Origin of the sequence: Nitrosospira sp. NpAV, assembly GCF_000832065.1 — a bacterium.
Classification (GTDB): Bacteria; Pseudomonadota; Gammaproteobacteria; order Burkholderiales; family Nitrosomonadaceae; genus Nitrosospira.
The window spans coordinates 115,343-173,013 of sequence record NZ_JXQM01000013.1 but is presented as its reverse complement, the minus strand read 5'-3'; the positions used below and the strand labels follow the sequence as shown (position 1 = coordinate 173,013).

Annotated in this window: 51 protein-coding genes (2 of these 51 running past the window's edge); 34 read left to right on the top strand and 17 right to left on the bottom strand. The window is 53.3% G+C overall.

Annotated elements, in window-relative coordinates; genetic code table 11:
• Both SQ11_RS09305 and SQ11_RS09300 read right to left on the bottom strand, forming a co-directional pair.
• On the bottom strand, nucleotides 1-409 hold the 5' end (the start) of the coding sequence (locus SQ11_RS09305; protein WP_041513873.1) for a serine/threonine protein kinase. 593 nt of this gene lie to the left of the window's left edge; only the first 409 of its 1,002 coding nucleotides appear in the window; its start codon is at nucleotides 407-409; its stop codon lies off the left edge, out of view.
• Between the two features lie 40 nt (nucleotides 410-449).
• Nucleotides 450-1,565: a sorbosone dehydrogenase family protein gene (locus SQ11_RS09300; RefSeq protein WP_041513872.1), complete on the bottom strand. Its 1,116-nt coding sequence runs from the start codon at nucleotides 1,563-1,565 to the stop codon at nucleotides 450-452.
• 325 nt (nucleotides 1,566-1,890) lie between these two features.
• Between SQ11_RS09300 and htpG the strand changes: the two genes are divergently transcribed.
• A complete protein-coding gene (gene htpG, locus SQ11_RS09295) occupies nucleotides 1,891-3,813 on the top strand; it encodes a molecular chaperone HtpG (protein WP_041513871.1) in 1,923 nt (640 codons plus the stop codon).
• Nucleotides 3,814-4,205: 392 nt separating this feature from the next.
• Here the strand turns inward: htpG and nhaR are convergent, their stop codons facing one another.
• Nucleotides 4,206-5,165, bottom strand: a complete 960-nt coding sequence (gene nhaR, locus SQ11_RS09290; protein WP_084226794.1) for a transcriptional activator NhaR — start codon at nucleotides 5,163-5,165, stop codon at nucleotides 4,206-4,208.
• A 239-nt stretch (nucleotides 5,166-5,404) separates the two neighbouring features.
• Between nhaR and SQ11_RS09285 the strand changes: the two genes are divergently transcribed.
• The 5 genes from SQ11_RS09285 to slmA all read left to right on the top strand — a co-directional run bounded on the left by SQ11_RS09285 (nucleotide 5,405) and on the right by slmA (nucleotide 13,108).
• The gene (locus SQ11_RS09285; protein WP_041513870.1) at nucleotides 5,405-6,892 is read left to right on the top strand and encodes a TolC family protein; all 1,488 of its coding nucleotides are present in this window, start codon (nucleotides 5,405-5,407) and stop codon (nucleotides 6,890-6,892) included.
• Nucleotides 6,889-8,049, top strand: a complete 1,161-nt coding sequence (locus SQ11_RS09280) for an efflux RND transporter periplasmic adaptor subunit (protein ID WP_041513869.1) — start codon at nucleotides 6,889-6,891, stop codon at nucleotides 8,047-8,049. The genes SQ11_RS09285 and SQ11_RS09280 overlap by 4 nt, the downstream gene beginning before the upstream one ends.
• Before the next feature lie 2 nt (nucleotides 8,050-8,051).
• The gene (locus SQ11_RS09275) at nucleotides 8,052-11,303 is read left to right on the top strand and encodes an efflux RND transporter permease subunit (protein WP_232297950.1); all 3,252 of its coding nucleotides are present in this window, start codon (nucleotides 8,052-8,054) and stop codon (nucleotides 11,301-11,303) included.
• Nucleotides 11,304-11,413: 110 nt separating this feature from the next.
• Entirely contained in the window at nucleotides 11,414-12,301 is an 888-nt protein-coding gene (argB, locus tag SQ11_RS09270; protein WP_041513868.1) for an acetylglutamate kinase, read from the top strand.
• 213 nt (nucleotides 12,302-12,514) lie between these two features.
• Nucleotides 12,515-13,108 (top strand): nucleoid occlusion factor SlmA, encoded by a 594-nt coding sequence (gene slmA, locus SQ11_RS09265; protein WP_041513867.1) that lies wholly within the window; start codon nucleotides 12,515-12,517, stop codon nucleotides 13,106-13,108.
• Between the two features lie 187 nt (nucleotides 13,109-13,295).
• Here the strand turns inward: slmA and SQ11_RS09260 are convergent, their stop codons facing one another.
• The 4 genes from SQ11_RS09260 to gpmA form a co-directional block, all read right to left on the bottom strand.
• Nucleotides 13,296-14,069, bottom strand: coding sequence for a HesA/MoeB/ThiF family protein (locus SQ11_RS09260; RefSeq protein WP_041513866.1), 774 nt, complete (start codon nucleotides 14,067-14,069; stop codon nucleotides 13,296-13,298).
• Between the two features lie 347 nt (nucleotides 14,070-14,416).
• Nucleotides 14,417-15,859 (bottom strand): S41 family peptidase, encoded by a 1,443-nt coding sequence (locus SQ11_RS09255; RefSeq protein WP_041513865.1) that lies wholly within the window; start codon nucleotides 15,857-15,859, stop codon nucleotides 14,417-14,419.
• 37 nt (nucleotides 15,860-15,896) lie between these two features.
• Nucleotides 15,897-17,159, bottom strand: coding sequence for a murein hydrolase activator EnvC (locus SQ11_RS09250; RefSeq protein ID WP_084226793.1), 1,263 nt, complete (start codon nucleotides 17,157-17,159; stop codon nucleotides 15,897-15,899).
• Nucleotides 17,160-17,249: 90 nt separating this feature from the next.
• Nucleotides 17,250-18,005, bottom strand: a complete 756-nt coding sequence (gene gpmA, locus SQ11_RS09245; RefSeq protein WP_041513864.1) for a 2,3-diphosphoglycerate-dependent phosphoglycerate mutase — start codon at nucleotides 18,003-18,005, stop codon at nucleotides 17,250-17,252.
• 344 nt (nucleotides 18,006-18,349) lie between these two features.
• Here gpmA and SQ11_RS09240 point away from each other — a divergent pair, with 344 nt between their 5' ends.
• From SQ11_RS09240 to SQ11_RS09220, 5 genes are all read left to right on the top strand, one after another.
• A complete protein-coding gene (locus SQ11_RS09240) occupies nucleotides 18,350-18,757 on the top strand; it encodes a rhodanese-like domain-containing protein (RefSeq protein ID WP_041513863.1) in 408 nt (135 codons plus the stop codon).
• An 11-nt stretch (nucleotides 18,758-18,768) separates the two neighbouring features.
• Entirely contained in the window at nucleotides 18,769-19,026 is a 258-nt protein-coding gene (gene grxC / locus SQ11_RS09235; RefSeq protein ID WP_041513915.1) for a glutaredoxin 3, read from the top strand.
• A gap of 107 nt (nucleotides 19,027-19,133) precedes the next feature.
• The gene (gene secB, locus SQ11_RS09230) at nucleotides 19,134-19,613 is read left to right on the top strand and encodes a protein-export chaperone SecB (RefSeq protein WP_041513862.1); all 480 of its coding nucleotides are present in this window, start codon (nucleotides 19,134-19,136) and stop codon (nucleotides 19,611-19,613) included.
• Between the two features lie 2 nt (nucleotides 19,614-19,615).
• Entirely contained in the window at nucleotides 19,616-20,101 is a 486-nt protein-coding gene (locus SQ11_RS09225; protein ID WP_041513861.1) for an SH3 domain-containing protein, read from the top strand.
• Nucleotides 20,098-21,099, top strand: coding sequence for an NAD(P)H-dependent glycerol-3-phosphate dehydrogenase (locus SQ11_RS09220; RefSeq protein ID WP_041513860.1), 1,002 nt, complete (start codon nucleotides 20,098-20,100; stop codon nucleotides 21,097-21,099). The genes SQ11_RS09225 and SQ11_RS09220 overlap by 4 nt, the downstream gene beginning before the upstream one ends.
• 28 nt (nucleotides 21,100-21,127) lie before the next feature.
• Here SQ11_RS09220 and SQ11_RS09215 read toward each other — a convergent pair whose 3' ends face one another.
• Nucleotides 21,128-21,592 carry a tRNA (cytidine(34)-2'-O)-methyltransferase gene (locus SQ11_RS09215; protein ID WP_041513859.1) on the bottom strand — a complete coding sequence of 155 codons (465 nt, stop codon included), beginning with the start codon at nucleotides 21,590-21,592 and terminating at the stop codon, nucleotides 21,128-21,130.
• A 72-nt stretch (nucleotides 21,593-21,664) separates the two neighbouring features.
• On the bottom strand, nucleotides 21,665-22,369 hold the full coding sequence (locus tag SQ11_RS09210) for a ComF family protein (RefSeq protein WP_306463974.1): 705 nt from the start codon (nucleotides 22,367-22,369) through the stop codon (nucleotides 21,665-21,667).
• A 146-nt stretch (nucleotides 22,370-22,515) separates the two neighbouring features.
• Between SQ11_RS09210 and bioB the strand changes: the two genes are divergently transcribed.
• The 5 genes from bioB (at nucleotide 22,516) to bioD (ending at nucleotide 27,188) form a co-directional block, all read left to right on the top strand.
• Nucleotides 22,516-23,553: a biotin synthase BioB gene (bioB, locus tag SQ11_RS09205; RefSeq protein WP_041513857.1), complete on the top strand. Its 1,038-nt coding sequence runs from the start codon at nucleotides 22,516-22,518 to the stop codon at nucleotides 23,551-23,553.
• Nucleotides 23,554-23,618: 65 nt separating this feature from the next.
• Nucleotides 23,619-24,812: an 8-amino-7-oxononanoate synthase gene (gene bioF, locus SQ11_RS09200; protein ID WP_041513856.1), complete on the top strand. Its 1,194-nt coding sequence runs from the start codon at nucleotides 23,619-23,621 to the stop codon at nucleotides 24,810-24,812.
• Nucleotides 24,796-25,557 carry a pimeloyl-ACP methyl ester esterase BioH gene (bioH, locus tag SQ11_RS17270; RefSeq protein ID WP_041513855.1) on the top strand — a complete coding sequence of 254 codons (762 nt, stop codon included), beginning with the start codon at nucleotides 24,796-24,798 and terminating at the stop codon, nucleotides 25,555-25,557. The genes bioF and bioH overlap by 17 nt, the downstream gene beginning before the upstream one ends.
• Nucleotides 25,558-26,433, top strand: coding sequence for a malonyl-ACP O-methyltransferase BioC (gene bioC / locus SQ11_RS17265; protein ID WP_041513854.1), 876 nt, complete (start codon nucleotides 25,558-25,560; stop codon nucleotides 26,431-26,433).
• A gap of 68 nt (nucleotides 26,434-26,501) precedes the next feature.
• Nucleotides 26,502-27,188 carry a dethiobiotin synthase gene (bioD, locus tag SQ11_RS09185; protein WP_041513853.1) on the top strand — a complete coding sequence of 229 codons (687 nt, stop codon included), beginning with the start codon at nucleotides 26,502-26,504 and terminating at the stop codon, nucleotides 27,186-27,188.
• Nucleotides 27,189-27,259: 71 nt separating this feature from the next.
• On the opposite strand, the gene SQ11_RS09180 is transcribed toward bioD, so the two are convergent.
• Nucleotides 27,260-27,646 carry a phage holin family protein gene (locus SQ11_RS09180; protein WP_306463972.1) on the bottom strand — a complete coding sequence of 129 codons (387 nt, stop codon included), beginning with the start codon at nucleotides 27,644-27,646 and terminating at the stop codon, nucleotides 27,260-27,262.
• Between the two features lie 615 nt (nucleotides 27,647-28,261).
• Here SQ11_RS09180 and SQ11_RS09170 point away from each other — a divergent pair.
• Together SQ11_RS09170 and SQ11_RS09165 are read left to right on the top strand one after the other, a co-directional pair.
• A complete protein-coding gene (locus SQ11_RS09170; protein WP_052494123.1) occupies nucleotides 28,262-29,680 on the top strand; it encodes a bifunctional diguanylate cyclase/phosphodiesterase in 1,419 nt (472 codons plus the stop codon).
• Nucleotides 29,681-29,860: 180 nt separating this feature from the next.
• Nucleotides 29,861-30,634 carry an MBL fold metallo-hydrolase gene (locus SQ11_RS09165; protein WP_041513850.1) on the top strand — a complete coding sequence of 258 codons (774 nt, stop codon included), beginning with the start codon at nucleotides 29,861-29,863 and terminating at the stop codon, nucleotides 30,632-30,634.
• 129 nt (nucleotides 30,635-30,763) lie between these two features.
• On the opposite strand, the gene SQ11_RS09160 is transcribed toward SQ11_RS09165, so the two are convergent.
• The 7 genes from SQ11_RS09160 to cysB form a co-directional block, all read right to left on the bottom strand.
• On the bottom strand, nucleotides 30,764-31,177 hold the full coding sequence (locus SQ11_RS09160; protein WP_052494122.1) for a hypothetical protein: 414 nt from the start codon (nucleotides 31,175-31,177) through the stop codon (nucleotides 30,764-30,766).
• 197 nt (nucleotides 31,178-31,374) lie between these two features.
• Nucleotides 31,375-31,659, bottom strand: coding sequence for a hypothetical protein (locus tag SQ11_RS09155; RefSeq protein WP_041513849.1), 285 nt, complete (start codon nucleotides 31,657-31,659; stop codon nucleotides 31,375-31,377).
• Nucleotides 31,660-31,829: 170 nt separating this feature from the next.
• Nucleotides 31,830-32,033 carry a hypothetical protein gene (locus SQ11_RS09150; protein ID WP_041513848.1) on the bottom strand — a complete coding sequence of 68 codons (204 nt, stop codon included), beginning with the start codon at nucleotides 32,031-32,033 and terminating at the stop codon, nucleotides 31,830-31,832.
• 180 nt (nucleotides 32,034-32,213) lie between these two features.
• Nucleotides 32,214-32,432 carry a hypothetical protein gene (locus SQ11_RS09145; RefSeq protein WP_041513847.1) on the bottom strand — a complete coding sequence of 73 codons (219 nt, stop codon included), beginning with the start codon at nucleotides 32,430-32,432 and terminating at the stop codon, nucleotides 32,214-32,216.
• 290 nt (nucleotides 32,433-32,722) lie between these two features.
• Nucleotides 32,723-33,865, bottom strand: a complete 1,143-nt coding sequence (locus SQ11_RS09140) for a cupin domain-containing protein (protein ID WP_041513846.1) — start codon at nucleotides 33,863-33,865, stop codon at nucleotides 32,723-32,725.
• A complete protein-coding gene (gene mutL / locus SQ11_RS09135) occupies nucleotides 33,862-35,661 on the bottom strand; it encodes a DNA mismatch repair endonuclease MutL (RefSeq protein ID WP_041513845.1) in 1,800 nt (599 codons plus the stop codon). Before mutL ends, SQ11_RS09140 begins: the two co-directional genes overlap by 4 nt.
• Before the next feature lie 91 nt (nucleotides 35,662-35,752).
• Nucleotides 35,753-36,679 carry an HTH-type transcriptional regulator CysB gene (cysB, locus tag SQ11_RS09130; protein ID WP_041513844.1) on the bottom strand — a complete coding sequence of 309 codons (927 nt, stop codon included), beginning with the start codon at nucleotides 36,677-36,679 and terminating at the stop codon, nucleotides 35,753-35,755.
• Between the two features lie 233 nt (nucleotides 36,680-36,912).
• Between cysB and SQ11_RS09125 the strand changes: the two genes are divergently transcribed.
• From SQ11_RS09125 to SQ11_RS09050, 16 genes are all read left to right on the top strand, one after another.
• Nucleotides 36,913-39,003: a nitrite/sulfite reductase gene (locus SQ11_RS09125; RefSeq protein WP_041513843.1), complete on the top strand. Its 2,091-nt coding sequence runs from the start codon at nucleotides 36,913-36,915 to the stop codon at nucleotides 39,001-39,003.
• 30 nt (nucleotides 39,004-39,033) lie between these two features.
• Entirely contained in the window at nucleotides 39,034-39,825 is a 792-nt protein-coding gene (locus tag SQ11_RS09120; protein WP_041513842.1) for a phosphoadenylyl-sulfate reductase, read from the top strand.
• A 75-nt stretch (nucleotides 39,826-39,900) separates the two neighbouring features.
• Nucleotides 39,901-40,836, top strand: a complete 936-nt coding sequence (gene cysD, locus SQ11_RS09115) for a sulfate adenylyltransferase subunit CysD (protein ID WP_052494133.1) — start codon at nucleotides 39,901-39,903, stop codon at nucleotides 40,834-40,836.
• 167 nt (nucleotides 40,837-41,003) lie between these two features.
• Nucleotides 41,004-42,290 carry a sulfate adenylyltransferase subunit CysN gene (gene cysN, locus SQ11_RS09110; RefSeq protein WP_041513841.1) on the top strand — a complete coding sequence of 429 codons (1,287 nt, stop codon included), beginning with the start codon at nucleotides 41,004-41,006 and terminating at the stop codon, nucleotides 42,288-42,290.
• A gap of 230 nt (nucleotides 42,291-42,520) precedes the next feature.
• Nucleotides 42,521-46,069: an FAD-dependent oxidoreductase gene (locus tag SQ11_RS09105; RefSeq protein ID WP_041513840.1), complete on the top strand. Its 3,549-nt coding sequence runs from the start codon at nucleotides 42,521-42,523 to the stop codon at nucleotides 46,067-46,069.
• A 172-nt stretch (nucleotides 46,070-46,241) separates the two neighbouring features.
• The gene (locus tag SQ11_RS09100; RefSeq protein ID WP_041513839.1) at nucleotides 46,242-47,369 is read left to right on the top strand and encodes a Re/Si-specific NAD(P)(+) transhydrogenase subunit alpha; all 1,128 of its coding nucleotides are present in this window, start codon (nucleotides 46,242-46,244) and stop codon (nucleotides 47,367-47,369) included.
• 102 nt (nucleotides 47,370-47,471) lie between these two features.
• Complete coding sequence (locus tag SQ11_RS09095; RefSeq protein WP_025041967.1) at nucleotides 47,472-47,777, top strand: NAD(P) transhydrogenase subunit alpha; 306 nt, start codon at nucleotides 47,472-47,474, stop codon at nucleotides 47,775-47,777.
• Between the two features lie 3 nt (nucleotides 47,778-47,780).
• The gene (locus SQ11_RS09090) at nucleotides 47,781-49,163 is read left to right on the top strand and encodes an NAD(P)(+) transhydrogenase (Re/Si-specific) subunit beta (RefSeq protein WP_041513838.1); all 1,383 of its coding nucleotides are present in this window, start codon (nucleotides 47,781-47,783) and stop codon (nucleotides 49,161-49,163) included.
• A gap of 465 nt (nucleotides 49,164-49,628) precedes the next feature.
• Nucleotides 49,629-50,777 (top strand): alanine dehydrogenase, encoded by a 1,149-nt coding sequence (gene ald / locus SQ11_RS09085; protein WP_052494121.1) that lies wholly within the window; start codon nucleotides 49,629-49,631, stop codon nucleotides 50,775-50,777.
• Complete coding sequence (locus SQ11_RS09080; RefSeq protein ID WP_052494120.1) at nucleotides 50,774-51,676, top strand: PEP-CTERM sorting domain-containing protein; 903 nt, start codon at nucleotides 50,774-50,776, stop codon at nucleotides 51,674-51,676. The genes ald and SQ11_RS09080 overlap by 4 nt, the downstream gene beginning before the upstream one ends.
• Nucleotides 51,677-51,927: 251 nt before the next feature.
• Nucleotides 51,928-53,664: a YbaL family putative K(+) efflux transporter gene (gene ybaL / locus SQ11_RS09075; protein WP_041513837.1), complete on the top strand. Its 1,737-nt coding sequence runs from the start codon at nucleotides 51,928-51,930 to the stop codon at nucleotides 53,662-53,664.
• A gap of 313 nt (nucleotides 53,665-53,977) precedes the next feature.
• Entirely contained in the window at nucleotides 53,978-54,331 is a 354-nt protein-coding gene (gene arsC / locus SQ11_RS09070; RefSeq protein WP_041513836.1) for an arsenate reductase (glutaredoxin), read from the top strand.
• Nucleotides 54,332-54,426: 95 nt separating this feature from the next.
• On the top strand, nucleotides 54,427-54,795 hold the full coding sequence (locus tag SQ11_RS09065; protein WP_232297949.1) for a hypothetical protein: 369 nt from the start codon (nucleotides 54,427-54,429) through the stop codon (nucleotides 54,793-54,795).
• A gap of 311 nt (nucleotides 54,796-55,106) precedes the next feature.
• Nucleotides 55,107-56,621 carry a HAMP domain-containing sensor histidine kinase gene (locus SQ11_RS09060; RefSeq protein WP_052494119.1) on the top strand — a complete coding sequence of 505 codons (1,515 nt, stop codon included), beginning with the start codon at nucleotides 55,107-55,109 and terminating at the stop codon, nucleotides 56,619-56,621.
• Nucleotides 56,618-57,172, top strand: a complete 555-nt coding sequence (locus tag SQ11_RS09055) for a hypothetical protein (protein WP_041513834.1) — start codon at nucleotides 56,618-56,620, stop codon at nucleotides 57,170-57,172. The genes SQ11_RS09060 and SQ11_RS09055 overlap by 4 nt, the downstream gene beginning before the upstream one ends.
• A 386-nt stretch (nucleotides 57,173-57,558) precedes the next feature.
• Nucleotides 57,559-57,671 carry the 5' portion of a sigma 54-interacting transcriptional regulator gene (locus SQ11_RS09050; protein WP_041513833.1) on the top strand. The gene runs 1,261 nt beyond the window's last position, so 113 of the gene's 1,374 nt are visible here — the first part of the coding sequence; its start codon is at nucleotides 57,559-57,561; its stop codon lies off the right edge, out of view.

The following is a 57,671-nucleotide window of genomic DNA, read 5'->3' as shown; positions in this document are numbered from 1 at the left end:
TACGTCCCATGAAGCGTCCCATCCATTCCAGCGTGTTGCGGTCTTCCAGCTCGGGCGCGCGGCCGCCGTGTTTTGGAAATACGGCGAAGCGAAATCCCCCGAAACTCTGCAGCGTTATTCCATTCAGCATCAACGGTGGCACGACAGGTATTTCGCGCTCAGCCAGTTCCCATACAAAGGCGTGTTCTTCGAGTATGGCGGCATCCGTCCAGCGTTCGGGACGATAGAATTTCGCCACCAGTGGCGCATCTTCTTCCATGCCGATCTGGTAGACGCGATTCTCATAGCTGTTGAGTGCCAGCATGCAGCCATTGCTGCGGAAGCCCATGCTTTCCAGCGCGTTCAACACGCAATCGGGCGAGAGCGTGGAGAAATCCTGTGGAGGCGGGCTATTTGCTGGTGTTAACACTAAATGCTCAAAACGATGCCACTTTGGTTTTTCGTCTGCGCTAGGATTTCTTGTAGCTGATGCGATAGATGACTCCCGCATAATCGTCGGATACCAGCAATGCTCCGTCGGGCATCACCAGCACATCTACCGGTCTTCCCCATACATTTTCCTTTTCCAGCCAACCTTCGGCGAACACTTCCTGCTTGACTACTTTGTTGTTCTTTATCTGCACGAACTGAAGCCGGTAGCCGACCTTATTGCGGCGATTCCAAGAGCCGTGCTCGGCAATAATAATATTGTTGCGATACTCTGGCGGGAACATGTTGCCAGTATAGAAACGCATCCCCAGGGGAGCAACATGCGCGTCGAATTTGGCCACGGGGGCGGTGAGCTTGCCGCAATCGCGCTTTGCGCCGTATTTGGGGTCAAGGATATCGCCCGCGTGGCAATAGGGATAGCCGAAGTGCAACCCTTTTCTGGGTGCGCGGTTAAGCTCATCGGGCGGCAGATTGTCACCCATCCAGTCGCGCCCATTATCCGTGAACCAGAGTTCCTTCGTTTCGGGGTGCCAATCAAACCCCACCGTGTTTCTCACGCCATATGCATAGACCTCATGATCGGTACCGTCCGGCTTGAGGCGCGCGATCAATGCGAAACGCTCCGGATCGGGTTCGCAGATATTGCAGGGCGCTCCTACCGGGGCATATAGCAGACCATCCGGGCCAAAAGCAATGAATTTTCCTCCGTGGTGTTTTTCAGTGGGAAAACTATCGGTGATGACTATTGGTTTTCCCGGCTGGTCGAGTTTTTCTTCGATTCCGTCAAAGCGCAGAATGCGCTCGACTGCGGAGACATAGAGCGCGCCATCCCGGAACGCCACTCCCAGCGGCGAATTAAGTCCGCTGGCAAGGGTTCTGACTTGACGTGTCCCGCCATTGTCCGTGATAGCGTAAACATTTCCCGCATCCTTGGAACCGGCAAATACCGTGCCGTTCTTTCCCAGCGTCAGTCCGCGCGCATTGGGGACTTCCGCCCACACATCAATGGAAAATCCGGCCGGCAGTTTGATCTTATCCAGTGGCAACGCACGATTCTGGTATTCTGCGGCGGCAGGGAAGATACAGCAAAACAGGCAAAGCATGATAGAACGGGTGAATATTTTTATAGCGAACATATCTGGAACTCCGGGTTATTTTTGTTTTCCATAAATTCAACGTGGATCCATCAGGCGGCTCTCCGAGCCTACGCGGGCGCTGGCGATCAGTTTGCGGCCATTTCCGCTGCTTGCCCGGTGTCCATGGACCAGGCCATGGACGTCTCCCAATCGTCAAAACTGTCTCGCAACCTGCCTCGCCATCATTTCGCGTCCTAATGGATCATCTGGATAAAAGTAAGAAAATTGCGTTCTGGAGCGCTTTTTGGGCGATTTTTAAGCAGGACAACTTGAAAACCGCCAATCCGCCCTCATTGTCTTATTGCATTTTTTTAGGAGGAAACCCATGCAAGCCACAGCTACCAAAGAACATCTAAGTTTTCAGACTGAAGTTAAACAGTTGCTCAATCTGATGATTCATTCCTTGTATAGTAACAAGGAAATTTTTTTACGCGAACTGATTTCCAATGCTTCGGATGCCGCCGACAAGCTGCGCTTCGAGGGATTAACCGATGGAGCGCTGTATGAATCGGATTCGGATCTGAAGATTCGCGTGGGCTACGATGCCGCGGCCCGCACCATCACTATCGCCGATAATGGTATTGGCATGTCCCGGCAAGAAGTCATCGATCATATCGGTACCATCGCCAAGTCGGGTACCCGAGAATTCTTCAGTTCTTTAACCGGCGATCAGGCCAAGGATGCGCATTTGATCGGCCAGTTCGGCGTCGGCTTTTATTCTGCGTTCATCGTCGCGGACAAAGTCACGCTCACCACCCGCCGCGCCGGTTTGACCGCTGAACACGGTGTCCGCTGGGAGTCTGGCGGTGAGGGGGATTATACGCTCGAGACGGTGGAGAAAACAGATCGCGGCACGCAAGTCATTCTGCATTTGCGCGAAGGTGAAGATGACTTGCTCAGCGGCTGGCGGCTGCGCACCATCATTCGCAAGTATTCCGACCATATCACGCTGCCCATCTTGATGAAAAAAGAGGAGTGGTCCCAAGAAAAGAACGAAAACACGATTACTGATGAAGACGAGACGGTCAATCAGGCGAGCGCACTCTGGGCACGCGCCAAAAGCGACATCACGCCGGAGCAGTACGAAGAGTTCTATAAGCATGTGGCGCATGATTTCGAGCCGCCGCTGGCTTATCTTCACGCCAGGGTGGAAGGTAAACAGGAATATACCCAGCTGCTCTACATTCCGTCGCGTGCTCCCTTTGATTTGTTCGATCGTGAGCCGCGTCACGGCATCAAGCTTTATGTGCGGCGGGTATTCATCATGGATGATGCGAAACAGCTGCTGCCGAATTATTTGCGGTTCGTGCGCGGCGTGATTGATTCCAATGACTTGCCGCTGAATGTTTCGCGCGAAATATTGCAGGAATCAAAAGATATCGAGGCCATACGGGCCGGTGCGGTGAAAAAGGTATTGGGGCTGCTCGAAGATCTGACGCAAAGCGAGCAGGAAGATGAAAAAGCCAAGTTCAAAACTTTCTGGAAGGAATTCGGCCAAGTCCTCAAAGAGGGCGTGGCGGAAGACTACACCAATCGAGAACGCATTGCCAAGCTGTTGCGCTTTGTTTCCACCCATGCCGATACAGATGAACAAACGGTGTCGTTCAGCGACTATATCGCGCGGATGAAGGAAGGGCAGGAGAAAATTTATTATGTCACCGCCGATAGCCTCAAGGCGGCCAGAACCAGTCCGCACCTGGAAGTTTTCCGCAAGAAAGGCATAGAAGTTTTACTGCTGTCCGAACGCGTGGATGAATGGCTGGTTGCCAATCTGACGGAGTTCGAGGGTAAGCCGCTGCAATCCGTGGCCAAGGGCAGTCTCGATCTTGGAAAACTGGAAGACGAAGAAGAGAAGAAAGAGCAGGAGAAAGAAGCGGGTGACTACAAGGAACTTACCGAGAAAATAAAGAGTACGCTCGGCGAGCAGGTAAAGGATGTGCGTGTTACGTTGCGCCTGACCGAATCCCCCGCTTGCCTCGTGGCAGATAGCCACGATATGAGTGGAAATCTGGAACGGTTGCTAAAATCCGCGGGGCAGAAAGTAAATCCCACCAAACCAATCCTGGAGATTAATCCTTATCATCCCATGGTACAGCGCCTAAAGTCAGAACAGGCACATTTCGACGACTGGAGTCATATCCTGTTCGACCAGGCATTGCTGGCTGAAGGCGGTCAGCTTGAAGATCCAGCTGGTTTTGTTAAAAGGATCAATGAGTTGCTTTTTCTCACGACTTCAGACGGAAGATAGGCGTGAGGGTGGAGAAAAACCCGCCGCCAACGGCTCTCAGCGATGGGTGGAGCAAGCGCAGCTCATCACCGGGTTATTCACCCCCCTTGCCAAACCGCCACCAGATCATGTCTTGATGTATCTATGTTTTGATATGTTATGCGGTTTTGATGGGTTGCGCTTGGCTCCACCCATCCCCACAGGCGTCTAATTGCGAATGGTTCATGGGCATATTTCTATTAAAACGCAGATAATCGATTAAGCGGTTTTCCAAGCTTCTACAAGTGCTGGCGATCAGTGTGGCCGCTTGTTCCCCATAGACCCCAGCCATAGCCTCCCCGAACCGGTAAAACCGTCTCGCAACCTGCCTACCATCATCTCGTGTCCTTCCTGATGGATGATCTGGATTGAAATCATCCTCTTATTGAACGAGTAGCACGGGCGACGGCTTCCCCCGAAGGGCGCAATTGGGTGTCCAGGTTGGCGAACAGTTCCCGGTGGGCGGTGTCGTTGATGGCCACCACTGCGGGATGCGTGAGTCGGCGTTCCATCGAAATGGCATAGAATTGCTCGGTGACTTCGTTTGTATGACCGAGAATGGTCACGCCATGTTCCCGCCGCACTTCTTCGGCGATCACCGAGGGTGCCATGAAAACACCGGTGCCGGCTTGCCCGAAAGCCTGCATCAGTGCGCTGTCGTCAAACTCGCCCACGATATGCGGCCGAATCTGGTGGGCCTCGAACCAGCGCATCAGTGGTATTCGCACCGCGGCTTCCTTGCCGGGAATGAGTAACGGGGCAACATTCAGGATTTGCGGCCATTGATCCGTGAATTGCGCTGCCAGCCGCGGCTCGGCAAAAAAAGTGATCCCGCAATCCCCAAGTTTGTGGCTGTAACCCTTCACATTTGTACCGGCGGGCATGGGCCGGTCGGCAAGCACCAGATCGATACGCTGAATTGCCAGTTCCACCAGCAAACGCACCAGCTTGTCTTCCCGGCAGACGATCCGCACCGGTTCGTCGAGGCATATTGCCGGCGTCAGTAGCCTATAGGCGATAGATTTGGGTACCGCATCATCGACGCCTACGCGAAGTTGAATGGAGCGGCTTTCAGGACGGCTACGCAGCGCTTCTTCCAGCTCGTTTCCGATCTGGAAGACCTCGTCGGCATAGGAAAGCGCGAGCCGGCCGGTTTCGGTGAGTTCAAGACGCCGTCCCACACGCAAAAACAGCGCCACCCCCAGTGTTTCCTCCAGGAGCCCAATCTGACCGCTCAAGGTCTGAGGCGTGAGATGCAGCCGCTCGCTCGCCCGGACCATGCTGCCTGCCTTGGCAACAGCCCAGAAATAATGTAACTGTTTGTAATTAAGCATGGCATGTACAATACAATGTGTGATAATAGTTCGTAAATATCGATTATATTATCAGCTAGATACTACTTTTATTGATGCAAATTTTATTCTAGACTGGGTTAAAATTAATGGCCATGTTTGTCTTTAGTTGACGTTTTTTATGTTGAATAGTGCCTGGTCATCTGTTTGAATATCAGTGCTCTTACTTGCAGCGATTGAAGCGAGTTTCATCTCTTTCAGAAATATAAAAAAGGTAGTAGATGCAAATATCACCCCGCTTTCGCATCTTGCTGAGCCTGGTTCTCATCTCGCCGTTCACCGCTGTTTCAGCTCAAGACTCGCCCACTTTTGGACCTGCGCCCGCGACTTCCCTATCGGATAGCCTGCCGCCTCCCGCACTACCTTTGATTACTGAGCCATCTGTCGTAACACCGGCTGTTCCGGCGCCCCCGGCACCTTCTTCAGTCCGGACACCTTCCACCCCGCCGCCCGTTGGCGGGAGTAGTTTCGATAAGATACCTCCTTTCACTTTACCCTCCGCTGCCGCTTCCGCCCCCATGCCACCCGGGGCGCTTTCGATCGAAGCCTTGCAGCGAGTGGGGTTGGAGGCCAACGGGCTGGTGCGCGCGGCACGATCCCAGGTGGACGCTGCCGAGGCGGGCGTCATCGGCGCCGCAGCCTACCCCAACCCGGAAGTAGCGCTCTCGGGCGGGCCGCAACATCCACGCATCGCGGCGGCTAATCCGGCCACGAATCATCGCGTTGCCACAGTTTCCCAGAGGATCGAGAATCCCTATGTGCGCAGCGCGCGCATTGGCGCGGCGGAGTCGGGTGTGGACGCGAGCCGCGCCAGCTATCATCAGGTACGCGCGGACTTGGCAGCGCAATTGCGGGTGCGTGCCTATGAACTGCTGCTGCGCCAGGAAATCGCCCGCATGGAGGGAGGCATCTTCGATCTGATGCAGGAAGTGCGGCGCCGCATCAACGTGGCCGTGGGTGTGGGCGAAACCGCGCGCTTCGAGCTGGTCCGGGCCGACGCCGAGGTGCTGAACGCGGCCAGCCGCAAAGAGGCGGCGGAGCTAGGCGCGCTGCGCGCGCGCGTTGCGCTCATGCAATTCACCGCGGGCGCCCTGAAGCCGGATTTCGTGATAAACGCATCCCTGTTCGATCCAATAAACCTGCCTCCATTGGAAGAGTTGCGCGAGGAAGTGCCCGCTGTCAATCCGGATGTACGGCGTCTGGAAGCGGAGCAGAACCGCGCGCTCCAGCGAATCGATCTGGAGCGCGCCTCGGTTTTACCATCGGTACAGATTTTGCTCAGCAATTTTCAGGAAGCCCAGTACACGTCGAATACAGCCGGGTTTAACGTAACCGTTCCGATATTCTACCGCCGCCGCGGAGAGATCGACGCGGCCGTGGCGGATTCGGCGCGGGCGCGGGAAACCCTGGAATTCCGCCGTTACGAAATCGGCCAGTTATTCGAATCCGCCTGGCAGGCCTTGCAGATTGCGCGTCGCAGGGTGGAGATGTTCGAAGGCGGCATCATCAAGGAAGCCGAGAACGCGTTGCAGATCGCCCAGGCGGCGTATCGCTTTGGCGAGCGCCCCTTGATCGATGTGCTCGACACCCAACGTATTCTACGGGGGATTCTTATGGACTCGCTGCAGGCACGCTTTGATCTACAGGCCGCCGCCGCCGAAATTGACCGGTTACGGGCTTATTATCCCAGGGAGCAAGGTGCCGAATGAAAAAAATAATGCGCATTACCGGTGCTGTCGTCATTGTTGTGCTGCTTAACGCTGGATGCAGTAGCAACGAGGAAACTGCGTCTCCCCAAAAAGCGGTCAAGCAAGAACAGGAGGATGTAAACAGTATCACGATCAGGCCAGAAATGGTGCCACGCATAAAGATCGGTCAACCCACCATGGTCGATCTCGCCGATAAATTGCAGGTTCCAAGCCAGGTCGAAGTGGACGAAGAGAGGCTGGTGCGCATCGGGTCCTATGTGACGGGGCGTATTACCGATTTATACGTCATGCTGGGTGATAGCGTTAACGCCGGACAGCCATTGGCGCGTATTACCAGCCCAGAACTGACCCAGGCGCAACTGGCGTTTTTGCGTGCATTTTCACGGACTGTACTGACCGAAAAAGCGGCCCAGCGTGCCCAACACTTACTGGCCGCTGACGTGATCGCTATCGCAGAGGTGGAACGGCGCGAATCGGAGCTGGAAGTTGCCCGCGCCGAACTGGAGGCGGCGAAGGATCAACTGCGCCTGCTGGGAGTGGATAGCACTGTAGTGGCAGAACTGGCAAAGCGGGGCCATATCCTGCCTTCCGTTACCATCAATGCGTCGAGAAGCGGCATCATTATCGCGCGGAGCGTCATCATCGGTCAGGTGGTGCAGCCGGCCGACCAGTTGTTCGGGGTAGCCGATCTTTCCTCGGTCTGGGTGGTGGGCGATGTGCCGGAGCAGATCGCACGTAATGTGCAAGTCGGTCAGCATGTGGAAATTCATGTTCCGGCTTTGGGTGACGTAAGCCTTGATGGTCTTATCATATTCGTTGCCGATACGGTGAATCCGCTGACCCGTACCGTGATGGTGCGCACCATGGTGGAGAATCCCCAGCGCAAGCTCAAGCCCGACATGCTGGCCACCATGCACATTACCGACAATGCACATAAAAGCCTGGTAGTGCCGGAAACCGCGGTAGTACGCGAGGCCAACCGCGACTATGTATTCCTGGCTCAGGGCAATAATCGGTTCCTTCGAATACCTGTCGAATTGGGTCACGAGGTTGCTGACATGTATCCCGTGTTGAACGGAGTTACGATCGATCAGAAGATCGTGGTGGATGGCGCCTTTCATCTGGACAACGAGCGCAAGCTCGCCGAACTGGAGTAGCCATGCTTGCCTCCATCGTGCGCGTCATGCTCAGGCAACGCCTTGTCGTGGTAGTGGTGGCGCTTGCGCTGTGTGCCGGAGGCATTTTTGCCGCGAAGAATCTCTCGGTCGATGCTTTTCCAGATGTGACCAATATCCAGGTGCAGGTTGCCACGGTAGCGATCGGGCGCAGTCCGGAGGAGATCGAACGGCTGGTTACGGTGCCGGTGGAAATCGCCATGACCGGCCTGCCGGGGCTGGTGGAGATGCGCTCCCTGAACAAGAGCGGATTGTCGCTTATCACCCTGGTGTTTACCGACAAGACCGACGTTTTCTTTGCGCGCCAACTGGTGATGGAACGGCTGATTGAGGTATCGCCCCGGCTGATACCGGGTATCACGCCAGTGCTTGGACCGGTATCCACCGGTTTGGGCGAGGTGTATCAATACACGATCGATCATCCCGACGACGGCCAGCGCGCATTAACCGTCGAGGAGCTGACTGAACGGCGCACAATCCAGGACTGGGTGGTGCGACCGCTGCTGCGTTCGGTCCAGGGTGTGGCGGAGATCAATTCCATCGGGGGCCATGTCAAGGAATACCAGGTGCTGGTCGACCCGAACCGGCTGCGTCACTATGACCTGACCTTGGCGGCGGTCGACCGGGCCATTGCCAGCAACAATGCGAATTCCAGCGGCAACATACTGCCCTTGCATGCGGAGCAATACCTGATCCGTGGCGTCGGCCTGATCCGCACGCTGGATGATATCCGCAATATCGTGCTCAAAGAACTGGATGGTGTACCGATATACGTGCGCGACGTCGCCCAGGTACAGTTCGGCGGGGAGGTCCGCCTGGGAGCCAGCATCAAGGACGGTTATACCGAGTCGGTCACCGGCATCGTGATGATGTTGCGCGGCGGCAATGCCAAGGAAATAGTCGGACGGGTAAAGGAAAAGGTTGCCGAGATCAACGAGCGCAATCTGTTGCCGGGCGGACTCCAGATCGTCCCTTTCTATGATCGGACCGTCATGGTGGATGCCGCGCTGGCATCGGTATACCGCGTATTGATCGAAGCGCTGGTCTTCGTCATTTTGGTAATGGTTATCTGCCTGGGTAACCTGCGCGTAAGCCTGGTTGTGTGCGCGACACTTATCATCACGCCGCTGGTCACGTTCATGATAATGAACTACCTGGGCATTCCAGCCAACCTGATGTCGCTGGGAGGGCTGACGATCGCCATCGGACTGATGGTCGACCCCACCGTAGTGGTGGTGGAAAATATCTTTTTGCGCCTAAGCCACGCCACCGGTGACGAGCCGAAAAGCGAAACAATTGCCAAGGCGGCAGCCGAGGTGGGCGCACCCGTCATTTACGGCATCATCATCATTGTTCTCGTGTTCTTACCGCTGATGTCGCTGCAGGGCATGGAAGGCAAGATGTTCAGCCCGCTTGCCGTCACTATTTCCATTGCACTGCTGGTAGCGCTGGTTGTTTCGGTGCTGTTGTCGCCTGTGCTATGCGACTATGCCCTGAAGGGAGGGGGCGAGGAAGACACTAAAATTGTGGCCATCCTCAAGTCTCTTTACTTACGCCTGCTTTATTTGGCGCTGAGGAATCCGAAGGCCACGGCGATGGTGTCGGTGGGTTCTTTGTTACTGGCGGTCGGCCTGTATCCGTTTCTGGGAAAATCCTTCATTCCCATCATGCGGGAAGGTGCGGTGACGCCCGTGATCATCCGCGTACCCTCGATCTCCCTGGAAGAAGCGATCAAACTGGAAACGGAAGCGATGAAGCTGATCGCCAAGATACCCGGAGTCGTGTCCGTGGTATCCAAGCTGGGCCGGGGCGAATCACCCGCCGACCCGGCGTCGCAGAATGAATCCGATCCCATTGCTTCTCTGGATCTCGACGGATCGGACAGGACCCAGCAGGAGATCGAAGAAGATATCCGCAAGGCGCTGACGGTGCTGCCCGGCGTGAATATCGCACTATCGCAGCCGATCGCGCAGCGGGTGGATGAGATGGTAACAGGGGTGCGCTCACAGGTCGCGGTCAAGATTTTCGGTGACGATCTGGAAGAGTTGCGCAAATTGTCCGAGCAGGTGGCGCGCATCGTCAAGTCGACGCGTGGTGCGCGCGATCTTCGCATTGAACGCTTGTCGGGCCAGCAGGAATTGACCATCGACATCGACCGCCGCGCCATTGCCCGTCACGGTCTCAATGTTGCCGATGTGAATGAGTTGATTGCGACGGCGATTGGCGGCAAGGCGGTTACCCAAGTGTTCGAGGGCGAGCGGCGCTTTACGCTTCTGCTGCGTTTTCCCGAGCAATTCCGTGACGATGTCGAGGCGATCCGCGACCTCTTGCTGCGCCCTCCCGGCAACGCCGGGCCCGAGGGTCTAATGGCTCGCGGCGGCGTACTGGTGCCGCTGAGCGCGGTGGCAGACATCCGGGTCATCGACGGCCCGGCGATCGTTTCGCGCGAGTACGCCAAACGCCGCGTGGTGGTCGGTGCCAACGTACATGATCGCGATCTTGGCGGTTTCGTTGCCGAATTACAGGAGCGTACCGCGAAGGAAGTCAAACTGCCCTCCGGTTATTATTTTGTCTGGGGCGGGCAATTCGAGAATATGGAGCGCGCCATGGCAACGCTCGCGGTGATCGTGCCGATTACTTTCGCCGCAATTTTCTTCCTGTTGTTCATGCTGTTTAATTCCGTCAAGCTAGCTTTGCTTATCTTTACGGCTTTGCCGTTTGCTTCCGTCGGCGGTGTTATCGGGCTGTTCATCACTGGCGAATATCTGTCGGTACCGGCATCGGTGGGTTTCATCGCGGTGTGGGGCGTAGCCATATTGAACGGCGTGGTGTTGATTTCCTTTATCAAGGAGCTGCGCGAGCAGGGGCTAAGTGTGGCTGACGCGGTGAAAACCAGTTGCGAGGCGCGCTTCCGACCCGTGCTGATAACCGCGGCAGCTACGATCCTTGGCCTGGCGCCATTTCTGATTGCCACAGGCCTCGGCTCCGAGGTGCAGAAGCCGCTAGCCATCGTGGTGATCTGCGGGCTGATTACCGCGACTGTCATGACGAAGGTGGTGGTGCCGATGCTGTATCGATATTTTGATCCAATGCCTGATGTCGCTGACAAGGGTACTGCTCAGCCACTCGCCGGTGCACCTGACCAGGACATCGCCAAAGAGACCAGCCATCGCCCCGGTTTACTCGCCAGAATACGTGCGAGATTCACTAGGAGTTCACAAACTCCCGGCGCGTGATTTGTTTGTGATCGAGAATTTTTTGCGCCCGTGATCTCTGGCATAATCCTGAATCCGTGCTGAATTGGCGGATTCAGAATAATATGCTCAAAAATTCATAGGGAAGAATCGTGTCCTTGTCTCCATCCTCCGCAAAAGACAAAGCCAAAATCCTGGCTGAAGCGTTGCCGTATATTCAGCGCTTTCACGGTAAAACGATAATCATCAAATATGGCGGCAACGCCATGGTCGAGGAAAATCTCAAGCGGGGTTTTGCCCGCGATGTCGTGCTGCTGAAACTGGTGGGGATGAATCCCGTGATCGTTCATGGCGGCGGACCCCAGATCAACGATATGTTGAAGCGAGTCGGCAAGCAGGGCGAATTTATCCAGGGAATGCGCGTCACCGACCCTGAAACAATGGACTTGGTTGAAATGGTGCTGGGAGGACTGGTCAATAAGGACATTGTCAATCTCATTAACCGCCATGGCGGTCATGCAGTGGGCTTGACCGGCAAGGATGGTGGCTTCATTCGTGCAAAAAAGATGCTCATGCAGGATAAAGAGAAGGCTGGTGAGTGGATCGATATCGGACAGGTCGGAGAGATTGAAAGCATCGATCCGGCCCTGATTGCGCTACTCGAGACACGCGATTTCATTCCGGTGATTGCGCCTATCGGTGTGGGGCAAAATGGCGAGTCTTATAATATCAATGCTGATCTGGTCGCAGGCAGACTGGCCAGCGTTCTGGATGCCGAGAAATTGATACTCCTTACCAACACGCCCGGCGTGCTGGATAAGCATGGGAACTTATTGACCGGATTGACCGCACAGAGAGTGGATGAGCTCTTTGCGGATGGAACCATCTCGGGTGGCATGATGCCAAAAATCGGCTCAGCGCTGGATGCGGTGAAAAGCGGAGTCAAATCCTGTCACATCATCGATGGACGGGTCGAACACGGACTGTTGCTGGAAGTGCTGACCGATGAGGGTGTGGGAACGCTGATAAAAGCGAGCTAAGGGTAGCTGTGGTCCGTACCGGTTCTTGGGCCCGCTTTTCCTGGAGCGCTTACATACGGCGCGCTTCATTTATTGCGCCGTATGAGAATCCCATCAATACCAGTCAACGCCTGATTATCACACATGGAATCCAAAAGCCGATGCCGCGTCCCGCAGTCAGCGTCTGGGTTATGCAGAATTCATAAATTGAATGTGTTATAGAATCGAGGTTTCATGCCTGCTAAATCCGGTGAAAGAAAAGATCAGATCCTGCGAGTCCTCGCGCAAATGCTGGAGGAGCCCCGTCCGGTGAAAATCACCACAGCGGCGTTGGCGATCAAGCTGGATGTTTCCGAGGCGGCGTTATACCGGCATTTTGCCAGCAAGGCACAAATGTTCGAGGGGTTGATCGAGTTCATTGAAGCTACCCTGTTCAGCCTCATCAACAGGCTGACGGCGGAAGAGAAAAGCCCTATCCGGCAAATCGATGGAATATTATCCCTATTGCTTGGTTTTGCGCAGAAAAATCCAGGTATGACGCGAGTGTTAACGGGCGACGCGCTGATAAACGAGAATGACCGCTTGCAGCTACGCATCAATCAATTGCATGACCGGCTTGAAGCCACATTGAAACAGGCACTGCGTTTCGCCGTTAGTGAAGGAGAGATTGCGGGCAATGCGGATATCTCCGCCCAAGCGAATCTGCTGATATGTTATGTAGCGGGGCGCTGGCACCAGTTCTCAAAAAGCGGGTTCAAGCGCGACCCGATGGAATATTGGGAGGTGCAGCGTAGGGAACTATTGTCAAATATAGTAGCTCGGATGTGATGTCGAAGATCCATTCTCCCCACTCTGTCGGATCACGTCGAACTATCACTGGCTTCCTAGCAGCCTGTCGAACTTAAATAAAATCGGCTGCAAAAGCATTTGGCTGGCCTATATCTATTTTTTCGGATGGTGGGTCTTCAGAATCGTCGCAATCTGCCTCACTCAGTCACTTCGTAGCTTAGATTCTTTAAGTCCGGCAGGTTGACAGCCGTTCATCGGTGCCGCAGACCTTGCAAGACGGGTCCTTATTCAGTTTGATGGAGCGCCATTCCATCGATAGGCCATCGAGCAATAGCAAGCGGCTCTTCAGGGTTTGTCCAATATTGAGCAGGATTTTCAGCGTTTCGGCTGCCTGTACACAACCGATAATACCCACCAGGGGGGCAAATACTCCCATCACTGCGCAACGCATATCTTCATTTTCCCCACTTTCGGGAAATAGGCAGTGGTAGCACGGACTATCTGCCTGACGCAAATCGAATACCGTTACTTGTCCATCAAAACGCGTAATCGCGCCTGATACGAGGGGTTTTTGGCGAAGGGCACAGGCCCGATTGATGGCATGGCGGGTATGAAAATTGTCGCTCGCATCCACTACCACATCGGCGTCCATGATCAGTTGCAGCAGCCCCCGCTCATCCATGCGCTCGTTCAGTGCAATGACATTGACTTCCGGGTTGATGCCCGCAAGTGTTTTTTTGACAGAGTCTGTCTTGGGTGTGCCGACGCGATCCATGCTGTGCGCGATTTGCCGCTGCAGATTGGTCAGATCAACCTTGTCGCTATCGCAAATAGTGAGTTTACCGATTCCGCTCGCGGCAAGATATAACGCGACAGGTGAACCCAACCCCCCCGCGCCGACCATAAGTACGTGCGACCGGATTAAAGCTTCCTGCCCCGATATGCCAATTTGCGGCAAAAGAATGTGGCGGCTGTAGCGCAGCAGCTGGTCGTCGTTCATTGTTCACATGCGACTAAGGGATCTCTGAGCAGGCGCGACAGCGGCTTCTTGGAGGGAGTGCGCGATAATCAACTGGCGAGAGGATTGATGGGGTTCTCACACGGCACAATACGCTTCGTTTATTGTGCCCTATATCTTATTTTGGTGGCCCGTCATAACAATAAAGGTGGGGCAAGTATGAATCCCCCATCATATTTGCGCCAGCCGGACCGCGTGCAAGCCGTATTGGCAATAAGAAGAGCGCATCAATAAGCGAAGCGTTGCGCCGCATGTGAATCTTCATAATCGAGCCGATCCCGAGGACTTCCGCATGCCCCCAATCTCAAAGATCGGCTTCGATCAATGATTTAGTTCACAGTTTTGGCGGAATCAGGGTTCTTATTCGATACCGCCGCGCCGCCTTTGAAATAGTTCATTGCCTGGGTCAACAATAAGTCGCCGCTGGAACCAAATTCCGCGGGCGGCTCGCTCTTCTTGTTTTTGTCTTCACCGTTCGTTGGTTTGGTTGCCTTGACAGCGGGTTTCGGTTCTACTTTCGCCGCCTCGGTTTCGGGTTTGACTTCTTTCGACTTGCCGTTGGATAAATGTCTATCCAGATCGGCTTCGCGTAAGCGTTCGGTTTCATCTTTCGCCGATTCATCAAGAATATCCGGCGTGATGCCTTTAGCTTGGATGGATTGTCCATTAGGCGTGTAGTAGCGCGCCGTGGTGAGCTTGATAGCGGTATTGTTGCCTAGCGGCAGTATGGTTTGCACCGATCCTTTACCAAAAGTCTGCGTACCCATGACTACGGAACGTTTATGATCCTGTAAAGCGCCCGCTACAATTTCAGAAGCGGAGGCGGAGCCCCCATTTACGAGAGTAATCATTGGCACTGTCTTGATCGCAGGCGGCAATCGCTTCAGATAGTCGCTCTTTGTATCACGCAGATAGAACTCGGGACTGGCTTTCAACTTCATCTTGGCGTCATCGGTACGGCCATCCGTATAAACTACCAATGAATTGGACGGCAGAAAGGCGGCGGAAACCGCAACCGCGCCGTTCAACAAACCTCCGGGATCGTTGCGCAGATCCAGCACCAACCCCTTCATCGGCACCGTGCTTTCCTTGAATAATTTATCTATGGCCTTAACGAGGTTTTCGCCAGTCTGCTCCTGGAACTGAGTAATACGTATGTATCCATATCCCGGCTCGATTATCTTCGACTTGACGCTTTGGATCTTGATGACGGCGCGTATCAAAGGGAATACCAGCGGTTTGGTCTCGCCCTTGCGTAACACCGTGAGGGTAATAGGGGTATTGGGTTTGCCACGCATGCGTTTGATCGCGTCGGTGAGAGACAGGCCCTTGACCGCGGTTTCATCAAGCTTGATGATGAGATCGCCAGGCTTGATGCCGGCACGAAATGCGGGCGTATCTTCGATCGGGGAGATAACTTTGACAAATCCGTCTTCCATGCTGACTTCAATGCCTAATCCGCCAAATTCACCCTGAGTGCCAATTTGCAATTCCTTGAAGGCATCCGTATCCAGATAGGCGGAATGAGGATCAAGGCCGGTCAGCATGCCATTGATGGCTTCAGTGATGAGCTTTTTGTCTTCAACCGGCTCAACATAGTCGCTTTTAATGCGGCCAAACACTTCGGTGAATGCGCGCAGCTCCTCAACGGGAAGCGGACGCAGGACTTCCGTGGTTTCCTTGTCGGCGACAGCTGAAAAATTGAGGCTTAGCATTATACCGGCGACCGCGCCGAAAATAATCAAGCCGAATTGCCGCATCTTGTTACCCATTAAACATTCTCCACATGTGTCAGTTTTGTTGCGTCGTTCATTTTATTCTTACCCAGTTCAAAGGGTCAAACGGTTTGCCCTGATGACGTAGTTCAAAGTATAAACCCGAATCGGGGTTGCCGCCGCTGTTTCCCACTGTCGCGATAGTATCACCACCGCGGATGGTATCGCCTACCTGTTTATGGATGATTTCATTGTTGCCGTAGAGACTCATATAGCTTCCCCCATGATCTACAATCATAAGATTGCCGAATCCTCTCAGCCAGTCGGCAAATACCACGCGCCCGCCCGCAATGGCTTTTACCTCCGTGCCATGGGCCGAACGTATGAATAATCCCTTCCAGGTCACCCCGCCATCAGCACGTGGACTACCGAAACGATTGGCAAGTTCCCCGCGTACCGGTAAACTCAGGCGGCCTTTCAATGCCGCAAACGGATTTCCATCCGTCGATGCGTCCGGTAGCCTGTCATTACTCAGGGATCCGGCACGGGGCTCGGTACGTTTTTTGCGCGCGAGCATTTTGGCAATTTTTTCCACCAGACGGGTGAGGCGCTCTTCATCGCGCTTGAGTTTACTGATTTCGCGCCGTTGCTGATCAGCCTGCATGGAAATTCGGGATAGCAGGTTTTTGTGTTCGATTTTTTTCTCTTCAAGTTGTTTCTTGTATTCGGTTTGCCTGGCTTGAATGGTGGCGATTTCCTGACTCTTCTCGCGGCTTTCCCGTGTGAACGCATCAAGTTGTTGAAAATTTGAGCGCAGGATATTGATATCATCCAGTCGGGCGCGGGAGAGATAGCCGTAATAATGCAGATTGCGTGCAACCTGGTTGGGATCCTGCTGATTGAATAAAAGACTCAGATACTCTTTCTCCCCGCCGCCTCCAATATATTGCCTATAGAGCAATTGGCTCAGCCGTGACTGCTGCGCTTGGATATTGCTGGTGACTTGCCTGGATTGCGCTTGCAGCTGGCTGAGCCTGTCATTGGCTTTGTCCCGCGCACGGGTAAGTGCAAACAATTTTTGGTTGGCAGCGCTGATTGCCTGTTCCGATTCGCGCAGTGCGTCCGCTGCTTCTGATTTCGACTCCTCCGTGTCGGCGAGCTCCTTCTGTAACGTTTCGATTCGACCGCGCAACTGCTTCAGGTCGTCGTTATAAACCTTGGGAGCGGCATGAAGCGGATACGACAGGATCAGTACGCAAGCCGGGAGCAGCCTGCCGGTCCTACACAGCCATGAACCGATGCCATCAAAAGCGGAATTTTCAAACTTGTCCAGATATTCGTTGCCGAAAGTAGTCATCCCTCCGCTAAGATGATACGGAAGAGGACGATTGAACTACGAAGAACCATCGGTATGTAGGTATGAGCACGAAATGGATAAGAGGCAAGCTCACGAGCGTGATGATATTTTTCCCTGATTCGCCACGACCTGTAGAGCTTGTTCGATTTCCGCCCGGTCACCGAGATAATAATTCCGGAGAGGTTTCAGATTATCATCAAGTTCATACACCAGCGGAACCCCGGTGGGGATATTAAGTTCCAGAACGTCCTGATCGGAAAGATTGTCAAGGTACTTGACGAGTGCGCGTAGTGAGTTGCCATGGGCTGTAATAAGCACGCGTTGTCCAGATTGGACCTGTGGAGCGATGGTTTCGTTCCAGTAGGGCAGGAATCTTGTTACGGTGTCTCGCAGGCATTCGGTTAATGGGATATCCTGGCTGGCCAACTCCCGGTAGCGAGGATCGAATCCTGGATAGCGCTCATCCTCCGGCTTCAGTGCGGGGGGGCGGATGCCATAGCTGCGCCGCCAGATTTGTACCTGCTCTTCACCGTATTTGAGAGCTGTCTCGGTTTTGTTCAGGCCCTGCAGCGCCCCATAGTGCCGCTCATTCAAGCGCCATGACAGATTAATGGGAATCCACATTTGATCCATTTCATCCAGTGCAATCCATAACGTGCGTATGGCGCGTTTCAATACAGAGGTATAGGCAACATCGAATGCAAAACCGTTTTCGCGCAATAGCCGACCGGAATTTCTGGCTTCTTCCAGACCCTTGGGCGACAAATCTACATCCGTCCAGCCGGTAAAACGATTCTCCTTGTTCCACGTGCTTTCTCCATGACGCAGGAGAATGAGGTTTTTCATATTGCTCTTTATAAAAAGGACGAGATTTTCCACAAATCGATTTGAAATACCAGAGCATTTTATTATATTTTGGCCGTGGCCGCAGCATGCAAGAAATACGTGAATTTTTCCAAGTGTTTACATATAAATATAAATAATCCGACACCGCTTTTCCTTCGATCCTGGTGCTTTGATGAAACTGCCTGAATCCAACGAACACAGTTTGATGGACATGGTGTCAGGGTTATATTTTGATCAATATCGCCATGATTGCTTTGCGAGAGGTTGTTAACCGGCATGCGAGAACCCCATCGTATTCCCATCTCTGATAAAATTGTCCGGCCGAGAAAATTAAGGAGTACGAAGTGACATTCTTGCAAAATAATATTGCCCTGGTTGTAGCCGCCCTGATGAGTGGCGGCATGTTGTTATGGCCGTTGCTGCGGCGTTCAGGCAATGAGATAGACACGCTGGTAGCGGTTCAGCTCATCAATTACAAGGATGCGCTGGTTTTGGATGTGCGTGAGGGGAGTGAATACAGTGCAGGCCATGTACCGAACTCCAAACATATCCCCGCTGACAAGCTGGAGGAACGCCTGCACGAGCTGGAAAAATTCAAGAGTAAGCCTGTCATATTGATACACCGCAGTGGCGTTAATGCAACGGGTAAAGCCGGCTCGATTTTGCGCAAAAAGGAGTTTGCGCATGTGCATAACCTTCAGGGAGGCATTGACGCATGGCGCCAGGCGAATTTGCCGATAGTGAAGAAATGACCGAGGGCAACATGACGAAAGTGATTATGTATGCTTCCGGGTATTGCCCTTATTGCATAAGAGCGGAAAGCATGCTGCGTGCCAGAGGCGTGACAGAAATCGAAAAGATTCGTATTGATCTGGATCCCGCCAGTCGGGCTCAGATGATAGAAAAAACCGGGCGTCGCACCGTTCCCCAAATCTACATCGGCGACACGCATGTAGGCGGTTATGACGATTTGGCGCAGCTCGATCGCAGCGATGGCCTGATGAAGCTTCTGGCGGTGTGATTGCCGGACAACTCGACCTTGATCGACCTTAGAATGATTTTCATCTCCGCAGTGCAGGTTTTTGTACCATAACATCCTATTTTTGACTACTCCACATGGAACCCAACATGAGCGACCAGCAGCCGGTTTTCGGTATTGAAAAAATCTATGTCAAGGACTTGTCCCTGGAGATTCCAAATGCACCAAGAATTTTTCTTGAGCGCGAGACGCCGGAGGTGAACATACAGCTGCATACCAAGGCAGAGCGCATCGACGAAGGTATGTATGAAGTGTTGTTGACGGTAACAGTCACGGCGAAGGTCAAAGAGAAGACCATGTTTCTGGTGGAAGTGCGCCAGGCGGGCATTTTTCAGATTCGTAATGTTCCGGAGGCTGAAATGGATCCTGTATTGGGGATTGCGTGCCCCAATATTCTTTTTCCCTACCTGCGCGAAGCCGTTTCCGATATTGTTACCCGCGCCGGATTTCACGCGGTAATTTTAAGCCCGGTAAATTTCGAGGCGCTTTACCACCAGGGGAAGCAGCAAGCCGAGATGAATGCCGCGGCGGCGGAAAAACTGGAAGAAGAGAAGAAAACAACACACTGAAAATGAAATATGTCTACGACATATTCGCCGCGAGATTGCTCCTACGGTGCCGGTCCCTGGGGTTGTTGATCGGCATACTATTGTGTCCGGCGCATGCCATTGCGGCGTTTGAGTTTTTTTCGATAGCCGAAAATGCTACGGTTATGTATGACGCGCCCTCGCTCAAGGCCGATAAGTTATATGTGGCAAGCCGCCATCTGCCGGTAGAGGCGGTGGTGAAAGTCGAAGGCTGGGTCAAAGTGCGCGATAGCGGGGGCGGGCTTGCCTGGGTGGAAGAAAAGGCATTAAGTGAAAAACGCTATGTCATTGTTACGGCACTGCAGGCAGAGATTTATCATGCCGCGGATGCAGGTTCTGCGCTAGTGTTTCAGGCTCAGCAAAACGTGGTGATGGAGCAGCTGGAGCCCGCTGTGAATGGTTGGGTCAAGGTGCGTCACCGCGAGGGGCAAATTGGTTACGTTAAAACACAACAAGTCTGGGGTTCATGAGAGTAGCCGTTCTCGGCGCGGGTGCGTGGGGTACCGCCCTGGCCATCAGTCTCGGCGCCAACACTCGTTCGAGCCATCAGGTGACGTTGTGGACACGTGATCCCGCGCATCTTGCCGAGCTTGTTTCCCAGCGTGTAAACCGGCGCTATTTCCCTGACTTTCCATTACCCGATTCCCTGCGGCTAACGTCCGTTCTCGATGTTGCCGTTGAGGCTGCCGATCTTATCCTCATTGTGGTTCCGGTTGCCGGATTGCGCGAGACATTGCGTGGAATTATTGCTTGCGGAAAAGCCGTGCCGGTGGTGTGGGGCTGCAAGGGATTCGAGGCGGGATCGGCGACGCTGCCTCACCAGGTGGTACGGGAAGAATACGGCGAAATGGTGCCCTGTGGTGTATTATCGGGGCCGAGTTTTGCCCGGGAAGTCGCCCAAGGGCTTCCCACTGCTTTGACCCTCGCATCGCACGATGAAGAATTTTCCCGAAGCATCGCGGCACAGCTGCACACTGCCCGGCTGCGAGTTTATTCGAGCAGAGATGTTGCCGGAGTGGAAACTGGCGGGGCGGTGAAGAACGTCATATCGATTGCCGCTGGCATCTCCGACGGGATGGGTTTCGGTCACAACGCCCGTGCAGCCCTGATTACAAGAGGCCTGGCGGAAATTACAAGATTGGGGCTAAGACTCGGTGGCTGCATGGAAACGTTCATGGGGCTGGCCGGAGCGGGAGACCTGATACTTACTTGTACCGGGGATCTATCACGCAACCGGCGGGTAGGTTTGCTTTTGGCGGCAGGCCGTTCGTTGCCGGACATTCTGCGGGAACTGGGACATACCGCTGAAGGCGTTCATACGGCGCGCGAGGTATTGCGGCTAAGTCAGGCACTGAAGATTGAAATGCCGATTACACAGGCTGTATGCGGCATACTCCACGATGGAGTATCGCCGGGGGAGGCGGTGGAAGCGCTACTTAACCGGGAGCCGAAGACAGAAACTTATTGAGCCGAGGTATCTATCTCCCGCAAAGGTTTTATGTGCCTTTCCCGAAGCTCATTTGCCGCCACGCTTCATAGACCACCACCGCGACGGTATTCGATAAATTGAGGCTACGGCTGCCGGATACCATCGGCACGCGGATACGACGTTGTTCAGGAAAACTCTCCAGTATCTCAGCTGTCAATCCACGGCTTTCCGAACCAAAAAGAAATGCGTCTCCACTGGCATAAGCATTCAGGTCATAGCGTTGCTTACCTTTGGTTGAAACGGCAAAAAGACGATGACCTTGCAATTGTTTCGCACAGTCCGTCCAGTTTTCATGAACCGTCATGCTGGTGAACTCGTGATAATCCAGTCCCGCGCGTAGCAACTGTTTGTCTTCCAGGATAAAACCAAGCGGCTTGACGAGGTGGAGCCTCGCGCCGGTATTGGCACATAGCCGTATGATGTTACCAGTGTTGGGCGGGATTTCAGGCTGGAACAGAATGATGTCGAGCATAAGCTTATCAATGGGTCAGATTTTTGTCTGGATCCGGAAGTGGCCGAGTATTTCCGATCAGGGATAAAGGTGTCACGATTGGTGAGGCAGTGCACGAGATAACGTCCTGGCGGCTACCCACCCACTCACGTGCTTGGCGCCATGTTTGCGTAGCACCTTTGCCAGTTCATTCAGGGTTGCGCCGGTGGTCATCACGTCATCCAGCATGGCGATGCGCTTACCGCAAAGATCAACTTCGCACGTGAATGCCCCCCGTATATTCTTTTCCCGTTCTTTCCATGGCAGCTCAGCCTGTGAAGCGGTGTCCTTGATACGTTGGCAGATATCCGGCAACAGTGGAATACCGCATTGTTTTGCTACCCTCCGGCCAATTTCCAGTGCCTGGTTAAAACCTCTTTCACGCAATCTAACGGTATGCAATGGCATGGGTACGATAAAGTCCGGTAGCGAGTCCTTGTTAATTCGTGCCAATAGCAAATTGGCCAATACGAGCGCCATGGGGAGATTTGCCTGATATTTGAGTGAATGTACCAGCGCATCCACTGGAAAGGCGTAGCTCAGGGCGGCTATGGTGCAATCGAATGCGGGCGGATTTGCAAGACATGAGCCACAGATACCCGATCCCGTCACAGGTAGCGCACACACCCTGCAGTGATGAAATGGCAGATGAGGCAGACTATCGTGGCATGATGCGCACAAATCCCCATTGCTGGGAATACCGCAAAGCAGGCAGTGTTGCCCGAATAGAGTCTGTATAATATTTAATCTATCGTTCAAGAATAGAGATAAAGAAATTGACAACAATAGTGGAATCCATGATTATTCATGTTCCACACTGTGATTGACCCGAGTTATCGCGCTCATTCTAGCGCAGACCGGTCAGTCCATTCTTCACCAGAACAATAGTAATATAAGGATATGGTATGAGTCAGCTTATCTCCGATATGCCGGTCAATTCCGGCGTAATCGCTGCTGCAACGCAAAAACAGCCGGATGCATCTGCCAATCTGGCGGAGGCTGTTTCCGGATCAGCGCGATGGTCCGTCTCCCAAATCGAGGGAGTGCTGGACATGCCGTTCAATGATCTGCTTCATCGCGCGCAACAGGTCCATCGCCAGCATCACGATGCCAATACGGTACAGCTGTCAACATTGATTTCGGTCAAGACCGGCGGGTGCCCTGAAGATTGTGGTTATTGTCCCCAGGCGGCGCGTTATCATACCGGCATCGAAAATCAGGACATGTTGCCGCTTGATGAAGTGCTTGCAACAGCGGCAGCCGCAAAGGCGCAAGGTGCATCACGTTTTTGCATGGGAGCAGCATGGCGCGGGCCCAAGCAGCGGGATATCGAAAAGATGGCGGAAATGGTGAGTGCCGTCAAGGCGCTGGGGCTCGAGACCTGCGCCACCTTGGGGATGTTGAAGCCGGGTCAGGCGGAGCAGCTCAAGCAGGCAGGACTTGACTACTACAATCATAACCTCGATACGGCCCCGGAATTTTACGGCGAGATCATTACCACCCGCAATTACCAGGATCGGCTGAATACATTGGAGAAGGTCCGAGGGGCGGGCATACATGTGTGTTGCGGCGGTATCGTTGGCATGGGTGAATCGCGCCATGCCCGTGCTGGCCTGATCGCACAACTCGCAAATCTTGATCCGTATCCGGAATCCGTTCCCATTAATCATCTAGTGCAAGTTGAAGGTACACCGCTGCATGGCACGGCGGCGCTCGATCCACTGGAATTTGTGCGCACTGTTGCGGCGGCACGCATTACCATGCCCAAGGCGATGGTCAGATTATCAGCGGGTAGACAGGAAATGTCGGATGCAGTGCAGGCACTGTGTTTTCTCGCGGGTGCCAATTCGATTTTCTATGGCGATAAATTGCTTACTACGGGCAATCCGGAAGCGGAGCGAGACAAGGCGTTATTTGACAAACTGGGACTTCGTTCGATGTAGGTGAGAGGCGCGCGGCCTGCCCCATCTGCTTAACTTTTTTACGTGCCTTAACCGGTCAACCGGAAATGCTCAACGATTTCGCTGAACAACGCAAACAATTACGCGAACAGCTACGCGCGCGGGAAAGCAAGGATCTGTATCGTCGTCGCCTCACTCTGGAGAGTCCCCAGCAAACACATGTCTTAATGGCCGGACGCGAGTATCTCGCATTCTGCAGTAACGACTATCTCGGCCTTGCCAATCACCCCCAGTTGATCGAGGCGGTTTGCGAAGGCGCCAGACAATATGGGGTGGGAGCAGGGGCTTCGCACCTCATCACCGGACATTCTTCAGTCCACCACGCACTGGAGGAGGCGCTGGCCCATTTTACCGGGTTCCCGCGGACATTGTTATTTTCCACGGGATACATGGCCAATGCCGGCGTGATTACCGCGCTGCTGGATCGCCGCGATACGATATTCGCCGACAAGCTCAATCATGCCTCGCTTAATGATGCCGCGTTGATTTCACGCGCAAGGTTTGTCCGCTATTCCCATCTCGATCTGGCTTCGCTGGAGCGGCAACTCGCAGTATGTCAGACCAGGCGAAAATTGGTGATGACCGATGCGGTATTCAGCATGGATGGCGATATCGCGCCCGTTACCCAGTTGTTGGCATTGTGCGAGAAATACGATGCGTGGTTGATGCTCGACGATGCCCACGGTTTTGGTGTACTCGGTTCAAAGGGGCGGGGAACGGTTTCTCATTTCGATACCAGTTCGCCGCGCATCATTTACATGGCTACGCTTGGCAAGGCAGCGGGCGTATTCGGCGCTTTCATCGCGGCGCAACCGGAAGTCATTGAAACCCTGATTCAGCATGCACGCAGCTATGTTTACACTACCGCGACCCCGCCGCTGCTCTCCCATACTTTGCTGAAAAGCCTGGTATTAATAGAAGAGGAAGAATGGCGGCGCGAGAGGCTGACGCAACTTGTTGCATGTTTGAAAAGAGAGGTCCAATCGCTGCGCTGGCGGCTGTTGCCATCCATCACGCCTATTCAACCTTTAATCATAGGGGAGAATGATAAGGCGTTGGAGATAAGTGAGGCATTGCGCGCGCAAGGCATCCTGGTTCCGGCGATCCGTCCGCCAACGGTTCCGCAAGGTGCGGCACGGTTGCGGATTTCGTTATCCGCTTCTCACACGATGGACGATGTAGCCGAACTCGGGTCGGCGCTTCGAGAGATGGATAGGTCAGCCGTTGCACCTGCATATTGAATCCATCGGCGCCGGTCCGAATCTTGTCATGCTGCACGGTTGGGCCATGCACAGCGGGATCTGGGATGGTGTACGCGAACGGTTGGCCCAGCATTTTCGTTTGCATTTAGTAGACTTGCCGGGACACGGATTTAGTCCGGCTTGCGAGCCGGGTACGCTGGAACGCGTGGTTGAGATGATTTCAGACACTTTGCCTGGCAGTTGTATGGTTTGCGGATGGTCATTAGGCGGACAGGTTGCGGTTGAACTTGCGTTGCGGGAACCGGTGCGGGTAAAAAAGCTTGCCTTGATCTCAACGACGCCCTGCTTTGTCAAGCGCAAAGACTGGCAATGGGGAATGGATAGGGCGACTTTGCAACTGTTCATGCGGAATCTGAAGCGGGACTACGCAACGACGCTGAGCCGGTTTCTCACCTTGCAGGTGAGCGGCAGTGCCGATGCCACGGCTGTGCTGTCACAGTTGCGCGAAAGCTTTTTTCGCCGTGATCAGCCGGACGAGGCTGGGTTGCAAACCGGGTTGCAGATTCTGCTCACGAGCGATCTGCGTGGAAAATTAAGAAATATTACTCAGCCGACGATATTACTGCATGGCGAGAATGATGTGATTACCGGCCCCGGGGCAGCGAGATGGATGAGTCAGCAACTACAAAATTCAAGGCTGGTCATGTTGCCCCATTGCGGCCATGCGCCATTTCTGTCTTATCCTGATCAATTTGTGGCCAGTATGGTTCGGATCGAGGTTTAAATGAATTACGACCATATCATCGATAAACGTCAGGTGCGCAGTTCTTTTGGGCGGGCTGCGTCGAGTTATGATCGAACGGCAATCCTGCAACGTGAAGTGTGCGACCGGATGCTGTCGCGGCTTGATTATATTAAGTATACGCCCGATGTAATTGTCGATGCCGGCAGCGGCACGGGTTATGGTTCACGTAAATTACTCACGCGCTACCCTGCCGCGAGGATACTGGCGATCGATATTGCAGCGGCTATGCATTTCCAGGCGCGCCCATCCATTCCCTGGTGGAAGCAGCTGCTGCCGGTTCGCGAGAATCAGACCAGCTATGTATGCGGTGACATGGAGCAAATGCCGTTGAAAGACATGTGTGCCGGCCTGGTATGGTCGAATCTGGCACTGCAATGGTGCAACGACCTAAAACAGACTCTTGCCGGCATTCACCGCATACTCCAAACCAGTGGTCTGTTCATGTTCAGCACCTTCGGGCCGGATACTCTGAAGGAATTGCGGCAGGCTTTCCGTGGTGATAGTTACAGCCACGTCAATCGCTTTACCGACATGCACGACATTGGCGATATGCTGGTGCATAACGGCTTCGCTACGCCTGTCATGGATATGGAATACATCACGCTGACCTATGATGACGTAACCAGCGTAATGCGGGACCTTAAAGCTATCGGTGCGCATAATGTCACCCAGGGAAGGCGCCGGGGCTTAACCGGGAAAACCGCATGGCAAAAAGCCATAAACCATTATGAGGCGCTACGAATGGAAGGAAAGCTGCCGGCAACTTTTGAAGTCGTTTACGGCCACGCCTGGAAGCCGCAGCCGCGAACGCCCATCGTCACACCCGAACTCAGGCGGCAGCTGGGCCTCGTCTAACGAAATGATTTCTACGTCCATGTTTATAAAATCAGATTTCCGGCAAGTTCATTTGCCTACCGGGTAAAATGACAAAGGGTTATTTCATCACCGGCACCGGCACGGGTGTAGGGAAGACCCTGGTCAGCGGCGCCTTACTGCATGCTTTTGGCGCGCGCGGAAGGACTACCGTGGGTATGAAGCCGGTGGTGGCGGGATGCGACAACGGCCAATACATGGACGTTGAATTACTTCTGGCGGCAAGCACTATTACCGCCCCGCGCGAGCAAGTCAATCCGTATGCGCTGGTTCCGCCGATTGCACCGCATATCGCGGCGAGACAGTCGGGCATCGTTATCGACATAGCGACCATTAACAGGGCCTGTCTCGAATTGCAAAAAATTGCCGACCTGGTAATTGTTGAAGGTACCGGTGGTTTTCTCGTTCCGCTTAACGAGTATCAGGACGGTGCCGACATGGCGAGGATTCTGAATCTTCCCGTAATACTGGTGGTGGGAATGCAATTGGGGTGTCTTAACCACGCGCTGCTGACCGCTCAGGTGGTGCGAGGAACAGGGCTGCCGCTCGCCGGATGGGTGGCGAACCGTATCGATCCACAAATGGCCGCATTCGATGAGAATTTGCTTGCGTTGGAGCAGAGACTGAATTGTCCGTTGGTGGGAGTATTACCATTCGAGCAAAATGCCGACGCAAAGACATTGTCGAGGCTGTTGGACATTGCGGTGCTGGAGCAGGATCAGCCGCACGAACACTGATATCCCACATGAGGACGCTTCTAAACCAGATCCATGCGGGCACGCCCACGTGTCATTTTTATCGCATCTTGTCAGATCATCACACCTTGCTGCGCAGGAATGCTTATCGGATATTCACCGGATTGGAATATGAGCGTACCTACAAATAAACTGAGAAGCGTGACGAAGATGCTGGCAAAGAATGCCGTCCAGAACCCTGAAATTTTGAATCCTGGCACAAGTGACGATACCAGAAGCATCATGAGTGCATTAATCACCAGCAAAAAAAATCCGAATGTGATGAGCGTTAGTGGGATCGTTAAGACGATAACCATGGGTCTGATTACCGCATTAGCGAAACCCAATAGCAGCGCCGAAACGAACAAGGATTTTTTGCTGGTAAATGAGATGCCGTGGAATATAAAGCCAGCAAGCCACAGGGACAAGGCGGTTATGCCCCAATGCGCCATGAATTCCATAATGTTGTGCAGCATGCTTGGCCTTGGTTTTCCTTGGAAACATTATTGTAAATATACTTTCATATAATATATCGTGCTAATTATCGATAAATTTTACAATAGATGTTCCCGGCTTCCGATAAATAAGCTCCCTATACACGCGGGAAGTCGCGGAACTAATTTTCCGTAGAATGCGTTGTCGGCAAAATCAGGATCGCCATGAAGCGTTAAAGAAGATGGGAGATCGCTGGTTTTATCTGGGACGGCGCGTATTGGATTTCACCAAAACTCTTGTGGGACGCCGCTTTGCTGATTTTTTCTTGCGCGGATACGAAAGGGGAAAATCAGCTATTGGCGTCCCGCCTTCCTTGATTTTAGGCACCCCATCTTGCACAATCGCAGTCGTGTTCCTCCCGCAATAGCTCAAGGATTTGTTCTGGGATTCTCCGGATACCCCATTTTCTGATTGCTGGCACGAATCATGCTTATTGAATATAGGCAACCCGGGCGTATAGTCGCCGCCGGTATTTTCCGTCATGAACGTGGTTTTTAAACAGGGCTATTGGTTTGAGAGTCTCACAAATAATGACTGCTCCGCGCCAGCGTGTTGTATAGGTAAATGGAAAAAATACAAGCATGAGTGACCTCACGCATAGCAAGGAAGCGAACCGGCGGCTATCGCAGCTCGCACATTATGATGCGCTCACCAGTCTGCCCAACCGGGCCCTGTTTTATATTTCCCTCCGGAAGATTATCAAACAAGCCGAAGTCAATCAGCGGACTATTTCGGTTCTATTTCTTGATATCGATAACTTCAAGAGTATTAATGACACGCTGGGACGTCCCCTTGGCGATGAGTTGCTGCGCCAATTCAGCCTGCGCCTGTTGGAGTGTTTGCGTATCAGGGACATGATTGCCCGTCTGGGAGGGGATAAGTTCGGGTGCATTCTCGTCACTCCTGACGGTTCAGGAGATGCCGGAATCGTTGCAAGCAAGATCAGAGAAGCGTTACGTCGCCCTTTGGAGCTGCCGGGCCACCAAGTGACCGTGACCGCGAGCATCGGGATCAGTGTGTATCCGTCGGATTCGCTTGATGCGGATACGCTGATTAGAAACGGCGACATAGCCATGTACCGGTCTAAAAACGCAGGCAGAGACACGTATCGCTTCTTCACGGCAGAAATGAATACACGCGCAATCGAGAGACTGGATCAGGAAAATGCTTTGCGGTATGCGCTCGATCGTAACGAATTCGTGTTGTACTATCAGCCGAAAATGAACCTCTCCAAGGGGAGGATCACGGGCGTGGAAGCACTGATGAGATGGAATCGCCCTGGACATGGGTTCGTCGAACCTCTGGAATTCATATCCGCCCTTGAACAAACCGGGTTGATCAACCGGGTGGGAGCATGGGTTATCCATAGTGCATGCAAACAGATCGCTGAATGGCGCCGTTCTGGAATAGGAGAAATTCCCGTATCGGTCAATGTGTCCGGAAGGCAATTTTCGCAAGGACACCTGAATCGAGATGTTATTCGAGCCACCCAGGAGAATGGTGTCGAGCCGGAATTGCTCGAATTCGAGCTTCAGACGGAACGAGCTCTCCGGGAGAACAGCATCGATTCCGATTTACTGGAATTGGAGTTGACGGAAAGCTCGCTGATGACGCATGCAAAAAATACGATCGGCATACTGCGGAGACTGAAAACGCTTGGTATCCGGATTTCGATCGATGATTTCGGGACCGGCTATTCGAGCCTCGCCTACCTGAAGCGTTTTCCTGTCGATGTGCTGAAAATTGACCGGTCCTTTATTGTGGACGTCACTACAAATCCCGCCGATGCCGCAATTGCGACGGCAATCATCGGTATGGCGCATAGTCTCGATGTTAAGGTGGTAGCCGAAGGCGTGGAAACTGTCGAGCAGTTCGAGTTCCTGCGCAAACGGGACTGCGACGAAATTCAGGGTTACTATCTGGCGCAACCGCTGCCTGCAACCGAGATATCCAAATTAATTCTGGAAGGTAACCAGCTCCTCAAGCCCGCAATTTCATAAGAACCTGTAAGGCCGCAGCCTACCCAAGCCTGGTCACAGGGGCGAGCAGTAGTCTTCTTATGATTGCAATCAAATGTTGAAGGTAATTGGCGGTGCTTGACGCGGTGATGGTAAAATTTCCGATATGCCTTCACACGCCGATAGAATGCCTCTCCCATCATTTATCTCTCTCGTCACGGCATGCGCTTTGCCTGTTTAGGAAGCGGTTCGCAGGGAAACGGTCTCGTGGTCGAGGTGAAGGGTACCCGATTGCTGCTCGATTGCGGCTTTACCCTGAAAGAAACGACTGCTCGCCTTTCGAGACTCGGTCTCAGTCCTGCGATGATCGATGGAATCATCGTTACTCACGAGCATGACGACCATATTGGCGGCGTGGCGCGGTTTGCACGCAAATTCAATATCCCGGTGTGGTTGACTTACGGCACGCTGCGCGGCGCGGCGAAGACACTTTCTTTGTTGCCGATGATAAACATAAACATCATAGACGGCTATCGACGTTTCTCCATTGGAGATATCGAGGTGGAACCTTATCCCGTTCCGCATGATGCTCAGGAGCCCGCGCAATTTGTATTCGGTAATGGTGCATCGCGATTAGGCGTGCTGACTGATACCGGATGCTCCACCCCTCATATCGAAGCTGTACTAAGCCATTGTCACGCGCTGGTGCTGGAATGTAATCATGATGCCCGAATGCTCGCGAATAGCGATTACCCGCAAAGTCTCAAACAACGCGTTGGTGGTCGTTTCGGGCATCTTGAAAACACCGCTTCCGCAAGACTCCTGGCCAATCTCGATTGCACCCGTCTGCAACATATCATTGCTGCTCATTTGAGTCAGAAAAATAACACCCCACTGCTCGTGCAGACCATATTGAGCGATGCCTTGAACTGTGAAATAGACTGGATCGGAGTGGCTGACCAGAGTGAGGGTTTTGGCTGGCGCCAGTTGATATAATTCCTCAACCCGCGTGAAGGATAGCTGAATTGGCTTCGTTTATCCTAATTCCATTTTGAGTATTCCGGGAAATAAAAAAAGCCGCTCCGAGAATAACTGGGGCGGCTTCTTTTAATGGCGTGATTCGGATTATTTCAGCGCATCCAATGTGCTTTTTTTCGCATCAGCTGCAGCGTCCTTTACGGCATCCGCTCCTGCGCTCGCCTTTTCGCTCGCCGCATCCTTGGCATCTGCCGCTTTCTCCTTGGTAGCGTCAACTGTTTCCGCAATTTTATCCTTGGCGGAGTCGTATGTCTCTGCCGCCTTATCCTTGGCCGAATCGTATGCCTCTACTACTTTATCCTTGGCATCATCGACGGTGGAAGAGGCGCTGCTCGTATCATCCTTAGAGGTTGTGCCACCGGTACTGGAAGCCGATGTGCTGGGCTGAGAGGTAATTTTTTCGAAGTTCGCCTTTTCCTGTTCGGGAAGCGCCTGATTCGGCTTGCCGCAGGCGGTCATTGTCAGCGCCGCCAAGGTAGCAGCGAGAAGCGTAAGTCTCATTGTTTGATTCCTCTCAAGTTAGTCAAAAAACGTGCAGTATATAACGAAGATGCCTAATTCTTCAAGGCTGAGCTGGATATGCAATACGCTTGATTGCCGCGCTCACAAAAGGAAATTCAATGATGCATGAATCTATTTATTTGTGCACAATAAAAAAGCCACCACTAAGGGTGACTTTTTATTGTGCTCTGCTACTTTTAATGACCGGCCGGAATGGCGCTTTGCCCCGGTTTTATCGGATTGCCATTGCCATCGAGCGCGTGTCCAGGAAGGACAGCCTGTCCCGAATATTCGTCCTCGCCATCAGCAGCGGCGTGCTCTTCCTTCGGAGTACCGGCGGCGGCACGCTCTTGATCCATCGTTGTGCCTTCTTCCGTTCTGGTTCCATATGTGGTTGAATTTTCGGGTAGTGCTTGTTTGGGTCTATCACATGCTGTCAGTGTCAGAGCCACCAAAGCAGCGGCAAGGAGTGAAAGTTTCATTATCTGGCTTCCTTAAATAAAATATTAAATAGGTTGTAACGGACCATAGTATATAACAAAAATACCCAGACTACTCGAATTTGAAACAGCTGTTTTATTGTATCCGTTTACGTGGTTTCTTATTTCGAGCGATAAAAAGCCATTCCGAAGAAATAGCTTTTTATTAACCATTACTTGCTCGGTTCTTGTTTCTTAACACCGGCATCAGCACCCCCGGCTGTATCAGCCGCCGGTTTATCCAGTTCATCAAAATTCGGAGCTGATTCACGTTCAATTGAGGCGGAGGGCGGAGGCTTGTCCATAGGATGTTTTTTACCATCACAGGCAGCCAGTGTTAACGCCGCCAAGATGACAGCGAGGAACGAATATTTCATTGTTCAATTATCCTATAGTTCATTACAGGGAGCCACAGTATAACAAAAGCTTCGTAGTCATTCAAACCCGAAACCGCGAGCTGATGTGATTTCCTTCTCTGCAAGTGGTTCAACAAAAAAAGCCGCCCCGGGGGACGGCTTTTTTCAACGCTGGCTTGTTCTTATTAGGATATCGGCCCATTATTTCGGGGGTTCGTTTTTCTGTGCCTCCGCTGCTGCAGCAGCAGCTTCAGCCTTTTGGGCGGCTTCAATGTCCGCATCACTTACCTGTCCTTCACGTTTTTCCCAGAGGCTCGGGGGATATTGTCCCGGCTTCCCTTCTCCGGGCTCTTTCTGTCTTAGTTGGTCACATCCGGTTAATATGAGTACCAAGGCGGCAGCGAGGAGCGAGTACTTCATTTTTTTAATCTCCTTTATATGGTTTATAACGAGTCACGGGTAATTATCAAAGCATTCGGCCATTCAAATCTGAAAAGACCACTATCTTAATAGCAGAATTAAGATATGTTGTCCAGTTTTTATGGTCCGTCCCAAAGCCATAGGTGATAGTGGTAATGGCCGAGGGGCAAGGCTTTCGGTAAATCGTCAAAGCAGTTTTCGAGCATTTTTTTACCTCATGGCCCCAATGCGGAGTATTGCCGGTTGTGTCGCCAACCGCCGGAGCGAAGTGAACACAAATCGATAACAAATTATGCGCCAATCCCGGCGGGTTGGCCTGCTATTTCAATATAACCATAGAGATACCATTGATAGCACAGTGCAAGAGCCTCGTCATTAAGATGCTTCGCTGTCGACAATATAAGGCGATCAGCGAGCATTTTCAACGACCGGCGGGCAATAGCACCGCCTGTGTATGCGTCCCCATTCAGAAAAATAGTTTTCTTTCCATACAGCATACGACTTTTCAGATCCAGTTGTAATCCATTTTCTTTAATTTGATGGATAAATTTTTTCTCGGTTAGAGGATCTGGTGGCGGCACAAAAAAAATGTGAGGCTTGGGCTCGGTGAGATAAGCGCCGATGAAATGTTCTACATCTGCGCGGGTCCATTTGATTTTCTCGAGCGCCGCACCGGCCTGATCCAACATGGCCGCACTGATACGCCCCGGATTGGCCTGTAAAGCAATGCCGGGGTCGCCATACATGCCTTTGATTTCGACATGATCCTGCAGGTAAACGAGAAATTGGGTAGCAAGTTCCTGATAGCTGGGTGCGCGAAAGCCAATCGAGTAGGTCATGCAATTATCTTGCGCCACGCCATTATGAGCATAGCCGGGGGGCAGATACAACATATCACCCGGTTCCAGCACCCATTCCTGTTCCGCTCTGAACTCACGCAGGATTTTTATGGATGCACCCTCAACTAATTGTTTGTCCCGCTGGGCGGATATCTGCCAAACCCTGCGCCCCATTCCTTGCAACAAGAAAACATCGTATGAATCAAAATGAGGGCCGACCCCGCCCTCGCTGGGCGCATAGCTGACCATCAGGTCATCGAGGCGTGAATGGGGGATAAAATTGAATTTAAGCAGCAGGTCGCGGGCTGCGGGAAGAAAGTGATTGACATCCTGTACCAGCAGTGCCCATTGTGTCTTGGGCAAACGTGAAAAAGAACGAAGTGTGAAAGGACCGTGCCTGACCTGCCACTTGCCATTCTTCTGTGCAATTAGCCGCGATTGCGCGTCTTCTCGGCAGGCGAGATCCATGAGGTCGCCGGGAGTCAGCAATCCCTGAAAGCCCGGCACGGCGCCACGCACCAACAAGGGTTTTTTCTGCCAGTAATCGCGTAGAAAATTTCTTGGCGATAGACCGCCCAGGAGTCCGATTTTCATCTGCCTCGCATGAACATTTTGTCGAGATCGGCAAGACTGATTTCAAACCACGTTGGCCGGCCGTGATTGCATTGGCCGGAGCGTGCGGTGGTTTCCATTTCACGTAACAGCGCATTCATTTCCGGAATGGTCAGTATACGGTTGGCGCGAATCGCGCCATGGCAGGCCATGGTCGAGAGAAGTTCGTTACGCTTGCTGGTCAATGCCTGACTGGCGCCAAATTCACGGATCTCGCGTAATACCTCATGCGCCAATTTCACCACGTCGGCATCCTTGAGCGCGGCCGGCACCGCTCTCACCACCAGCATGGTGGGGGAAAACACCGAGATTTCAAATCCAAGTTCACACAAAACGGCGCTGCTTTCCTCAACTGTGGCGATATCCAGGCTGTCCGCCGGGAATGTTGAAGGAATCAGCAGGGATTGCATCGAGAGTTTGTGGTTGTCGAGTCCTAATTTGAGTTTTTCGTATAATATGCGCTCATGTGCGGCATGCATATCCACGATCAATAAGCCGCGCTCATTCTGCGACAGAATATAAATGCCGAGGAGTTGCCCCAAAGCAAACCCCAGTGGCGGAATGTTCTGTTTTTCGTCAACCGTCACGGCTGATGTCGAATTGCCGGGCGATTCCGGACGGGTACCAAACAAGGTCTGATAAAACGCTTGTGACTGGGCCGCCGTGCCTGGAAGCACAGGCGATGCTAGCGGTATGGCACGCTGTGAATAGGTGGAAAATGGGGTAATCAGCGTTTGGCTCCCGTTCGGTTCTTGATTCCGCACTGCGGATATGGCGGCTGCGGGTACCGATTGCGGCGATGACAGTGCTTTGTTGAGCGCATGAAAAATGAACTGATGCAGGGCGCGTGCGTCGCGGAATTTAACTTCGGTTTTGGTAGGATGCACATTCACATCCACGCCATCGGTATGCATCTCCAGGAACAGCGAAAAAGCCGGATGCCGATCCGAATGAAGGATATCGCGATAGGCTTCGCGTAGCGCATGAGCAATCAGCTTGTCGCGTACGAACCGTCCATTGACAAAAAAATACTGGTTATCGCGGGATGATCGTGAATAGTGAGGCAACGCTGCTGCCCCCCACAGCCGTAAATCCGCCGCTTGTTCCTCGATGAATACCGAGGTTTGGGCGAATTCATCTCCCAGTATTGCCGAAATGCGAAGCCGTGCCTCCGCCGGACGCAAATGCTTGCGTATGGTTCCATTGTGTTGCAGCGTAAAGGCGATGTCAGCGCGCGACAATGCAATCCGCTTGAATACTTCTTCACAATGGGCATATTCGGTGGCCTCGGTCTTTAAAAATTTACGCCGTGCCGGGGTATTGAAATAGAGGTCATGCATTTCCACCGTGGTGCCCGAGGCAAGGGCCGCAGGCTCAGGCGACGAGAGATAACCGCCTTTTGTTTGTATCCGCCAGGCATGTTTCTCCCCCACCCCACGGCTTGCCAATGTCAGGCGCGAAACCGCCGCGATGCTCGCCAGCGCTTCACCGCGGAAGCCCAGGCTTGCCACCCTTTGCAAATCCTCCAGCGCATTGATCTTGCTGGTTGCATGGCGGGTGAGCGCAAGCGGCAGATCATCCCGGGAAATTCCGGTTCCATCGTCCGCGATGCGAATCAGCTTGATTCCGCCCTGGAGAAGCTGCACCGTTATTTCCGTAGCGCCCGCATCCACGCTATTCTCCAGCAGTTCCTTGAGTGCCGAGGCTGGGCGTCCTATGACTTCTCCGGCAGAGATCTGGCTGATAAGCAGGTCGGGAAGAAGCTTGATCGCGTTCATTGCCAAAATGGAATTAAAATGAACCACATTATACCGTCCCGTGTTCTCGCATGTTATGTGCAAGACTGTCCCGAGAACCTCTGCGCTATTTTCATGAATGTTGTTTCATCGCGGCCTTAATTGCCTCCTGGTCAAGGTGGGGAGCAAAAGTTTCTATAAAATCATAAATATATCCCCTAAGATAGCTATTGCGGCTAATGCCGATGCGAGTAGTGCTCGGCTCGAATAAGTGGCTCGCATTAATTGATCGAAGATGCTTGTCACGCTTTGGCTCAAATGCCATTTGCGCCAGGATACCGACGCCTAATCCCAATTCCACGTATGTCTTGATTACATCCGCGTCAATGGCGGTAAGCACCACGTTGGGAATCAGACCTTTTGCGTCGAACGCCTGATTGATCTTCGATCGGCCGGTGAAAGCAAAATCATAGGTAATGATCGGATACTGGGCGATAGCTTCCAGCGTCAATCGCTCAAGTTTAAGCAGGGGATGCCTCGGCGTGACGATGATGCAACGATTCCACTGGTAGCAGGGCAGCATTACCAGCTCCTCGAACAACTCGATCGCCTCGGTGGCGATGGCGATGTCCGCTTCTCCCGATGTAACCAGTTCCGCTATCTGGGTCGGATTTCCCTGGCGCAAAATTAATTTCACCTTTGGGTAACGTGCGGTAAAATGTTTGATTGCCGAGGGTAGCGCATATCGTGCCTGAGTATGGGTTGTGGCGATAGTAAGAGAGCCGGTGGCTTCATTCGCGAATTCCTGGCCGACCTGTTTCAGATTTTTTGCGTCTCGCAGCATTCTTTCCGCAATTTCCAGGATGGCTTGTCCCGGCGGCGTCACTTTAATCACACGCTTGCCGTTGCGCACGAAGATATCCACCTCAAGTTCGTTTTCCAGGAGACGAATTTGTTTGCTGATTCCCGGTTGCGAGGTATGCAGGATTTCCGCAGCCTTGGACAAATTCAGATTCTGATTGGCAACTTCACATAAATAACGCAATTGTTGCAATTTCATGATCTTCCCCCTCTAAATAACATTAGGTTATAATAATCTAACATAATATTCTTTCGTGATATATATACCCGTTGCTATTATGGTGTTTTCGAGGCACCATATCGGGTTATTTAGCCGGTAGACGGCGCGTGGGCTTGGCGGACATGATAAAGCCGGGTTACGTTTGAGTAAGAAATGTTGAATTCTTGCCACTAGCGTCAGGATGCTACGGCCATAAATTGTGGAGGCTTCAGATGAGTCACTTGAATTACCTTGCCAACGATGAGGAAATAAATTCGTTCGATCAGGCGCTGCAGGACTATCAAGGCCTGCGCATGGACGTCGATCGTTTTACCGCCGCCCGTCTGCAAATGGGGATATATGGGCAGCGGCAGGAAGGTGTCAATATGGTGCGCATCAAGCTTCCTGGCGGGCGCGTGAACGGGCCGCAATTGAGCGTGATCGCCGATATGCTGGAGAAATATGCGCGTCACGATGTCGTGCATATCACCACGCGTCAGGACATCCAGATGCATTACGTACCGCTGGAGCATACGCCGGCGGTACTGCGCCACTTGGCCACAGCCGGATTGACGACGCGCGAGGCCTGTGGCAATACGATACGCAATGTCACCGCCTGCCCGCTGTCGGGTGTATGTCCCCGCCAGCATGTCGACGTCACGAAGCACCTCGACGGGGCGGTCCAGCATTTCTTGCGCAACCCGCTCACCCAGCAAATGCCGCGCAAATTCAAGATCAGTTTCTCGGCTTGTGAATCCGATTGCGCCCAAGGCATGATGCACGACATGGGAATCGTCGCGGTGCGCAACGGTGACCGCTTCGGTTTCAAGGTTCTGGCCGGAGGAGGTCTTGGACATAAGCCGCACGAGGCCATCGTTGTTGAGGAATTCGTTGAAGAAAAGGATTTGCTGCTCGTGATGGAGGCTGTTATTTCATTGCACAATCGCTATTCCGATCGTATTAAGCGTGCCAAGGCGCGGATCAAGTTTCTGGTCGACAAATTCGGCCCCGAGGGCTTTATCGAGAAATATCGCGAAGAATTGGCCCGCACTAAAACGGCGCTGGCAACTCAGGATTATCCAACGGGTGAATGGAGCGGCGGCGCTGACAGTGAAGTTCCCGGTATTGGCGCGCCGCGTCATGTGTTCGCGCAAAAGCAGCCTGGCTATTACGTATTTCCGATCAGTGTGCCGATGGGCAATTTAAACGTGGTGCAACTGCGCGGCCTTGCCCGTATTGCCGAGACTCATGGATTGCATGAAATTCGTGCAACACAGGATCAGAACATGTTTCTGCCGAATGTGCCGGAAACCAAAATCGAATCACTGCGGGCCGATCTGGCTGCGCTGGGTCTGGGCGAGCCCCAGGCGGGTGATGATGTGGTGGCGTGTCCCGGGACTTCAACTTGCCGTCTGGGAATAACTTCAAGCACGATAGTCGGGCCTAAACTGAGCGGTGGCAAGCATGATCTGAAAATCCGTGTTTCAGGATGTCATAACGGTTGCGCTCAGCCCGAGACCGGCGATATCGGCATTTATGGTGAAGGCAAGCGCATGCATGGCAAGCTTGTGCCGCATTATCAGATGTATTTCGGCGGCAATGGGATGGCGCGCGGTGCACTGGCGATCAAAGGCCCATCAATCCCCACGGCACGTATCGAGATGGCGGTGGAGCGGGTGAAATCGGCTTATGCGTCCAATCGTGAAGCGGATGAAACGTTTTTTTCCTGGACGCGGCGTGTGGGCAAAGTCTATTTCACCGAGTTGCTCGCGGATCTGGGAGAAGTCAAGCCGGAAGAATTGGAATCGGTCTTGCGCGATCATGGCAAGGATGGTGATTTCAAGGTATTGCAATTGGGCGGTGGTGAATGCGCAGGAGTGAGTCAGGTAAAAATCGGTTCCAGTTTTTTTGAAGCGGCTCATGAGCGGAATTACCGGGATGCGCTGAAGTTCCAGCGAAAATTCGAAGACTCGGTCAAGTGTGCCGAGGAGATCGCCCGTTTGATCGGCCAGGGGATAACGGAATTGCTCAGTGGCCAGAGGCACGACGATTTGGTCACACAGGCGGAGGAGTTGCGCCGCGTATTGCCTACCAAGCCGCGTTTATCCAGGCAGTTGGCTAAATTCGCGGAGGATTTCGCAAGCCCGGTCGAAGAATTGAATGATGTTCGACTGACGGAGTGGTTTTCCGACCTGGATGCGTGGACTATGGAGGCAGCGGAATTCTGCCTCGGTTTCGACCGCCAGCTTGATCTGACGGGTGCGCTGCCGCTAAAGGCTTCAGCCAAATCATTCCAGCCGACACAATCGTCGGTCACATTGTAATAAACCTTGATGCCTGTTATTGAATCGGTCATGAGCTTGGATCAAAAGATTGCCAACGTGCGGACACTGTTGGGTACGGTGCAGGCGGATTATGCCCCGGCCGTTTTCGCCAACAGTTTCGGTGCCGAGGATATGGTGTTGACGGATATCATTGCCCGATATTATCCCGGCATTGAAATGTTTACGCTGGATACCGGCCGCTTGCCGGAAGAGACCTATAGCCTGATGAAAGAGGTGACGGAACGCTACGGTATTCGTGTTCCCGTCTATTTTCCCGAGGCCGCTGCCGTGGAAGCATTTGTAGCGCAGAATGGCCCCAACGCGTTCTATGACAGTGTGGAGTTACGTAAAACGTGCTGCCATATTCGCAAGGTGGAACCGCTGAAACGTGCTTTGCGTGGAAAGCGCGCATGGATCACCGGTCTGCGTCGCGATCAGGCGCCGACTAGAAAGGATTTGACGGAAACGGAATTTGATGCTGACAATGGTTTGCAAAAAATCAGCCCGCTGCTGGATTGGAGTCTAGCCGACGTGTGGGCTTATCTCAAACAGTTCGATGTTCCCTATAATGCGCTGCACGACAAGGGATACGCAAGCATCGGCTGCGCACCCTGTACGCGTGCCATTACTCCCGGAGAAGATGTCCGGGCCGGACGCTGGTGGTGGGAAAATCCCGAAATCAAGGAATGTGGTTTACATCCGGACAAGCGGCATAAAAATACGGTGATTTCCCGTTTGCCGGCGGACTTGTCCGTTCCGGGCCAATCTCAGGGCGACAAGAAAAAACGTGTCCAGGCTCTGATAAAGTCCCATGGTTCTTGAAACTATCAGGATTGAGCGATGGATCCCTTATTGAGAAATGTTCAGGAATTTATTACTTCCGTTCCGAGTTCCGTGATGAAAAATGAACCGGCAGCCTCTAAACGGCGTATTGCAAGGCAGTTGGGCCATCTGGATGCGTTGGAAAGTGAAGCCATCCATATCTTGCGGGAAGTAGCGGCGGAATGCACCAATCCGGCACTATTGTTTTCCGGCGGCAAGGATTCCATTGTGCTGCTGCGGCTGGCGGAAAAGGCCTTTCGTCCAGGGCGTTTTCCATTTCCACTGCTGCATATCGACACCGGCCATAATTTTCCGGAAGTGATCGAATTTCGTGATCGCCGGGCCCAACAATTGGGTGAGCGGTTGATCGTGCGCAGCATGGAAGATTCCATCCTGCAGGGGAGAGTGGTGCTTCGTTCTGAAAATCAGAGCCGTAACGCATTTCAGTCGGTAACACTGCTGGATGCCATCGCCGAATTTCGTTTCGATGCCTGTATTGGCGGCGCGCGCCGCGATGAGGAGAAAGCGAGGGCCAAGGAACGTATATTTTCCTTCCGCGACGAATTCGGTCAATGGGATCCGAAGAGTCAGCGGCCCGAACTGTGGGATATCTACAATACCCGTGTACATCCGGGAGAGAATATCCGTGTATTTCCGATCAGCAACTGGACCGAGCTTGATGTCTGGGAATACATTGCCCGCGAGGAACTGGAAGTGCCGCATATTTATTTCGCCCACATGCGCGATGTAATCAGACGCGGGAGCGGTCTTTTGCCGGTCTCCCACCTGGTGCAACCCCAGGAGGGGGAACAAGCGGAAAATATCATGGTGCGCTTTCGCACGGTGGGAGATATGAGCTGTACCTGTCCGGTGGAGTCCACGGCGCGCGATATAGGCGAAATCATCGCCGAAACCGCGACCACCCGGATCACCGAGCGCGGCGCCACCCGCATGGATGATCAGACTTCGGATGCATCCATGGAACTGCGTAAAAAAGAAGGGTATTTCTGAGGCAGTCCCTCACAAATAAATCGGCGTCAGGCGATAAGGGTGCGCTGCTTTTCCTTGCTTTCTTACAGGGTGTACGGGTTACCCCGGAATTTTGAATTTATCAAACGTTAATCCAAATACAAAGAACAGGGAAATTCCAGGTGAAAAAATTTCCAGAAGGGCGGTAAATGTCAGCAATTGAAAATATTTCATTTGATCACGCCGAGTTGTTGCGTTTCATTACCGCAGGCAGTGTGGATGACGGGAAGAGTACGTTGATCGGGCGCTTGCTGCATGATTCGAAATCCATCTTTGAAGACCAACTGAGCGCCATCACCCACACGACTCGCAGGCGCGGCATGGAGGGTATCGATTTGTCGCTGCTCACCGATGGTTTGCAAGCGGAGCGTGAGCAAGGCATTACCATCGACGTGGCCTATCGTTATTTTGCCACACCCAAACGCAAGTTTATTATCGCCGACACTCCCGGTCACGAGCAATACACCCGTAACATGGTGACGGGGGCTTCCACCGCCAATCTGGCCATTATCCTGATTGACGCGCGCAAAGGGGTGCTCACCCAGTCGCGCCGGCATGCCTATCTGGCCAGTCTGGTAGGGATCCCTCATCTGGTGGTGGCGGTCAACAAGATGGACCTGGTGGATTACTCCCGTGAGGTATTCGAGCGGATCTGCGAGGATTTCGCCACGTTTGCCGGTGGGCTCAGGCTGAATAATATCGCATACATTCCGATGTCCGCCCTCAATGGGGATATGGTGGTGGAGCGCGGGGAGAAACTTGGCTGGTATAAAGGCATGGCATTGATGGATTTGCTGGAGAGTGTTCCCATCGACCATGACATCAATCTCGAGGATTTCCGGTTTCCGGTGCAGTTGGTGTGTCGTCCGCAAACCGAGGAAATGCATGATTTCCGGGGATACATGGGGCGAGTCGAATCAGGTTTCATCAGCGTCGGAGATGCGGTGAAGGTGCTTCCTTCGGGCCTGGCTTCACGTATCAAGGAAATCGTGACTTATGATGGGACTATCAATCGCGCGGTTGCGCCCCAGTCGATTACGCTGACCATTGAAGACCATCTGGATATTTCCCGTGGCGATATGCTGGTAAAAACCGAGGGAGATATTCCCCGGGTGACAAAAGAATTTGAGGCGATGCTGTGCTGGTTGTCTGAACAGAGCCTCGACCCGCGGAGAAAATATCTCGTCAAGCAGACGACACGCGTCGTGAAGGCGCTGGTGACACGCATAGATTATCGCGTGGATATCAATACACTCAATCATGAAGCGGTGGAAACCCTGAAAATGAATGACATCGGGCGAGTTGCGCTGAAAATGCACCAGCCCCTGGTATGCGATCAGTATCAGCGCAACCATGCCACCGGCAGTTTTATTGTTATCGACGAGGTGAATAACAATACTGTTGCCGCAGGCATGATTTGTCCGGTAAAGGATTGATCATTTTGATTTCGGCATTAAGGCTGTTCAGGTTGTGAAGCAACACGGCAGCTAGGGCGGACAACGCGGAGGGAGGACGGCGTTGCCGCTTTTATATTTTTTGGCGAGGGAAAAACATACATTGGATAGGGGTATAAAACTTTATTCACGGACGCGTTCTAATAAGAAATAGCGATTACATTTTTGCTGTCTCTTTTTTGATTCATCTTCATACTATCGATGACCTTATTATGACAAGTTTACAATCGGCGCTTCACTCTGAACCGGCAACGGCCGCTTTTCCCGTACTGGGATTCGACATGGCTTTTGCTGATCTGTATCGCCGCGATGGCCTGGTAAGACTGGATCAGGCATTTCTCGATTTTCTGCATGAAGGCGAAGCCGGACTGCGCGTTCGCCTGGATCTTGCCCGCGCCAATCCCGACAGTTTGGATCGCAAAGACGAAGCAGCCCTGCTGATCGAGGTTGCGCCGTGGATGGAGGATTTCATTGCCAGGCTGTTCGGCATTGAAAAAGAGGTCAGTGCGCTTGCGGCCCGCCATCATCAGCTGGCCCCGCTTTATGCCTGCAAAAGACAGTTCGTGCAGCGCCGGGCGATGAACAAGGTGAGCGAAGCAGAAGCGACCGCAGTGGACGGAATCGCACTGGAGGAAAAGCTGGCTGCTGAATTCGCGGAACCCTTCTCCGAACTGATTTTTGCAACCAAAGTCACAGAATGGCTGTTGGATGAGAACGCGAATGAAGAGCGGCTTAAGGCGGCTTTGCTCTATGCGGCGTGGTCGCTGAAAACAGCGGCTGGGCGGGAACGTAATCAGCATGGCATATTGTTCAAGGCCCCCGCCAAACTTGATTATATGCACCTCTTGTCAACGGATGCAGACACCGCCGCAGGCTATACCGTTCACCGCCTGCATCATATACGCCGTCGGGAAGGTTTTGCGCTCACCGATTCCGGCACCGATCTGGTGGGCGCCCTGGATGAGGCGAATTACTGTATTTGGTGTCACGAGCAAGGCAAGGATTCGTGTTCAAAAGGATTAAAGGAGAAGCCAAAGGCGCCGGGAGAATTACCTTCTTTCAAAAAAAGCCAGTTGGGTGTCCTGCTTGCCGGATGTCCGCTGGAGGAACGCATTTCCGAATTCCACAAACTCAAGACTCAAGGGCTTGCTGTCAGCGGCTTGGCAATGATCGTAGTGGATAACCCCATGTGCGCGGGTACCGGTCACCGTATATGCAATGATTGCATGAAGTCCTGCATTTACCAGAAACAGGAGCCGGTTGATATTCCGCAGGCAGAAACCCGCACACTCAAGGATGTGCTTGAATTACCGTGGGGTTTTGAAATCTATGGCCTGCTTACCCGTTGGAATCCACTTAACCTGCGCCGGCCGGTGCCGAAGGCGCCAACCGGCCGGAAGGTGCTGGTAGTGGGCATGGGACCCGCCGGGTATACCCTGGCGCACCATCTGATGAACGATGGCCATACCGTGGTTGGCATCGACGGTCTCAAGATAGAGCCTTTGGACCCAGAACTTTCAGGGGTGAACAGTCAGGGTGAACATGTTTCATTCAATCCCATCCGTAATGCCGGCGAACTCGAAGAGAATCTGGATGAGCGCATGCCCGGAGGTTTTGGGGGTGTTGCCGAATATGGAATTACCGTGCGCTGGAACAAAAACTTTCTGAAGCTGATCCGGTTGCTTTTGGAGCGGCGTGAAGAGTTTGCACTTTTTGGCGGTGTCCGCTTCGGCGGAACGCTGACCGCCGATGACGCTCTGGCCATGGGATTCGATCACGTGGCGTTGGCGGCGGGGGCCGGACGCCCCACGGTGCTCGATATGCCCAATGGGCTGGCGCGCGGCGTTCGCGCCGCTTCCGATTTTCTGATGGCGCTGCAGTTATCCGGTGCGGCGCAGACTAATTCCGTTGCCAACATGCAGTTGCGGTTGCCTGTGGTAGTGATCGGTGGAGGCCTGACCGCCATCGACACGGCGACCGAAGCGCTGGCTTATTATCCCGTACAGGTGGAAAAATTTCTTCGCCGCTATGAGATCCTTACAGCCGTGCAGGGTGAAGCGGCGATCCGTGGCGCATGGGATGAGGAAGAGCGGGAAATAGCCGAGGAGTTTCTCGATCACGCCCGTGCCATCCGCGCAGAGCGCAAGATGGCAGAAAAGGAGGAACGGGCACCGCGTGTACTGGAATTGCTTCAATCATGGGGTGGCGCCACCATCGCTTACCGGAAACGGCTTATCGACAGCCCGTCCTACACGCTCAATCACGAAGAGGTCGAGAAGGCCCTGGAGGAGGGCATCTGGTTTGCCGAAGGCCTTACGCCTGTGCGAGTGGAAGCCGACAAGTGGGAACATGCGAAGTCCGTGAAGTTCTCGGTACAGATCCTCGATGAAACGGGTTCATGGCAAAAAACCGGGGAAGCTGAATTACCAGCCCGCGCCGTCCTGGTTGCGGCGGGAACCCAGCCGAACACGGTACTCGCAAGGGAAGATGAAAAGAATTTCAAACTGAACGGACGTTATTTTGCGGCTTGTGATGAAAACGGCGACCCGGTGAGCCCCCCCCGGGGAAACCCCAAGCCGGATACCTCGATGGTATTGCTTAGCCGTTGCGGCGACGGACGTTTCATCAGCTTTTTCGGTGACCTGCATCCATCTTATTCGGGTAATGTGGTGAAGGCCATGTCCAGCGCAAAACAGGGTTATCCGGTGGTAAGCCGGATGCTCGGACGCGTCGAGCCGGCATCGGCAAAGCCCACCAGCGTGTTTTTTGCCGAAATAAACGGGCGATTACGCGCCACCGTGCATAAGGTCGAGCGGTTGACCCCCAATATCATTGAAGTAGTCGTACATGCGCCCATGGCGGTGGAGCGTTTTCACCCTGGCCAATTCTACCGTTTCCAGAATTTTGCCACGCTCGCTACCACCGTCGGTGATACGAAACTGGCGATGGAGGGCATTGCCCTGACGGGAGCCTCGGTCGACGTGCCTCGCGGATTGGTATCGCTGATTGCCCTGGAAATGGGCGGATCGGCGGACTTGTGTGCCAAACTCAATCCTGGCGACCCGGTGGTGCTGATGGGCCCCACCGGTACCCCCACGGAGATCTTGCCGGAGGAAACCGTCGTACTGGTAGGTGGCGGACTGGGTAATGCGGTTTTGTTCTCCATTGGTGCGGCAGCCCGCGCCGCGGGATCGAAAATCTTATATTTTGCCGGTTACAAGAAACTGATCGATCGCTATAAGGTAGCGGAAATCGAGGCGGCGGCGGACGTAGTGGTATGGTGTTGCGATGAAGCGCCAGGTTTCATGCCCTCCCGGCCGGATGATCTTAGCTATGTTGGCAATATCGTGGCGGCGATGGCCGCCTATGGCAGCGGTGCGTTGGGTCCGCAGAAAATTCCGTTGTCGGATGCCGACCGTATCATCGCCATTGGTTCCGATCGAATGATGGCGGCGGTAGGTGCCGCGCGGCATAATAAACTTCAGCCCTATTTGAAAACGGATCATTATGCGATCGGCTCCATCAATTCACCGATGCAGTGCATGATGAAAGAAATCTGCGCCCAGTGCCTGCAACCGCACAAAGATCCGGAGACAGGCGAAATTACCTACGTATTTTCATGCTTCAACCAGGATCAACCGCTTGATCAGGTTGATTTCGGCGGACTGGCGTCGCGCTTACGCCAGAACAGCGTCCAGGAGAAGCTTACCACCCGGTGGATTAGCCATTGCTTAAAGGAAACGAACCAGGTCGGGACTTGAGATTACCGGGAATCCCTGCCAGAAATGGGCCATTTTCGTGAATCCGGACAATTCATCGCGCCCAGGTTCATTTATAATCCGGCTTTCGCGATTAAAGGAAGGCGATATTGGCTAATTTTTGCAGGTTTAGTGGAAAAAAATAGAAAATGTCCAAAAATAAGGGAGATTATCCATGCACATAGGCATACCGGCGGAGATTCGCGGGGGTGAAACCCGCGTTGCGGCCACGCCGGAAACGGTGAAGAAATTTACCGCCAAGGGCTTTCATGTTGTTCTGGTCCAGTCCGGTGCGGGAGCCGGCGCGAGCATACCCGATGAGGAATACCAGGCAGCCGGGGCGACCATTGTAGCCGGCGCGGCGGAGCTTTATAGTCAATCGCAAATCGTCCTCAAGGTGCGCGGGCCGGAATCCGGCGAGCTGTCGATGATGCGCAAGGATGCTGTGTTGCTGGGTTTGCTTTCTCCGCACCAGGCGGAAGGTATCGAAGCGCTCGCCCGTCATGGCCTGACCGCATTCGCCATGGAGAAACTGCCGCGTATTTCCCGCGCTCAGAGCATGGATGTGCTGTCGTCGCAGGCCAATATTGCCGGTTACAAAGCGGTGCTGATGGCAGCCAATGTCTATCAGAAATTCTTCCCCATGCTGATGACTGCGGCAGGTACGGTAAAGGCGGCACGGGTGCTGGTTCTGGGCGCCGGAGTGGCCGGCTTGCAAGCCATTGCCACAGCCAAGAGGCTGGGGGCGGTGATCGAAGCGTTCGATGTGCGCCCGGCGGCAAAAGAACAGGTAGAGAGTCTCGGCGCCAAATTTGTCGAAGTTCCGCTGAGCGAAGAAGAAAAAGCGCAGGCGGAAACGGCCGGCGGATATGCCCGTGAAATGTCGGATGATTATAAGCGCCGTCAGGGCGAACTGGTGCATCAGCGCGCGGCAGCAGCCGATATCATTATCACCACGGCATTGATTCCCGGGCGTCCGGCTCCCGTTTTGATCAAGGAGGAAACCGTCAGCGCTATGAAACCCGGCTCGGTGATCGTCGATATGGCGGTGGAAGCGGGCGGTAACTGCCCCTTGTCGGAACTGGACAAAATCGTAGTTAAGCACGGCGTGCATCTCGTCGGTATCGCCAACCTGCCCGGTCTGGTGGCGACGGATTCCAGTGCGCTGTATGCACGTAATCTGATGAATTTTCTTAATCTGATGCTGGATGCGAAGAGCGGGGAATTCAAGGTGAACCGCGAGGATGAAATCATTTCCGGGACACTGGTCTGTGCGGATGGGGAAGTAACCGGTAAAACTTGAAAAGCTGCCGGCGGAAAGTGAGGGGCCATCCGGTTCTGCATATTTCGCCTTCCCCTGCCATCACTCAACACTCGGAATATTTAACGGATTGAAGGAGCAATCATGATCGGCGAAGTTGACCCAACCATCATTAACCTGACCGTGTTTGTACTCGCGGTGTTTGTAGGCTACCACGTGGTATGGAACGTGACCCCGGCGTTGCACACGCCGCTGATGTCAGTGACCAATGCGATTTCCGGCATTATCCTGGTCGGCGCAATGCTCGCTGCCGGTCCGGCGGAAACAGACTGGGGCGTATGGCTGGGAGCCGTAGCGGTGACACTGGCCGCGATCAATGTATTCGGTGGATTTCTTGTTACCCAGCGGATGCTGGAAATGTTCAGAAAAAAAGATAAAAAAGGAAGCTAGTAAATGTCCGCAAATTCGGTCGCATTCGCGTATCTGATCGCATCGGTTTTTTTTATTCTGGCGCTAAAAGGCCTGAGCTCGCCGCTAACCGCCCGTCGCGGTAATCTGTTCGGCATGGTGGGGATGGCGATTGCTGTTATCACCACGCTTACGATTACCAAGAACTGGGCGCTGATACTTGCATGTATCGCGCTGGGAGGTACCATCGGCGCGGCTGTCGCACGACGCGTCCAGATGACGGCAATGCCGGAACTGGTTGCCTTCATGCATTCGCTGGTAGGTTTGGCGGCAGTGTTTATCGCTATCGCCGCAGTCAATAATCCAGCCTCATTCGGCCTGCCCGCGATATTGCCCATGGGCAGTAAACTGGAGCTTTTTCTTGGCACCTTTATCGGTGCCATGACCTGGTCGGGCTCGGTTATCGCGTTCCTGAAGCTGTCCGGCCGCATGAGCGGCGCACCCATTACCTTTGGCGGCCAGCATATGGTCAACCTTATTCTGGCAATCGTGATGGTAGGTTTTGGCTTGTGGTTTTTCTTTAGCGAGACTACCAACTGGACAGCCTTTGCCACCATGACCGCGATCGCCTTTGTACTCGGTTTTCTCATTATCGTCCCCATCGGAGGTGCGGATATGCCCGTGGTGATTTCCATGCTTAACTCGTATTCCGGCTGGGCTGCGGCGGGAATCGGGTTCTCGCTCGGCAATCCCATGCTTATTATTGCCGGATCGCTGGTGGGAAGTTCCGGGGCAATTCTGTCTTACATCATGTGCAAGGCCATGAACCGGCCATTTCTTTCCGTCATACTGGGTGGCTTTGGCAGCGAGGGTGGGGCGGTGGCCGCAGCGGGCGATGGGACACAGAAAACCCATCGCAGCGGTAGTGCCGACGATGCCGCATTCTTGATGGGTAACGCCGACAGCGTTATCATCGTGCCCGGTTATGGTCTGGCAGTGGCGCGGGCGCAGCATTCGGTCAAGGAACTGGCCGAGAAACTGCACGAGAAAGGTGTCAACGTGCGTTTTGCGATACATCCGGTGGCGGGACGCATGCCAGGGCACATGAACGTATTATTGGCGGAAGCGGAAATACCCTATGAGCAAGTGCTGGAGATGGATGAGATCAACAGCGATTTTTCCAACACCGATGTGGTACTGGTACTGGGTGCGAACGATGTGGTGAATCCTGCGGCGAATGTTCCCGGGAGCCCGATATACGGCATGCCCATTCTGGATGCTCACAAGGCGCGTACCGTGATGGTGGTCAAGCGCAGTATGGCGGCCGGTTATGCCGGTCTCGACAATGATCTGTTCTACATGGACAAAACCATGATGGTGTTCGGCGATGCCAAGAAGGTTGTTGAAGACATGGTCAAGGCGCTGTAGCCATATATAAACGCTTCACCTCAATACGTGTTCATTGGGAGTCGCAGCCTTGGCCACATCGCCTTTGTGAAGGACTGATCAACCTATCCTCACCTGACTGCTCGCTCGATTCGTGAGAATGCATTCCGCGCGTCGCGGCGAGCGGCCACTCCCGCTTAAGTTTGTTCTCATGCCGGAATGGAATGACCATTCCGCGTCGTTGAGCCTGTCCTGCCTCCAGAAACTGCTCACTTCACCTTGCCGCACTACCGGATTCAGGGTTATTTTTTACAGCGACCCTGGGATCGGGTTGTATACTTAATAAGAAAGAATGGATCTATCGAGAGTTCCTTGATGCCCGCCGGTAAAGTGTTTTTATTGCCGTATAGAATTATCTGGCGAGACAAGATTATCTGTAAAATTCTTTGTATCGAATTCATCTTTGCGGAAGAATAAGTTCAATTTTATTCAGTCAGGAACAAAAGCATGCTGATCGGATTGCCCAAGGAAACCAAGGATCACGAAAACCGGGTTGGACTGACACCGAGTACAGTCAAAACCTTGACGCGGCATGGACACCGGGTGGTGGTACAGAGCGGAGCGGGGGAGGGGAGTTTCATTTCAGATGCGGAATACCAGTCCGCCGGGGCCATGATCGTTTCCCGCGCCGAAGACGCCTGGGGAGCGGAAATGGTGATAAAGGTCAAGGAGCCCACCGCGGCGGAATATCCCTATCTGCATCGAGACATGATTTTGTTTACCTATCTTCACCTGGCCTCGGATAAGCCTTTGACCATCGCGCTGCTGGAACATGGTGTGACAGGCATCGCCTACGAAACGGTTCAGACGGAAGGAGGTCAACTGCCGCTGTTAACGCCCATGAGTGAAGTCGCGGGACGTATGGCCGCTCAAATTGGAGCGACATATCTGCAAAAGACATATGGTGGCCGGGGCATATTGATGGGCGGCGTACCGGGTGTGGCGCCGGCTAACGTTGCAATCCTGGGAGCGGGTATCGTCGGTACCAATGCCGCTCGCGCCGCTATCGGGTCCGGCGCCCAGGTCACCGTGCTCGATATCAATCATGATCGCCTGAAGTACCTGGATGACATTTATCAAGGGCAACTGCAAACGCGCATCAGTGATGAGTATAATATTGAAGAGATGGTCTACAATGCCGATCTGGTGATCGGTGCCGTTCTGATTCCCGGTGGACGGGCGCCTTGGCTGGTGACAGCCGGAATGTTGCCGAATATGCGAAAAGGTTCCGTAATCGTGGATGTGGCGGTTGATCAAGGAGGGTGCGTCGAAACCACCCGGCCTACCACTCATAGCAATCCAACCTACGAACTCGACGGCGTGGTGCATTATTGTGTCGCCAACATGCCCAGCGCGGTCCCGCGCACCAGCACCTTCGCCCTGAATGCTCAAACGGCTTTTTATGCATTGCGTCTGGCGGATGAAGGATTGGATGCCATACGAAAAAATCTGGCGTTACAATACGGTCTTAATACGTACCGGGGGTCGGTCACCTATCCTGCGGTCGCAAAGGAATTTGGCCTGAGCTATCTTGATCCATTGCAAGCATTGGAGCATACCTTGAGCGGTTCAACTACCAGGAGCCAAGCAACATGAAATTAGCATACCCAGTATTCCTCGGCATATTGCTCGCTACGAATCAGTCTGTTTCAGCTAATATCGATATTCATTTTGATTATCGTTACGACAGTTCAGGTTTTTTTACCGGCGCTAACAGTTCGCGTCAGAATTTATTGAATGCGGCCGCTTCAACATTCGAGAGCCGTTTTCAGGATGATCTGACCGCGATTACGTCATCGGGATCGAATAGTTTTGATGTCAGGTTCTTTCAGCCGGATAACGATAATGAGGTTAGCATTTCCAATTACAGTATCGCCGCGAATCAGATCGTGGTGTTTGCCGGTGCCCATAATTTGGGTGACACATTAGCGGTGGGCGGTCCGGGGGGATTCTCCAGCAAAGGTTCCACTGATTTCGTCAATAATGCATCCAGCAGAGGTCAATCCGGAGCCCTCACACCCAGCGAGACCGATTTTGGGCCATGGGGTGGAGCGATCTCCTTTAACAGTACCTCCAATTGGTATTTTGATTCTGATACCACTACAAACGAATCTTTTTCCGGCGTCGATCTTTATTCAGTAGCCGTACATGAGCTGGCGCATGTGCTCGGTTTTGGCGGGGCCGATTCCTTTGACAGACTGATCTCCAACGGCTCATTTACGGGTCCCGCCGTTAACGCCCTGCTGGGTTACAATCCGCCCCTGGCGGGTGATAGTCACTGGGCAAACGGACTTAGCTATCTTGGCCAGGAGGCTGCGATGGATCCCTCTATCGCCTCCGGGCAACGCAAATATTTTACAGAGCTTGATAATGCCGCTATGAAAGACATCGGCTGGCAAGTTTCGTCCGTGCCCGAAGCGGAAACCTGGGCCATGATGCTGGCCGGTTTGGGATTGCTTGGCTGGCGTTTCCGCGCATCTCGGCATAGAGGCTGAGTGCCGGGGAGAAGTATCCGCCCCCTATGCCAGTCAAATTTGGTGGTCGATGTTCATATTTTAAATTTGGCACTATGATCTACAAAGGTTTCTTTCGTCACTAATTATATTCATTCAATATTCTATTTTTCATCTTGGCGGACGCGGAACCCGAACCAAATTTGCGTTCTCATGCCATCCTGGAGTTCCGCGCCGCGATCCATGCCCAAATCATCGGTGCGGTGATTAACCCTGTCTAAACGGCACGATAAATGCCCCATAGCGTTACTCTGATCACCACCATTGCCGTCAGTTTCGGTCTTGCTTTACTTATGGGGCTTATTGCCAATCGCCTGAAATTGCCGGTACTGGTGGGCTATCTGGTTGCGGGGGTAATCCTCGGTTCCAATACGCCAGGCTTTGTGGCCGATATGGAGCTGTCGGGCCAACTGGCGGAAATCGGTGTCATTCTGCTGATGTTCGGCGTGGGGCTGCACTTCTCCCTGGACGACCTGCTGGCAGTTCGGCGGATAGCACTGCCTGGTGCGATCGTGCAGATTGTGGTGGCAACCGCTCTTGGTGCGACGGTTGCGGTCGCTTGGGGCTGGGACTTGGGTGCGGCGATTGTGTTTGGTGTGGCGCTTTCCACGGCGAGTACGGTCGTACTCCTACGGGCGCTGGAACAGCGTGGCGTGCTCAAATCCGTCAATGGATCGATTGCTGTGGGCTGGCTGGTGGTTGAGGATTTGGCAATGGTTATGGTGCTTGTTCTTTTGCCGCCGCTGGCTGGTTGGCTGGGTACCTCTGCCGACGGCCCGGTGACGGGCCCCAGCTCGGACCTGCTGGTAACGCTCCTCCTCACTTTCGGCAAGGTGGCAATCTTCATCGCGCTCATGCTTATTGTGGGAAAACGGGTTTTTCCCTGGCTGCTTTGGCATGTCGCGAGCACCAACTCGACCGAGCTATTCATTTTGAGCGTGATTGCGGTGGCGATCGGCATCGCCTACGGTTCGGCGATGCTCTTCGGTGTTTCCTTTGCGCTCGGCGCTTTTTTCGCCGGAATGGTTATGAGAGAATCCGATTTGAGTCATCGGGCCGCCCAGGACTCCCTGCCGCTCCGGGATGCCTTTTCGGTACTGTTTTTTGTCTCCGTCGGAATGCTGTTCGACCCGAACGTCCTCATCGATCAGCCGCTGCTTGTTGTCGCCACGCTTGCGATTATTATCATCGGCAAATCGCTGGCTGCCTTTCTGCTGGTACTTGCTTTTCGCTACCCGCTCAATACGGCATTAACCGTGTCGGCCAGTCTTGCCCAGATTGGCGAATTCTCGTTTATCCTTGCAGCGCTCGGTGTTTCCCTCGGACTTCTGCCGATCGAGGCCCAGAGTCTTATACTCGCGGGGGCTTTTATCTCGATCACGCTCAATCCCCTGGTATTCCAGGTAATCGAACCGGCACAGGAATGGATACGCTCCCGTTCCAAGCTTGCCCGCGTTCTGGAGCGTTCCGACGATCCTCTGGCGGAGCTGCCGATGACGGTTGCCTCAAGCTACGTGACCAACCATGTGGTGCTGGTGGGTTATGGTCGGGTCGGCCGGCATATTGGCGAAGCGCTGATCGAACAGGGGGTGGCGCTCGTTGTGGCGGATCAGAATCGCGAGATGGTCGAAGGGTTACGCAGGCATGGAATCCATGCCGTGGCGGGCGATGCCGCTGAACCGGCTGTGCTTATACAAGCGCATATCGCGCGGGCCAAAATGCTGGTGATCGCAGTTCCCGATGCGCTCCGTGCTCGCCGGATGATAGAAACCGCACGGATGCTCAATCCACCGGTCGAGATCATTGTGCGTACACATAATGAAGAAGAGGCGGCCCTCCTGCGAAAAGAAAGCGGGGGTACGGTACTTCTGGGCGAGCATGAGCTTGCGCTCAGCATGACTCGCCATGTCCTAGTAAAATTCAGCAAACAAGGAATCCATACCACAGGGATCAAAGCAGAGCATGGGTGAAGGCGGGCAGAGTTGCCCTGGTCAAGAAGGCGCCCTGTTCGAGATTCCACGGCGTCGTTTTTTTTGCCCGTCCCCATAGTGGCATATCCATATAAAGAACATATCGCCCGGTTTTTGATTCTTGTGGAGTATTTTAGTCACGAACTTGTAAGTTTTGCTAAAGTAGCGTTATATAGGGTCGGCCATACTCATCAGCCGGCTGTTTTAACGTTGACTCAGTGAGATGCGGGTTCTTACAGGCAGCCCTTCCTTCGGAGCTCGCGATGCGGATCGGGGGCGACGGGGCTGCAGGATGGAGACAGGAGGAAATTGCATGAGTAGCAGGATTACCATTTATCACAAGCCCACCTGCAGTAAATGCCGGGCGACGCTTACACTCCTCAAGGATAGCGGGCAAGAGTTCGATGCCGTCAATTACTATGAGATCCCTCTAACCGCCGCGGCACTGCGCGAACTGATCGATAAACTGGGTGTGCCGGTACGCGACGTACTGCGTAGCGACGAACCGCTCGCGCGTAGCCTGAAGCTGGCTGAGCGGCAGTTGCCGGATGACGAATTAATAAAGATTATGGTGGAGAATCCGGATCTGATTCAGCGGCCGATTGTCGTGCGTGGCGATGAGGCCGTGTTATGCCGGCCACCGGAGAACGTGACCAAATTGTTGTAATGTGGTTGAATGAAGCCGTACCTCGACAAGCCCGGCGGCAGGCAGGGCGGTGGGGTCGTAACAGTACCTGACAGGAAAGGCGGGAGGATATGAAGATGAAGTCAATCGATATGTTGCGGCTGATCAGCCCGCTTGTCCTCGCATCGCTGCTGGGAATATCCACCACCGCAGCGCATGCGCAATGTAGCGGATGCCTGTGTCCGGGTAATCCATGTAAATTATGTGCATTACCACCTACAAAAGATATTTCTCCCGCCGGAGATGAAGTGGCGGCGTGCGTCAAAATCCGGGAGAAAGTACCACCGGTTTCAAAAAATACAGAGCCAAACGAGCATTATGCCAGTCTGAACAATTCGATGCGGGAGTGCGTAAAAAACGGCGGTGATGTTATTGTCAATTCGCGAAGGAACAAGGAATTTCCTTCCAAGCATTATTGCAAGCCCTACATTGCTTCAACGCCATAGACTTACCCGCTCCAAATCTGGATGAACGCCGCGACACGAAGTTCTGTGCCAATAAGACTATTCAGATTTTCTGAATTATCGGCATAATCTAGAGATAATCGCATATGGTCCTAAATCCGGTATTAGGGGAATGATGTGCACAGTTTTGTGGCACATGGCTGCATTTGCAACGTCATGGAATATAACAAGCCATTTCACATCGTTGCGCCTTGCCCCGCAGCCAAAATATCGCACACTTCATCCCGCCCGCTCGTCGGATTTAGAATGGATTCAGGTATCGGCCTTGGCAAGTCGCCAATCAAAGGATAAAAATGGTTGTTGATGGAGATACCGTAAAGCAGGAGGGTGGTATTGGCGCTACTTCCATTTCACGGATGCGGCGCAAGAAGCCAAAATCCTTCCTGAAATTGATTCTGTTCGGATTTGCGCTGGTGGGCTTGCCGCTTATCATCGCTCTCGTCAATAGCGCATTCTCCATTGACCGGTTGGCGGATCAAAGCCGCAGGGCCGTATACCAGGCGGCGCAAATTGCGCACGGCAGCCGTGTCCTGGCGGATGAAATTGCAGCCATGGAACGTGCTGTGCGGCAAACACACATCCTTGGCGATACGTCCCTGCTCGAAAATTACTTCAGGGCACATGAGAAGTTCGAAAGCGCCTCAGCCAATCTTTTTGAGCTTTCCCTGCATACTGAACAAAAACAATTGCTGGAGCAAATGCAACTATTGGAGATATCTATTTTCGGTAACGTATCGGCCAGAGAAAAGTCACCGGAAGAGCTGCGCGATCTGGTTGGCAAATTCGTGCCCCTGCGGGATTCGGCGCGAACCTTTTCGGCGGTCGGTTATGCGTTGATTGAACGTGAGGTAGGCGAAATGCAGGATATGGCGGGGGATGCCCGCTTTACCGTCGGATGGCAGCTGCTTGCCTTGATTCCGTTCGCGATTCTCCTCGCATTCATCTTTTCACTGCGGATTGCGCATCCAATACGCCAGATTGACGAAGCGATTCGTACCATGGGGGAAGGTGCGCTGTTTAAAGCGATAAGAGTGGACGGTCCTCAGGATTTAAGGTATCTCGGCGAACGCCTGGACTGGTTGCGCCGTCGGTTGCTGAAACTGGAAGAGCAGAAAACCCGGTTTCTACAGCACGTTTCTCACGAACTCAAGACACCGCTCACCGCCATGCGCGAAGGTGCCGACCTGCTTGCGGAAGGCGTGGTGGGAGAATTGACCGAAGAACAGCAGCGTATCGCGAATATCCTGTACAGCAACAGCGTACAATTACAGCGGCGTATCGAGGATTTGCTGAGCTACAGCGCGCTCCAGACGGAGAAAGCCGCACTGGTGAAACGTCAGGCGAATCTGGCGAAAATTCTGGATACCGTATTACAAGATCAGAACCTTATCACCATGAGTAAGGGCTTGAAAATCGAGGTCTCCTGCCCGGAGTTGATAATTGACTGTGATAAACAAAAAATTAAAGTTATTGTGGATAATCTGTTATCGAACGCAATTAAGTTCTCTCCTCCTGGCGGGTGCATAAAAATCTGGACAAGCAAGGTAGACGAGACGGTGCAATTCGATATCCTGGATGCCGGCGCCGGTGTTGACGAGGCGGATCGCGAAAAGGTATTCGAGCCTTTCTATCAGGGGCGGCAGGTACTCGACAGTCATATAAAGGGAACGGGACTGGGGTTATCCATCGCGCGCGAATACGCGCTCGCGCACGGAGGGAATATAGAGCTGATGCAACCGGTTGTTAATGTCAATGGCGCCCATTTTCGTCTTACCCTGCCGATCCGTGACCCGGAAGGAACCTTATGAGTAACGCATACCAGAAATTCCGGATTCTACCGGTGGTGATACTGACGTTGCTAACCGCCTGTACCGCCATCCCTGAAAATCAGCAACCTGGGGGGCTATTGCTGTCCGACTTGATCGTAATCGGTCAAATGGAAGATCTGATGCAATATTACGATTCCTTGCGCAAGCAGCCGCCGGCGGAACTCGCTCGCGTGTACGATAAGGTAAAGCAAAATTTTGTACAGAATAAAAGTGAGGCAAACCGGGCGAGATTGATATTACTTCTCATTCTGCCCAACACTCCCTTCCGCGACGTGAATTCAGCGCTTTATCTGCTCAACGAATGGCCACGCGATGTGAAACCCGTGACGGGCTTGCAAAGTTTCAGAAATTTACTGGCGACGCTGCTTGCGGAACAGCAGCGGCTAAGTAATAGCGTGGATGAGTCAGCGCTAAAATTAAACGAGTTATCGATAAAATTGAAAGAAGAGCAAAAACGGGTGGAAACGCTGCAAAATCAGATTGAAGCGATTAAAAGCATGGAAAAAAATCTTATTCTCAGAGGCCTATGATCCTAAATCCGGTCGTTGATCGCTTATTTATTAGGTTAGCGTTATGATTAATAACAACGGCTTATACTATTTGAGCCGCACCTTTTGGGTGAGGCCGCTACGGGGTAGATTGCACGGTTTTTACGGCGCATGGCAGCGTTGCAACGCCTTGGAACGGAGGTGCTCCGGAGCGTCGCACGAGGGGGCCCCGCGAAGCGGGGATCGGGCTGCGAGGGGGGACGCCGGACCGCGTTCCGAGGCACCCACATCCCGCCACGGGGACACCCCTTCCTGCGGAGGGCACTGCTCCGCCCCGCGGGCCGCGCCATTCCGCGCCGCTGCCGTTGCCCTGCATTTCAGAAACCGCACATTCTGCTCCGTCCAACTGCCGGATTTAGGATAATAAATTGAATAAAAATACTTCCGATTCCAAGCCAAGAATCCTCATCGTCGATGACGATACCGATCTCCTGGAACTCCTCACGATCCGGCTTACAGCCGCTGGCTACAAAACGGAAGC

Coding starts and splice junctions, on each gene's coding strand:
- SQ11_RS09300 (WP_041513872.1), bottom strand. CDS start 1,565: ATGTTCGCTATAAAAATATTCACCCGTTCTATCATGCTTTGCCTGTTT.
- htpG (WP_041513871.1), top strand. CDS start 1,891: ATGCAAGCCACAGCTACCAAAGAACATCTAAGTTTTCAGACTGAAGTT.
- nhaR (WP_084226794.1), bottom strand. CDS start 5,165: ATGCTTAATTACAAACAGTTACATTATTTCTGGGCTGTTGCCAAGGCA.
- SQ11_RS09285 (WP_041513870.1), top strand. CDS start 5,405: ATGCAAATATCACCCCGCTTTCGCATCTTGCTGAGCCTGGTTCTCATC.
- SQ11_RS09280 (WP_041513869.1), top strand. CDS start 6,889: ATGAAAAAAATAATGCGCATTACCGGTGCTGTCGTCATTGTTGTGCTG.
- SQ11_RS09275 (WP_232297950.1), top strand. CDS start 8,052: ATGCTTGCCTCCATCGTGCGCGTCATGCTCAGGCAACGCCTTGTCGTG.
- slmA (WP_041513867.1), top strand. CDS start 12,515: ATGCCTGCTAAATCCGGTGAAAGAAAAGATCAGATCCTGCGAGTCCTC.
- SQ11_RS09260 (WP_041513866.1), bottom strand. CDS start 14,069: ATGAACGACGACCAGCTGCTGCGCTACAGCCGCCACATTCTTTTGCCG.
- SQ11_RS09255 (WP_041513865.1), bottom strand. CDS start 15,859: ATGGGTAACAAGATGCGGCAATTCGGCTTGATTATTTTCGGCGCGGTC.
- SQ11_RS09250 (WP_084226793.1), bottom strand. CDS start 17,159: ATGACTACTTTCGGCAACGAATATCTGGACAAGTTTGAAAATTCCGCT.
- gpmA (WP_041513864.1), bottom strand. CDS start 18,005: ATGAAAAACCTCATTCTCCTGCGTCATGGAGAAAGCACGTGGAACAAG.
- grxC (WP_041513915.1), top strand. CDS start 18,769: ATGACGAAAGTGATTATGTATGCTTCCGGGTATTGCCCTTATTGCATA.
- secB (WP_041513862.1), top strand. CDS start 19,134: ATGAGCGACCAGCAGCCGGTTTTCGGTATTGAAAAAATCTATGTCAAG.
- SQ11_RS09225 (WP_041513861.1), top strand. CDS start 19,616: ATGAAATATGTCTACGACATATTCGCCGCGAGATTGCTCCTACGGTGC.
- SQ11_RS09220 (WP_041513860.1), top strand. CDS start 20,098: ATGAGAGTAGCCGTTCTCGGCGCGGGTGCGTGGGGTACCGCCCTGGCC.
- SQ11_RS09215 (WP_041513859.1), bottom strand. CDS start 21,592: ATGCTCGACATCATTCTGTTCCAGCCTGAAATCCCGCCCAACACTGGT.
- bioB (WP_041513857.1), top strand. CDS start 22,516: ATGAGTCAGCTTATCTCCGATATGCCGGTCAATTCCGGCGTAATCGCT.
- bioF (WP_041513856.1), top strand. CDS start 23,619: ATGCTCAACGATTTCGCTGAACAACGCAAACAATTACGCGAACAGCTA.
- bioC (WP_041513854.1), top strand. CDS start 25,558: ATGAATTACGACCATATCATCGATAAACGTCAGGTGCGCAGTTCTTTT.
- bioD (WP_041513853.1), top strand. CDS start 26,502: ATGACAAAGGGTTATTTCATCACCGGCACCGGCACGGGTGTAGGGAAG.
- SQ11_RS09180 (WP_306463972.1), bottom strand. CDS start 27,646: ATGGAATTCATGGCGCATTGGGGCATAACCGCCTTGTCCCTGTGGCTT.
- SQ11_RS09170 (WP_052494123.1), top strand. CDS start 28,262: ATGAGTGACCTCACGCATAGCAAGGAAGCGAACCGGCGGCTATCGCAG.
- SQ11_RS09165 (WP_041513850.1), top strand. CDS start 29,861: ATGCGCTTTGCCTGTTTAGGAAGCGGTTCGCAGGGAAACGGTCTCGTG.
- SQ11_RS09160 (WP_052494122.1), bottom strand. CDS start 31,177: ATGAGACTTACGCTTCTCGCTGCTACCTTGGCGGCGCTGACAATGACC.
- SQ11_RS09155 (WP_041513849.1), bottom strand. CDS start 31,659: ATGAAACTTTCACTCCTTGCCGCTGCTTTGGTGGCTCTGACACTGACA.
- SQ11_RS09150 (WP_041513848.1), bottom strand. CDS start 32,033: ATGAAATATTCGTTCCTCGCTGTCATCTTGGCGGCGTTAACACTGGCT.
- SQ11_RS09145 (WP_041513847.1), bottom strand. CDS start 32,432: ATGAAGTACTCGCTCCTCGCTGCCGCCTTGGTACTCATATTAACCGGA.
- SQ11_RS09140 (WP_041513846.1), bottom strand. CDS start 33,865: ATGAAAATCGGACTCCTGGGCGGTCTATCGCCAAGAAATTTTCTACGC.
- mutL (WP_041513845.1), bottom strand. CDS start 35,661: ATGAACGCGATCAAGCTTCTTCCCGACCTGCTTATCAGCCAGATCTCT.
- cysB (WP_041513844.1), bottom strand. CDS start 36,679: ATGAAATTGCAACAATTGCGTTATTTATGTGAAGTTGCCAATCAGAAT.
- SQ11_RS09125 (WP_041513843.1), top strand. CDS start 36,913: ATGAGTCACTTGAATTACCTTGCCAACGATGAGGAAATAAATTCGTTC.
- SQ11_RS09120 (WP_041513842.1), top strand. CDS start 39,034: ATGAGCTTGGATCAAAAGATTGCCAACGTGCGGACACTGTTGGGTACG.
- cysD (WP_052494133.1), top strand. CDS start 39,901: ATGAAAAATGAACCGGCAGCCTCTAAACGGCGTATTGCAAGGCAGTTG.
- cysN (WP_041513841.1), top strand. CDS start 41,004: ATGTCAGCAATTGAAAATATTTCATTTGATCACGCCGAGTTGTTGCGT.
- SQ11_RS09105 (WP_041513840.1), top strand. CDS start 42,521: ATGACAAGTTTACAATCGGCGCTTCACTCTGAACCGGCAACGGCCGCT.
- SQ11_RS09100 (WP_041513839.1), top strand. CDS start 46,242: ATGCACATAGGCATACCGGCGGAGATTCGCGGGGGTGAAACCCGCGTT.
- SQ11_RS09095 (WP_025041967.1), top strand. CDS start 47,472: ATGATCGGCGAAGTTGACCCAACCATCATTAACCTGACCGTGTTTGTA.
- SQ11_RS09090 (WP_041513838.1), top strand. CDS start 47,781: ATGTCCGCAAATTCGGTCGCATTCGCGTATCTGATCGCATCGGTTTTT.
- ald (WP_052494121.1), top strand. CDS start 49,629: ATGCTGATCGGATTGCCCAAGGAAACCAAGGATCACGAAAACCGGGTT.
- SQ11_RS09080 (WP_052494120.1), top strand. CDS start 50,774: ATGAAATTAGCATACCCAGTATTCCTCGGCATATTGCTCGCTACGAAT.
- ybaL (WP_041513837.1), top strand. CDS start 51,928: ATGCCCCATAGCGTTACTCTGATCACCACCATTGCCGTCAGTTTCGGT.
- arsC (WP_041513836.1), top strand. CDS start 53,978: ATGAGTAGCAGGATTACCATTTATCACAAGCCCACCTGCAGTAAATGC.
- SQ11_RS09065 (WP_232297949.1), top strand. CDS start 54,427: ATGAAGTCAATCGATATGTTGCGGCTGATCAGCCCGCTTGTCCTCGCA.
- SQ11_RS09060 (WP_052494119.1), top strand. CDS start 55,107: ATGGTTGTTGATGGAGATACCGTAAAGCAGGAGGGTGGTATTGGCGCT.
- SQ11_RS09055 (WP_041513834.1), top strand. CDS start 56,618: ATGAGTAACGCATACCAGAAATTCCGGATTCTACCGGTGGTGATACTG.